This window comes from Nocardia sp. NPDC051787 (assembly GCF_040681325.1).
Classification (GTDB): domain Bacteria; phylum Actinomycetota; class Actinomycetes; order Mycobacteriales; family Mycobacteriaceae; genus Nocardia.
Genome location: NZ_JBFAYO010000039.1, coordinates 1 through 57,671, shown reverse-complemented (window position 1 = coordinate 57,671; position 57,671 = coordinate 1). Strand labels below are relative to the sequence as shown.

Annotated in this window: 23 protein-coding genes and 1 tRNA gene (1 of these 24 running past the window's edge); 5 read left to right on the top strand and 19 right to left on the bottom strand. The window is 68.9% G+C overall.

What is annotated here, in order from left to right; all coding sequences use genetic code 11:
- Positions 1–26 carry the 3' portion of a hypothetical protein gene (locus AB0M45_RS30145; RefSeq protein WP_364336168.1) on the top strand. It extends 205 nt beyond the left edge of the window, so the window shows 26 of its 231 coding nt (coding positions 206–231); its start codon lies off the left edge, out of view; it ends in the stop codon at positions 24–26.
- 235 nt (positions 27–261) lie between these two features.
- Here AB0M45_RS30145 and AB0M45_RS30140 read toward each other — a convergent pair whose 3' ends face one another.
- From AB0M45_RS30140 to AB0M45_RS30130, 3 genes are all read right to left on the bottom strand, one after another.
- Positions 262–795: a YbhB/YbcL family Raf kinase inhibitor-like protein gene (locus tag AB0M45_RS30140; RefSeq protein ID WP_364336166.1), complete on the bottom strand. Its 534-nt coding sequence runs from the start codon at positions 793–795 to the stop codon at positions 262–264.
- A gap of 21 nt (positions 796–816) precedes the next feature.
- Entirely contained in the window at positions 817–2,178 is a 1,362-nt protein-coding gene (locus tag AB0M45_RS30135) for a M20/M25/M40 family metallo-hydrolase (RefSeq protein ID WP_364336164.1), read from the bottom strand.
- A gap of 120 nt (positions 2,179–2,298) precedes the next feature.
- Positions 2,299–2,799, bottom strand: a complete 501-nt coding sequence (locus AB0M45_RS30130; protein ID WP_364336162.1) for a GtrA family protein — start codon at positions 2,797–2,799, stop codon at positions 2,299–2,301.
- A 110-nt stretch (positions 2,800–2,909) separates the two neighbouring features.
- Here AB0M45_RS30130 and AB0M45_RS30125 point away from each other — a divergent pair, with 110 nt between their 5' ends.
- Positions 2,910–5,300: a beta-ketoacyl synthase N-terminal-like domain-containing protein gene (locus AB0M45_RS30125; RefSeq protein ID WP_364336160.1), complete on the top strand. Its 2,391-nt coding sequence runs from the start codon at positions 2,910–2,912 to the stop codon at positions 5,298–5,300.
- 131 nt (positions 5,301–5,431) lie between these two features.
- On the opposite strand, the gene AB0M45_RS30120 is transcribed toward AB0M45_RS30125, so the two are convergent.
- The 10 genes from AB0M45_RS30120 to gmd form a co-directional block, all read right to left on the bottom strand.
- Positions 5,432–5,983 carry a hypothetical protein gene (locus tag AB0M45_RS30120; RefSeq protein WP_364336158.1) on the bottom strand — a complete coding sequence of 184 codons (552 nt, stop codon included), beginning with the start codon at positions 5,981–5,983 and terminating at the stop codon, positions 5,432–5,434.
- 271 nt (positions 5,984–6,254) lie between these two features.
- Entirely contained in the window at positions 6,255–6,788 is a 534-nt protein-coding gene (locus tag AB0M45_RS30115) for an SMI1/KNR4 family protein (protein ID WP_364336156.1), read from the bottom strand.
- Positions 6,789–7,001: 213 nt separating this feature from the next.
- The gene (locus tag AB0M45_RS30110) at positions 7,002–8,351 is read right to left on the bottom strand and encodes a cytochrome P450 (RefSeq protein WP_364336154.1); all 1,350 of its coding nucleotides are present in this window, start codon (positions 8,349–8,351) and stop codon (positions 7,002–7,004) included.
- Between the two features lie 11 nt (positions 8,352–8,362).
- The gene (locus tag AB0M45_RS30105) at positions 8,363–9,640 is read right to left on the bottom strand and encodes an NAD(P)/FAD-dependent oxidoreductase (RefSeq protein WP_364336152.1); all 1,278 of its coding nucleotides are present in this window, start codon (positions 9,638–9,640) and stop codon (positions 8,363–8,365) included.
- Positions 9,637–11,202, bottom strand: coding sequence for a glycosyltransferase family 87 protein (locus AB0M45_RS30100; protein ID WP_364336150.1), 1,566 nt, complete (start codon positions 11,200–11,202; stop codon positions 9,637–9,639). Before AB0M45_RS30100 ends, AB0M45_RS30105 begins: the two co-directional genes overlap by 4 nt.
- Positions 11,203–11,260: 58 nt before the next feature.
- Positions 11,261–12,433, bottom strand: coding sequence for a nucleotide disphospho-sugar-binding domain-containing protein (locus AB0M45_RS30095; protein ID WP_364336148.1), 1,173 nt, complete (start codon positions 12,431–12,433; stop codon positions 11,261–11,263).
- 5 nt (positions 12,434–12,438) lie between these two features.
- Positions 12,439–13,623, bottom strand: a complete 1,185-nt coding sequence (locus tag AB0M45_RS30090) for a class I SAM-dependent methyltransferase (protein WP_364336146.1) — start codon at positions 13,621–13,623, stop codon at positions 12,439–12,441.
- A gap of 1 nt (position 13,624) precedes the next feature.
- The gene (locus AB0M45_RS30085; protein ID WP_364336144.1) at positions 13,625–14,572 is read right to left on the bottom strand and encodes a GDP-mannose 4,6-dehydratase; all 948 of its coding nucleotides are present in this window, start codon (positions 14,570–14,572) and stop codon (positions 13,625–13,627) included.
- A 1-nt stretch (position 14,573) separates the two neighbouring features.
- Positions 14,574–15,827 carry a class I SAM-dependent methyltransferase gene (locus AB0M45_RS30080; RefSeq protein WP_364336142.1) on the bottom strand — a complete coding sequence of 418 codons (1,254 nt, stop codon included), beginning with the start codon at positions 15,825–15,827 and terminating at the stop codon, positions 14,574–14,576.
- The gene (gene gmd, locus AB0M45_RS30075) at positions 15,824–16,846 is read right to left on the bottom strand and encodes a GDP-mannose 4,6-dehydratase (RefSeq protein ID WP_364336140.1); all 1,023 of its coding nucleotides are present in this window, start codon (positions 16,844–16,846) and stop codon (positions 15,824–15,826) included. Before gmd ends, AB0M45_RS30080 begins: the two co-directional genes overlap by 4 nt.
- A gap of 116 nt (positions 16,847–16,962) precedes the next feature.
- On the opposite strand from gmd, the gene AB0M45_RS30070 reads away from it, so the two are divergent.
- Positions 16,963–17,691, top strand: coding sequence for a polyprenol monophosphomannose synthase (locus AB0M45_RS30070; protein WP_364336138.1), 729 nt, complete (start codon positions 16,963–16,965; stop codon positions 17,689–17,691).
- Here AB0M45_RS30070 and AB0M45_RS30065 read toward each other — a convergent pair.
- From AB0M45_RS30065 to AB0M45_RS30040, 6 genes are all read right to left on the bottom strand, one after another.
- Positions 17,669–18,388: a hypothetical protein gene (locus AB0M45_RS30065; RefSeq protein WP_364336136.1), complete on the bottom strand. Its 720-nt coding sequence runs from the start codon at positions 18,386–18,388 to the stop codon at positions 17,669–17,671. The genes AB0M45_RS30070 and AB0M45_RS30065 overlap by 23 nt on opposite strands.
- Positions 18,389–18,425: 37 nt before the next feature.
- Entirely contained in the window at positions 18,426–18,842 is a 417-nt protein-coding gene (locus tag AB0M45_RS30060; RefSeq protein WP_040786623.1) for a hypothetical protein, read from the bottom strand.
- Between the two features lie 15 nt (positions 18,843–18,857).
- Positions 18,858–20,732, bottom strand: a complete 1,875-nt coding sequence (locus tag AB0M45_RS30055; protein ID WP_364336133.1) for a thioesterase domain-containing protein — start codon at positions 20,730–20,732, stop codon at positions 18,858–18,860.
- Positions 20,729–33,562, bottom strand: coding sequence for an SDR family NAD(P)-dependent oxidoreductase (locus AB0M45_RS30050; protein WP_364336131.1), 12,834 nt, complete (start codon positions 33,560–33,562; stop codon positions 20,729–20,731). The genes AB0M45_RS30055 and AB0M45_RS30050 overlap by 4 nt, the downstream gene beginning before the upstream one ends.
- The gene (locus AB0M45_RS30045) at positions 33,559–55,230 is read right to left on the bottom strand and encodes an SDR family NAD(P)-dependent oxidoreductase (protein WP_364336129.1); all 21,672 of its coding nucleotides are present in this window, start codon (positions 55,228–55,230) and stop codon (positions 33,559–33,561) included. Before AB0M45_RS30045 ends, AB0M45_RS30050 begins: the two co-directional genes overlap by 4 nt.
- Before the next feature lie 172 nt (positions 55,231–55,402).
- Positions 55,403–55,759 (bottom strand): helix-turn-helix domain-containing protein, encoded by a 357-nt coding sequence (locus tag AB0M45_RS30040; protein WP_364336127.1) that lies wholly within the window; start codon positions 55,757–55,759, stop codon positions 55,403–55,405.
- Positions 55,760–55,902: 143 nt separating this feature from the next.
- On the opposite strand from AB0M45_RS30040, the gene AB0M45_RS30035 reads away from it, so the two are divergent.
- Positions 55,903–56,775, top strand: a complete 873-nt coding sequence (locus tag AB0M45_RS30035; protein WP_364336125.1) for an NAD(P)-binding domain-containing protein — start codon at positions 55,903–55,905, stop codon at positions 56,773–56,775.
- 135 nt (positions 56,776–56,910) lie between these two features.
- Positions 56,911–56,995, top strand: a tRNA-Leu gene (locus tag AB0M45_RS30030).
- The last annotated feature ends 676 nt before the right edge of the window (positions 56,996–57,671 follow it).

The window sequence follows — 57,671 nt, the reverse complement described above, 5'->3', positions numbered from 1 at the left end:
CGCGAGTTGCGTTGCGCAGTGAGTGACTTCAACGCCGTCGAGATCGAGCTGGCCATGCTGGCTACGAAGATCGACCATGCCGTAGCAACTACTCTTCGTGGCCGCCGCCGTGTATCAAGGGTGTGGCACGCGGATGAGTGATGCGTACAACTGCCTGATAACACCTCACGGAAGGACGGCGGCTACCGTCAGATGTGTAGCAGCAGGAAAGCGCTGTGGCCCTGAGCGGTCCGCTCAGGGCCACAGGTCTGTGGTGGGAACCTACTTCTGTTCGTAGGTGCCGATGAGGGTGGCGCGGGCGAGGGTGTGGGAGAAGAGGTTGAAGCCTAGGTAGGCGGGGGTGGCGTTTTCGTCGATGCCGAGGCTTTCGACGTCGACGGCGTGGACGACGATGAAGTAGCGGTGCGGGCCGTGGCCGGGCGGCGGGGCGGCGCCGACGAAGCCGTGGAAGCCGCCGTCGTTGCGCAGGGTGATCGCGCCGGTGGGCAGGGCGCCGCCTTCCTCGCCGCTGCCGGCGCCGCTGGGCAGTGAGGTCACGGTGCCGGGGATGTCGGCGACGGCCCAGTGCCAGAAGCCGGACGCGGTGGGTGCGTCGGGGTCGTAGACGGTGACGGCGAAGCTCCTGGTTTCCGTGGGGAAGCCCGACCAGGACAGCTGCGGGGAGATGTCCTTGCCTCCCGCGCCGAAGACGCCGCTGACCTGATCGTTGTCGAGCGGCTGGCCGTCGGTCACGTCGGTCGAAGTGAGGGTGAACGACGGAACCTGGGGCAGTGCGTCGTAGGGGTTGTAGGTCATGGAACCTCTTTCCGGATCGGTTCAGCTGTGCAGGAGGAAGTGTTCCAGTACGCGGGTGCCGAATTCGAGCGCATCGACCGGTACCCGCTCGTCGACGCCGTGGAACAGGGCGGAGAAGTCCAGTTCCGGCGGCAGCTGCAGCGGTGCGAAACCGAAGCAGCGAATTCCCAAGCGGGCGAACGCTTTCGCGTCCGTGCCGCCGGAGAGCATGTAGGGCACCGTGCGGCCCAGCGGATCATGGGCGAGCACGGCGTTGTTCATCGCGTCGACCAGATCGCCGTCGAAAGTCGTCTCGTAGGAATCGAGTTTGGTGAGCCACTCGCGTTCGACGTCGGGGCCGATCAGCTCGTCCACTTCGAGTTCGAACGCGGCCTGCCGCCCGGGGACCACGCGGCAGTCCACCACCGCCTCCGCGGTCTGCGGGATGACGTTGGCCTTGTACCCGGCCTGCAACATGGTCGGATTCGCGGTGTCGCGCAGCGTCGCGCCGATGATGCGGGAGATGGTGCCCAGCTTTGCCAGCTGGCCTTCGATATCTGGGCTCGACGGGTCGAACTCGAGGCCGGTCTCTTCGGCGACGGCGGCCAGGAACGCGGTCACCGAATCCGAAAGCACGAGGGGGAAGGTGTGTTTGCCCAGTCGCGCCACCGCGTCGGCGAGGATGGTGACCGCGTTGTCCTCGTGCAGGAACGAGCCGTGGCCCGCGCGAGCCTTGGCGCGCAACCGCATCCAGCCGAGACCCTTCTCGGCGGTCTCCACCAGATACAACCTGCGTTCGGTGCCGTCGGGACGCGGAACGGTCAGCGAGAACCCGCCGACCTCCCCCACCGCCTCGGTGACGCCGTCGAACAGGTCGGGCCTGTTGTCCACCAGCCACTGCGAGCCCCATTTACCGCCGTTCTCCTCGTCGGCGAGGAACGCGAAGACCAGATCGCGTGGCGGTACCGTGCCCTCGAGCTTGAACTGGCGGGCCACCGCCAGCGTCATCCCGACCATGTCCTTCATATCGATCGCGCCGCGACCCCACACGTAGCCGTCGCGGACGGCACCGGAGAAGGGGTGCACACTCCAGTCGGCCGCCTGGGCGGGCACCACGTCCAGGTGCCCGTGGATCATCAGCGCGCCACGATTCCGATCCGCGCCTTCCAGCCGCGCGAAGACATTGCCGCGTCCCACGGCGCCGGACTCCACGTACTCGGTGACATATCCCGCTTGGTGCAGTTGGTCGGCCACCCACTGCGCACACTCACGCTCCCCCTTGGTGGTGGCCAGGTCGCCGGTGTTGGAGGTGTCGAAGCGGATCAGCGTGCTGACCAGCTCCACTACTTCCGACACCGCGCGGGTGTTTCGGTTCGGATCGATTCCTTCGCCAGTTGCGGACACGCTCCCTTTCCTACCACCCGGACGGTGGTGCGATCGCGCGGCCGGGGTGTCGCGTCGGGTCGCCGAGCCCGCACAGTGCGTGATCGCGCCCGACAGGGTTGTCATCAGGGTGATCGCAACTCATGCGCTGCCGCGGTCGACTTCCTCGGGGAAAACCACCCGCACGAACGCCCAAAAGCGGAACACCATGCCCAACGCGGTGCCGATCAGCTGCGCGGCGACGAAATCGGCCAGGTTCTGGGTGAATCGGGAGACTTCGGGCACCTCCAGGTGCAGCACATAACGCGAGACCCACAGCGGCGCGGTGTTGATCGCGACGGCCAGGAAACTGACCAGGTAGAACAGCGCGGCCTCGTGATGCCCGCGCCGTCCCCCGCGTGCGTCGAACGACCACTGTTTGTTCAGCACATACGACAGCGTGATCGCCGCGAGCACCGCGAGGACTTTGGCCGTGACCGGACGCGACTCCAGCACAGTGCTCTTCAGAGTCAGGAAAACCGCGGTGTCCAGCGTGAACGCGGCGATGCCCACGGAAGCGAATCGGATCAGTTCTCGACGCCGTGCCTCGCCCCCCAGCGCGGACGTCACCCATGCGAAAACGGGGCGTTCAGAAAACAGCACAGGTAAAGTTTCCGGCACATGTCCCGACCCCACAACAAGATCGGCAGATTCACCGCACCGCATGTTCGGGGACGTTCGGTCGATGGATCACGGGTAGGTGAGAAGGCAGCGTGAAGAAGTCCAAGCGGCGCACCCGTCACCAGCAGCAAGAGCGCGATACACAGGGGCGGGCCGCGGAGCCCATCGCCGTGGTCGGCATGAGCTGCCGCTTCGCCGGGGGTGCGGATTCGCCGGAAGCGTTGTGGCGCTTGCTGATCGAGGAGACCGACGCGATTGCCGACGCGCCGCCGCCGGGCCGGTGGTCCGGCGACTACCGCGATCCCGATCGGGCCGCCGCGGGCAAGGCGGTGTCGGTCGCCGGGGGCTATCTGCCGGATGTCGCGGGATTCGACGCCGAGTTCTTCGGGATCACCCCGCGCGAGGCGGCGGATATGGATCCGCAACAACGCTTGGCGCTGGAATTGGCCTGGGAAGCGTTCGAGGACGCGGGCATCCGGCCCGACCGGGCTCCGGAGACCGGCGTGTACTTCGCCAACAAGTTCAACGACTATCGCGCCGTCAAACTCGCTCGTGGCGCCACCGCCATCACTCCGTTCAGCAGTACCGGTGACGTCGAGGGCGTCATCGCCAACCGGGTCTCCTACTTCCTGGGTTTCGACGGGCCGAGCATGACCGTGAACGCCTCCTGCGCGGGGTCGCTGGTCGCGGTGCATCTGGCCTGCCAGGCGCTGCGGGCGGGTGAGAGCGCGCTGGCGGTCGCCGGTGGCGTGCAGCTGAACCTGATTCCAGAGACCGCTATCGGGCTCTCGGCGCTGGGCGTGCTGTCCCCGCGGGGCCGGTCCCGCACCTTCGACGCCTCCGCCGACGGCTACGTGCGCGGCGAGGGTGGTGCGGTGGTCGTGCTCAAACCGCTGGCGCAGGCGCTGCGCGACGGCGACCGCGTCTACTGCACGCTGCTGGGCAGTGCCACCAACAACAACGGCAACCACCGCTCCATGCCCGCGAGCAGCGCAGACGGACAGCGACAGCTCCTGCGGCGTGCGTGCGCGCGGGCGGGTGTCGACCCGATGACGATCGACTACGTCGAGGCGCACGGCACGGGCACCGCGGTCGGTGACCGCGCGGAACTGTCCGCGCTGGCCGAGGTTTATGGGGCCGGCCGCGCCCCCGATGCTCCGTTGACGGTCGGCTCGATCAAAACCAATATCGGGCACACCGAGGCGGCCGCGGGGATGGCGGGGCTGGTGAAGGTCGCACTCGCCCTGTCGCACGGCCGCATTCCGCGCAGTCTCCATTTCGACCGTGCACCAGGCGATTTCGACTTGCCGGCGGCTGGAGTGCGGGTTGCTGACACGGCATTGCCCTGGCCGCGGCACGACGGTCCGCCGCGCGCCGCTGTGAGCGCGTTCGGTTTCGGCGGCTCCAACGCCCATGTGATCGTCGAAGCCGCGCCGCAAGCCGCGCCGGTGATCGCTTCCGAGGTCCCGGAACGGTTGGTGGTGCTGTCCGCGCGCACCGAGGCCGCGTTGCGGGTGCACGCCCGCCGTCTGCGTGACCATCTCGTGGGCGGACCCGGCATCCTGCTCGGCGACCTCGCCCATACGCTCGCCGCGAGAACACCGTTCCGTCACCGGCTGTCGGTGGTAGCCGAGAACGTGGACCAAGTCGTCGAGTTCCTCGGCAGCTACCTCGACGGAGCTGATGATGCGGACAGTTCCGACGACAGGGAGAACGAGGTGCTGAGTCGAGTGCTGTCCGCGGCTCTATGTCCCGGCGCTGTGGGCCGGCGTGAGCTATTGGCGGCGGCGGGCATGCTGTTCCGGCGTGGCATCGAGCCCGACTGGACTGCCGTCAATCCACCGGGGCGTCCGATCTCACTGCCCACCTACCCATTTCAGCGGCATCGGCATTGGGCGACCCCGGAAGCTCGCGTTGAAGAAGTCGAAGCCGGTGACTTCGCCGGTAATCCGACTACTCCGAGGCGCGCGGTGAGCGAGCAGCGCACCGAGTCCGACATCGCGCAGAACGAGCCGTCAGCGAGTGCTTCCGTCGTGGTCGAAGCCGCTTTTCTCGATGGTGATTCGACATCGGTCGAGCGGCTTACCGAGTCCGGCGGACTACCGGATACCGTCGTGCCGGACGTCGCTGCGCTTGCCGTTGTGGTCACCAAGGAGCTGGCCGAAGTCGTGGGTATTGCAGCTGATCGCATCGACGCGCGCCAGAACTTCGATCAGCTCGGAATCGGCTCGGTGCATGCCGTGGAGTTCAGCGGTCGCCTCAGCGCTCGGCTCGGCATCGACGTCCCGGCCGCCATCATCTGGGGGTGCCCCACTGTCGAACTGCTGACCGCCGAACTGGGCGCCCGCCTCGCGCCCGCTATACCCACGGCGGAATCCGTACCCCGGCCCGCTGCCCGGGCTGCGGTTGCGCAGCCGATTCCGGACGAGGAAGCCCTGTCCACCGCCGAACTGCTGGCATTGAGCCGAGAACTTCTGGGCTGAATCATATTTCGGCGTAGAGCAGGGCCACGTTGCGTGTGGGCTGCGCGTCATCGGGTTCCGGTCGCAATCGCCGAAAATTTACACGAAATCGTGCCACAGCACGGCGGAGTGCCCCGGTGAATCCCGGTCGTTCACTTGGCGGGGGTGAAGAAATGCTGTTCGGCGTCCCGCAAGCTCGACAGGTACAGGGTGGTCACGTCTCCGCGCAGCGCGCGCAGCAGCAGGTTCGTTGCCGTCCCGGGGTGGATTTCCCACTGCCCGTAGCGCGCCGGTTCCACCGCGATCTGCCACTTGGAGGAGTCGGTGTCGTCGCGGGCGACCCAGTAGAAGTAGAAACCCAAACCCGAGCGACCCCAGAGGATGGGACGGACGCCGGGTTCATTGAAGATCAAAGGTTTGCTCTGGTCTTCGGGATCGTTCTGTTCCTCGTCTTCCCAGATGACCTCCAGGTCGCGCATCCGTTTGTGGTGGCAGCGAATCTGATCGTAGTTCGCGTTGACGGCGAACGGCCGGAGAAGGAGCGTGTCGTAGCCGATTCTGCCCGTACCGGTAGCGTTGATCAGCGCCCGGAAGTCGTCGGGGATCGTCGCTCCCAGGGCCTGGCTGGCCGCTTCCCAGTCGATCGGCGCGCCACGGCATGGTTCGAATCCAAGGATGTCGCGGATATCGTCGAGCTCGCTCAATCGTCTGCCGTTCTGTGGTGGGTCAGCGCGAACCGGTCCCGTCGGCTGGGGAGGTCAAGTGACGGGGGCTTGGTCGAGGCCATGCTCCCGTACAGGCTTCGGTCCCGCAACAGTCGGCGGAATTCTTGATACTCCCTTGAGACCCGGGAGTGCGCGGTAAGCACCACTGCATACAAGTCAGCCCCGCACGTCGGAGGCGGCGTGACATCCCCCATTTGATCATTTCGACCCGCGCTCAATGCGGCATGAGCGGATGCTCGCTGGGATGTGCCTATTCCGCGAAGTTGGCAATCATGTCGAGCTCGGCTACGAGGTAGCTGTACAAGTCCGGATAGATCGAGTCCGGTGGCAGCGGCACGGCCGCGCCGGTGGCGAGTTCATCCGATTTCCCGACGAACAGAAAGACAGTACCGCTGTAGCCGTTGTCGCTGGTCACCAACGGCTGATAGGCCGTGGCGTCGTTGGGCGCACCGATCTCCTCGCCCCATTCATCGTCCTCGAACCAGATCTGCGCGTGCACCAGGCCCGATTCCCAGCGAGGCCCCACACCGATGTCAGCGGTACCGAGCAAGGAGAAGAACAGATAGAAGTAGTCCCACCCGTCGGCTACTGACAGCAGTTCTCGATACTGCGGATCCAAGGGGCGACCGAGTCGTTGCTCGGCCGCGATCAGTTGCGCTTCTGTTGCACCGAGGTTGGGAGGAGTATCGTCCTCGAGGTCGCCCGTTTCCAGCAATCGCCGCTTCTGCGCGATGAACCGCTCGATCAGATCATGCCAGGCGTCCAGGCCCATCGGTGTACTCATTCCGCTCCCTTGACATGGTCTCGCTCGCCACAGGTTGGTCACCGGGCAACCAGTTGCGTACTCATCGGCAGTACCGGGCGTCAGCTGAGTTCGGCGTCACCCGCCCCACCATCTACCGCCGCCTCGGCAAGACCGGCACAGGTGCAGAGACTGGCCGACATGCAGGTGACCGGCGAGCCGGTTCCGGCCTGGCCGTCCCGGACTCGGTCCCGGTCAGGCCGTTACGGGTTCGGTGACGCGGCGGACCGGTCGGATGCGGATGCCGAACTCCGGTCGCAGGTTGACCGAAGCCAGCGGCACCACCGGATGGGTGCCGTCGAGCTCGAGGCGGAAACGCTGCACCGTCATAGCCAGGATCAGCACCATCTCCGTCATCGACATGTCCTTGCCGAGGCAGATGCGTGGACCACCGGAGAACGGGAAGAACGCGTACTTGTGCCGCTCGGCCACTTCTCGGTCGGTGAAACGCTCCGGGCGGAACTGCTCCGGGTCGTCCCACAGCCGCTTGTCGCGGTGAATGTAGTACATGCACAAGGTGACTCGCGCACCGGCCGGGACGTGGTAGCCGCTGATCTCGTCGTCGGCGATCGGTGTGCGTTCCACGATCCAGGCGGGCGGATACAGGCGCATGGTTTCCTCGATGACCATGCGGCAGTAGCTCAGCTGCCCCAGATCGGCGAAGGTCGGGGTCCGGTCACCGATCGCGGCGCGCACCTCCTCGGCCAGCCGCTCCTGGGCCTCCGGGTGCGCGGCCAGCAGGTAACACGCCCACGACAGCGCGTTCGCCGGGGACTCGTGGCCCGCTACGAGCAGGGTCTTGATCTCGTTGAGCAGATCCTCCTCGCGCATGCCCTGGCCGCCCTCGTCGCGGGCACGCACCAGCGCGGTGAGCACGTCGCTGGTGTCGGCGCCGCGGCGGCGCTCCTCGATCAGATGCCGTACCACGTCGTCGAGTTCGCCGACCTTGCGCGCGACCCGCCGCGCCTCGGGGGTCGGGAAGGACTGCGGCAGTTTCACCGGCGCGTTCACCCGCTTCATGATCAACGCGAACGCCGCCCGCATCGCGTCGGTCACCTGGGTGGTGCCGGTGGACAGGTCGATGCTGAACAGGATCCGGCCGGTGACCGCGAGCAGCAGCTTGACGTAGTCGTCATAGATGTCGCGGAATTCACCGGCGGCCGCGTCCCAGCTGTCGAGCATCGCCGCGGCGCTGTCGGTGATGTCGTCGGCGAAACCCTTGACGTGCGAATGGGAGAACGCCGGTGAGATGAGTTTGCGCTGCTTGCGCCAGTACTCCAGGTTGTTGGTGGTCAGCTGCCCTTCGCCGAGCAGGATGCTGAACTCGTCGTAGATCGGACTCTTGCGGTAGTTGGTGTAGTTGTCCTTGAGCACGTACTCGGCCATCGCCGGGTCCGCCACGAGGTAGACCAGCATCGGGCCCGCTTTGACCCGCACGACGTCGCCGTAGCCGTCCAGCAGCTCGCCCACCGTGGCGAGCGGGTCCTTCGCTAATTTCGGCAGCATGCGTCCGGTTTCCACCAGCCCTGGCCCGGGTGCTTTCATGATCCGACCTTTCACTTCAACAGCTCGGCGTGCTTGCGCAGCTGGTTCACGTAGTCCTGTTTCTCTACCACCAGCGGGTACTGGTCGGCATGGTAGAGCCGCAGCCCGGCATACAGGTCGGGTTGGCGGCCCTGCGTGGCGCGGTCGAAGCGCGCGACCCGCTGCGGATCGGCTGCCTTCGCATGCAGATACGCGGCGACCAAGTCGGCTTGCTTCTCGTAGACGTCCCAGTGCGAGCCGATCGGCCGCACCATCCCGACCACGAACAGGTCGCGGGTGTGCGGCGGAAAGATGTTGAGGTACAGGCTCGGTCGCAGACTGCCCTCGGCCCAGTTGAGGTGGGCGCGGTCGACGACGGGATAGTGCGGCACGAACCCGGTCGCCAGCAGCACCAGATCGACCTTCTCCTCGGTGCCGTCGGCGAAGGTGACCCGGTCGTCATCGATCGCGGTGACATCGGGTTTGGGGGTGATGTCGCCGTGGGTGTAGTAGTGGTGCAGCTGATCGCCCAGCATCGGGATGACGATGCCCTCGTCGAAGTCGGGCACCGGAAGCCCGAACGAGCGGGAACGGCCGCGCAGATACCCGAACAACCGCTCGAAGGCCCGCTTGCGCAGCGGCCGCCACATCCGGCCCTGCAACATGCTGTCGGTCGGGCGGCCGAGCATGTATTTGGGCATACAGTAGAACCCGCGTCTGCTGCTGTGCAGCGTCAGCGCCGCGTTCACCGCGCAGTCGGCCAGGATGTCGGCGGCCGACTGGCCGGCGCCGACCACCAGCACGCGTTTGCCGAGCACCTGTTCGGGATGCCGGTATTCGCTGGAATGCAGCACGGGCACGGTGCTGATACCGGGGATGTCGATGCTGCGCGGGGTGCGGTCGTGCCCGGTGGCGATGACCACTCCCGCGTAGGAGCGCTCGGATCCGTCGGCCAGCGTCACCGTCCATCCGTCGGCCGCGGGCTCGATCCGCTGCACCGCGGTGTTCAACCGGATGCGCGGCCACAGATCGAACGCGTCGGCGAAGGAGTGCAGATAGCGCAGCACGAGCTCGTGCCCGGGGTAGTCGGGGTAGTCCGGGGGCATCGGGAAACCCGGAAATGCCTGCACCCCTTTGGAAGCGATGACATGCGTATTGTGGCTGACCGGCGAGTCCGCCCGCCGCGCGTCCCAGATCCCGCCGATGCCGTCGGCGGCCTCGAGGATCTCGAAATCCAGGCCGCGCGCGGCGAATCCGCGTGCGGTCGCCAATCCGGCCGCGCCCGCGCCGATGATGCAGTAGGTCCTCATGCCGCACCGACCCGTTCGGCCTGGGGCTCGTCGGTGCGCGGCGCCGGGTCCGGTTCGGTTCCCGCGCTCGCGCGCCAGGCCACCACGAAGCAGGCGACGTAGATGACCGTCTGTCCGACCAGCGTGAAGTAGACGTTCTCGTTGTAGACGGCCACGACCAGCCAGGCCACGGTGAGCAGTGCAACCGTGCGTGCGCCGCCGCGCATCAGCCCGGCGTACACCGCGAGCATCCACACCGCGCCGACGGCGATGTACACCCACGGACCGAACGGGGCGCGGAACGACCCCAGCGTCAGCACCGCCAGCCAGATGGCCAGCTGTTCGGCGCGCAACCGCGGACCCTGCGCGCCCGCGGCCACCCGGCGGTGGATGCGGACCGCGGTGACCGCCACCAGGATCAGCAGCAGCAGGGTGTAGACGTTGGTGATCAGGCGGGCGGGGCCGGTCGGGTCGCCGATGTCCCAGCCGATGATCTCCGCCTTGTACGGCAGCCCGAACGGCGAGTAGTTGACCAGCTGGTTGGCCCGCTCCACCAGCACGAACTGGTGGAACTCACCGCTGGCCAGCCGCTGCCAGGTGCCGTCGGACAGGAAGATCCGCCATGGCTCCCAGCCGAAGATCGCCAGTGTCGCGGCCGAATACAAGCCGCAGAACGCCGCGGTCCACACCGCGGGCCGCCAGCGTCGCTGCACGAGCAGATAGACCAGCAGGATCGCCGGAGACACCTTGGCGACGATCGCCAACGCCAGCGCCGCACCACCGAAGATATTGCGCCGCAACTGGAACAACACCATGGCCCCCACCGCGCCTACGTAGAGCACAAGCACGTGGATGTTGCCGATTTGCAGGGTCGCCAGCGTCGGCAGGCTGATCCACACCACCGGCGTCAGCGCGGCCAGCACCGCGCCCTGCCTGCCGCCGATCCAGCGGGCGATGGCGAACATGGCCACCAGCACGATCGCGACGTACAGCGAGTACCACAGCGCCCGCAGCGTGGCGAAATCGTGGCTGAACAGCAGCAGCAACCGCGGCAGCAGCAGGAATGGCGGCGGGTACAGGTAGGCGTCGCGATCCTGCGGGGCCACACTGGGCAACACCGAATCCGCCTGCGGCGATTCGTACCGGTGCCGGTCGTACAGGCTGCCGGGTTCGTGCTCGGCCATCATCGCCCCGCTGATGTAGCCGGACAGATGGGTCTTCTTGACCAGGAAGTCGTCGTCGGCCGACAGGGAGGCGTCGACGTTGTCCGCGTCGAGGATGAATTGCGTCAGCCGGGCCAGCACCGCGACGACGAGCAGGATGGCCACGCTCCACAGCACACGCACCACGATCGGCTTGCTCCGCACCACCTCCCGCCACTCGGCTGGGACGGTCGGCGCGAACAGCACGAAAAGGACTGCCGCGCAAAGAATTCCGAGTAACGCGGTGACCGGCCCGGGTAGTCCGGTGAGCGCGAGCACGATCATCACGACGGGGATGAGGATGCCGACTACGAACACCGCGTACATCGCGGCGTAGTAGTCGAGCGAACCCCGGAAGCGGGTCCATGTCCTGGATATCATCTGCAACCTACGGCTTTCGGTTCCCGCGCCGCCCCGGCTCGGGGCGGCGCGGCTGGTCTCATCTGGTCGCTGCCCCGGCGGCCAGCAGCGGAATCACCTGCGCCGCCACGTCCCGCGCCGGGGGCACGGCGCGCAGGTCGGCGCCGATCTGCGCGGCGGCGGCCCGGAAGCGGGGTTCGCTCAGCAGCGTGCTGATCGAGGCGGCGAGTGCTTCGACGTCGCCCTGGGCGGCCGGGGACTCGGCGGCCAGGCCCGCGCCCACACGCACCAGGCCGCGGGCGTAGTCGAACTGGTCGAACATTTGCGGCAGCACCAGTTGCGGCAGGCCGAACCAGCCCGCGGTGAGGCCGGTGGTCGAGCCGCCGTGGTGCACCAGCAGATCGCAGCCGGGCAGGAACAGGTTCAGCGGCACCTCTTCGACGACCCGCACGTGGTCGGGCAACTCGCCGACCGCGGCGCGGTCGTGTGCCGACAGCGCCACGATCACCTCGGCGTCGGCCACCTCGCCCAGCGCGGCCAGCACCGACTCCAGCGGTCGCGGACCGGTCAGGCTCAGCGTGCTGCCGCCCATGCAGACCGCGATCCGCTTGCGGCCGTGCTCGTTGCGATGCCACTGCGGCAGCGCGCCGGTGCCGTTGAACGGGACGTAACCCACCGGGATGCTGGGCAGCGCGTCCGGTGCCTGCAACCGTGGCGGGCAGATGTCGAGTACGGCGACCGGGTCGGCCAGCCGGGTACCCGCCTCTTCGGCCAGCGCGGCGGTGCGTTCGGTGAACGGGCCGCCGGTGGGATCGATGCCCCAGCGGTGCACCAGCACCGGGAGATCCAGTTCCGCGCCAAGGGCGCGGCCGATGGTGGCCAGCGGGTCGGTGAGGATCACGTCCGCGCCCCAGTCCCTGGCCACCGCGGCGAACGTCTCGAGGTACTGGCCGGCGTGGTTGTGCCAGTTCTGCGCGGCGATCTGCCACAGGCCCTGCCCGCCGGGCTGGTCACGGTCGGCGAACAGCGGAAGGGGGAACATGCCCGGGTTCACTGTGGTGCGCAGCTCGTCCATCGGCACGTTCAGCGCGGTCAGCTCGACGGCGTTCAATCCCGAGCGCAGCGCCGTCGCCGTCACGTCGTTGCGCGAGGCGACCAGCACTTCGTGACCGGCCAGCCGCAGCGCCCAGCAGAACGGCACCATCGCCAGCAGATGCCCCGACGAGGGCACCGGCACGACCAGAAACTTCATCCGATTCACTCCTTCGGCTTCATCCACTCCATCGGATTGGTGTGCCGAGGCACCCATGATGGAGCCGATTGTTCGGCGTTGCGGCGCTTTTCGATGACGACGATGTTGTGGTAGAAGTGCAGCGCCCCGATCCAGTCGTCGAACTCGCCCGCCGCGCGGCCGGAGTCCTTTTCGAATTCCTGGTGGTGCAGGGCGTCGACGAGGGTTTTCAGGTAGCCGACCGTGGTCGCCGGGTCATTGGTGCCGGTGCTGCTGCCACCCCAGCCCGACCAGTAGGAGGTCTGGGTGTCCTCCACCACGTACAGCCCGCCGGGCCGCAGATGTGCGAACAGCGCCTGGAAGGAGGCGATCACGTCGCCGCTGATGTGGCTGCCGTCGTCGATGATGATGTCGAACGGGCCGAGTGAGCGGCCGAGTTCGTCGAGGAACGCCGCATCGCCCTGGTCGCCCTGCAGTGGTTGCAGCCGGGGCTCGGCGATGCCGGACTTGTCGAAGTAGTCCAGCCCGTACACCAGGCCGCGGCGGAAGTACTGCTTCCACATGCGCAGCGATGCGCCGCCGACATCGGGCGCGGTGTATCCTCCGATGCCCAGTTCCAGCACCCGCACCCGGCTGTCGCGCAGCGGGGCGAAGTGCCGCTCGTAGTGCTGGGTGTACCAGTGCCCGCCCCACTTGTCCGAACCGAACTGCAGCGACAGCGCGTTGAGGTCGTAGTGGGTGGGGCGGCAGGCGGTGACGATCCGGTCGGCGGCGACGGCGGCGGCGTCGCGGGCCAGCCGCCACGGGTCGTCGGGGGCGAAGCTGCCCGGCCCCGGCTCGTCCTTGATCGCGATGGCGCGGGTGCCGATGGTGGCGTCGGGCGGGCCGTAGACCGCGCGCAGCAGCTCCACCAGATCCTGGCGCACCACCAGCCACGGATCTTCCACGGTGCCGGGACCGATCGCGGGGTCGTCGGCGCCGAGGGTGACCAAATAGTCCAGTTGCTTGCCCTCATATGTCAGCTCGAACACCGCGGTGACCGGCTGCCCGGGGCGGGTGCCGTGACCCGCGCGCCAGGCGATCTCCTCGAGCACCGCCTCGGCGACCGTCTCGATGCCGATCTCGCCGATGCGCGCGGCGGTCTCCTCGTAGACGCCGTCGGCGATCGCGATCAGGTGGGCGGCGAGGACATTCTCGTCGTTCAGGTTCACATCATCCATCCGTTCCGCCGGTGCGCACCGGCCTCGATTCCTCCACCAGGTGCACGCCCTCGGCGACGAGCATGGCCCGGACCATGCCGCGGAAATCCACCGATGGACGCCACCCGGTCCGCTGGCGCAGCTTCGCCGCGTCACCCACCAGCGGTTGCCTGCTGCGGGTGAGCACCGAGGTGCGTTCGCGGACACGGTCTTTCCAGTCCAGTCCGGCCATGCCGAACGCGGCCGCGCAGAACTGCGCGACCGTGTTGTGTTCGCCGGTGGCGACGACGAACTCGTCCGGCTCGTCGAGGGCCAGAATCCGGGTCATGGCCTCGACGTAGTCCGGCGCGTACCCCCAGTCGGCGCCGGCGTCCAGCCGCCCGACCTCGAGCACATCGGTGTCGCCTCGCTGGACCCGCGCGACCGCACGCACGATCTTGCGCGTGACGAACTTCTCCGCGCGCAAGGGCGATTCGTGGTTGAACATGATTCCCGCGGCCGCGAACACGCCGCGGGCACGGTAGGCGCGGCAGGCCAGCAGGCCCGCCGCTTTGGTCACCCCGTAGATCGAATCCGGTCGCAGTCCGCTGTTCTCGTCGCACACCCTCGCGCGGTCGGGCCCGAAGACGTGCGAGGAGGCCGCGTAGAACAGGCGGGTGCCGGTGCGGTGGCGCTCGATCGCTTCCGCGAAGTGCTGCACCGGCAACGTGTTCACCCGATGCGAGGCGCGCGCCAGCTCGCGGGGGTCGCCGTGGTCGTCCTGCGAGGAGTGTTGCACCGCCGCCAGCAGATACACCTGCCGGGGGCGTTCGGTCGCGATCATGTGATCGACGGCCGCCGCGTCGGTGACGTCGACGGGGCCGCCGCGGCCGATCCGCAGCACCTGCTCGCCGCGCGCGGTGAGCAGGTCCGACAACAGTGTGCCGTCCTGCCCCGCCGCGCCCGTGACGACGACGGTCATCTCACACCACGTCCAGTTCGGGCAGCGGGAAAACCAGCCGTCCTCCCGCCGCGCGGAACGCGCTTTCCCGCTCGAGCATCATGGTGCGGAAGTGCCAGGGCAGCACGAAGAACTGGTCGGGAGCCAGCTCGCGGGCCTGCGCCTCGGACACGATCGGGATTGCGCTGCCGGGGGTGAACTTGCCGAACTTGTCGTCGTTGACCTCCGCGATGCAGGCCAGGTCCTCCGGCCCGATGCCGCAGTGCTGCAACACCACGTTGCCCTTGGTGGAGGCGCCGTAGCCGAGGGTGCGCAGGCCGGCCTTGCGGGAGCGGTCGAAGAAGTCGCGGACCTGCTCGCGATGCTCCTCGACCCGTTTTGCGAAGTCGGCGTAGGGCTGCGGGGTGTGCAGCCCGAGCGCGGCTTCCTCCTGACGCATCCGATCCAGCGCGGCGACGTCGGCGGCGGAAGGGACGCCGCGCTTGCCCAGCGTGAGGGCGAAACTGCCGCCGTTGACGCTGTTGCGCTCCACTTCGAGCACCACGAATCCGCACCGTCGCGCCATCCACTCGATCTGGTCGAGGGTGTAGTACTCGAGGTGCTCGTGACAGATGGTGTCGTAGGAGGTGGTGGCCAGCATCGCGGGCAGATAACTCTGTTCCAGTACCCAGATGCCGTCGTCGGTGAGGCCGTCGTACACCGCGCGCATGAATTCCAGCGGGCTCGGCACGTCGTAGAACATGGCGATCGAGGTGATCACCTTGGCTCGCCGCCCGTCCAGCACCGATTCGACCAGCTCGCGGGTGAAGTATCCGGTCACCAGCCGCACATGCGGCGGATAGAACCGGCGGAACTTCTCCCCCAGCGGGTCGATCCCCACGATGGTCGCCGACCCCTCGGGGTAGGACCGCAGCAGCGTCGCGTCGTTGCTGCCGATATCGATCACGAGGTCCTGCGGCGTCAACCCCACGCGCTCCCGGATCCTGGCCACCCGGTGGGCCAGGTGATCGATCATCGATCGGTTGAGCCCGGAGCGATATCCATAACCCGGGGAATACATCTCGTCGAAATCGGCGGTATGGCGCAGCTGCACCAGCCCGCATTCCTCGGAGCCGGTAGGCACACAGCGCACCAGTTCCAAGGGGTAGCGCGGCACTGCGGTCGGGTCGGTGGCCGGGAACACCCCGGTCAACGCCATCGTGCCGAGATCGACGATCGTCTCGAGCCGGGTATTCCCGCACACCCGGCAGCAATCCACCGCCACTGCTTGTGTCACGCGTTCTCCATATCGTGGGCGACCATCAGCTCGACAAGTTCGGTGAAGCTCGTGCGGGGCTCCCACCCGAGCTTCTTCTTCGCCTTGGTCGGGTCACCGGTGAGGTGATGCACCTCGGCGGGCCGGAAGTAGGTCGGATCGACCTCCACCAGCACCCTGGAGGTACGCCGATCGATCCCCTTCTCGTCGAGACCTGTACCCTCCCATACCAATTCGGCTCCGGTGGCGGAGAACGCCGTTTCGCACAGCTCACGCACGCTGTGTGTCTCGCCGGTGGCGATCACGTAGTCGTCGGGTTCTGGCTGCTGCAGCATCAGCCACATCGCCTCGACATACTCCTTGGCGTACCCCCAGTCACGGCGGGCGTCCAGGTTGCCGATGAAGAGCTTGTCCTGTTTGCCCTGCGCGATGCGCACCGCGCCGCGGGTCACCTTGCGGGTGACGAAAACTTCGCCGCGCCTGGGTGATTCGTGATTGAACAGGGTGCCGTTGACCGTGTACATCCCGTAGGCCTCGCGGTGGTTCACCGTGATCCAGTACGCGTACAGCTTCGCCACGGCATACGGCGAGCGCGGATGGAACGGTGTGTCCTCACTCAGCGCGACGTCGTGCAAGCCGCCGTACAGCTCCGAGGACGAGGCCTGGTAGAACTTGGTCGCGATGCCGGTCTTGCGGATCGCGTCCAGGATGCGCAGCGTGCCGATCGCGTTGGTCTCGGCGGTGAACTCCGGGATCTGGAACGAGATGTGCACGTGCGATTGCGCACCCAGGTTGTAGATCTCCGCCGGGCGCACGTCCTCCAGAATGCGGTTGAGGCTGCTGGAGTCCATGAGATCCCCGTAGTGCAGGAATAACCGGCGCTGTGAATGCGTATCGGAATACAGGTGATCGATGCGGTCGGTATTGAAATTCGACGCACGCCGGATAATTCCGTGCACCTCATATCCCTGCTGCAGCAGGAATTCCGTCAGATAAGACCCGTCCTGGCCGGTGATGCCGGTTATCAAAGCTTTTCTCATCAAACCTCCAACCCTGAGACTAACGGGTCTCGAAAATGGCGGCAACACCTATCTTTCGGTCGCCGCCGGTACTAAAATTCGATCGCATGAGCGCGGCCTCCGAAAAAACTCTGGTCATGATTCCGACATACAATGAGCGTCGCAACGTCGGGCCGTTGCTCGCTCAGATCTTGGAACAGGGCACTGATTTCGATGTCCTGTTCGTCGACGACAACTCCCCCGACGGCACCGGTGACCTGCTCGATGAGCTGGTACGACAGCACGCGCCCCGAATGCACGTGCTGCACAGGGCCGGTCGTCAAGGCGTCGGCTCCGCCCATCAGGCCGGTATCCGCTGGGCTTATGCGCAGGGGTATCAGAACATCATCACGATGGATTCCGACTTCGCGCATCCGCCGTCGTATCTTCCGGCATTGCGTGCCGCCGCCGACGGTTTCGACATCGTCGTCGGCTCGCGATATCTGAAAGAGGACAGCCTGGCCGACTGGACTCCTTTTCGCAAGATCCTCACCCGGGTCGGGCATTTTCTCACCGTGACCCTGCTGCGGATGCCCTACGATGCCACCGGTGCGTTCCGATACTACCGTCTGGACAGGGTTCCGGTAGATGCTTTCGATAAGGTTCGATCGACCGGGTACTCGTTCTTCTTCGAAAGCCTCTACATCCTCAACGCCAACGGTTTCCGGATCGAGCAGGTGCCCATTCACGTGCTCAACCGCACCGCCGGCGCGTCGAAGATGCGCACCCGCGACGTGGCGACCAGCGTGCGTTTCCTGCTGGTGCTGTGCGCGGAGAAGTACTTCCGGCCCAGCCGTCATCGCATCAGCTCGCTCGCGCACCGGTGACCCTCCCGGCCAGCCAGTCGATCACCGCCGCCGCCTCCGGCCAATCGGAGCCGGTGGCGGTGACCGGGAACTGGTCGTCGACATAGTCTTTGGCGAACTCCGAGCGCGAGCCCACCGCATCGCGCACCTCGGCCAGTGTCACGGTGGTGCGCGCACCCACCTCACGCAGGCCGGTGTCGCCGAGACGTTCGGCGATCCAGCCCGCGCACCAGTCCACCGGCGCGAAGCTCTGCCGCGAGCGGCCACTGGCGAACACCGGGCGGTCGGCGGCCATGTCGGCGAGCACGCCCTTGCGGTAGTCGCCGCCGTACATCGGTCCCAGCCGGACGACGAAAGTGTCGGCACCGGAACACAATTGCTCGGCCTCCGCGCGATGACGCCCGTACACCGTGTCCAGTTGGGTGCGCGCGGAAATGCTGCTGATCTGCACGAACCGGTCCCAGCACCAGCGTTCGCGCAGCAGGCGTGTCTTGTCCACCGTCTCCGCGTGGTCGACGTCCGGATTGTGCTCGGCCCAGAACCGTTTCGACGGGCAGGCGGCGTTGATCAGCACGTCGTAGCGGCCGGCGGTGCGGTGGTGTTCGTGGTCGGCGCGCACCACCGGGACCACCTCCCACCGGGTCCGCTTGCCGAGCGCCTCGGTCAGCGCGGCGCCGACATAGCCCGCGGCGCCGACCACGGCCACGCGCATGCTCATGCTGTGCCCTCCAGGGGATGCCTCCGGGCGTGACCGCTCATGCCTGGTTGCCTTCCAAGGTGTGCGGCAGCGGCGCTACCTGGACGATCGGCGGGTCGCACTCGTCCCACGGCTTGGTCAGCATCGCGATGAAGGTCAGCGGCGTGATGGAGTACACCGTGTGCATCACCCCGATCGGGGTGCGCGTGCAGATGCCCTTGGACACGTGGATGAACTCCTCCGGGCAGTCCGGATCCTCGTGGTCGTCCTTGGTCACCAGCACGCCGTTGCCCTCGACGAACAGCAGGTACTCGACGAAGTGCGGGTGGTAGTGCAAGCCGCGCACCTTGCCCGGGTGCATGTAGATCAGGTTGAACTCCAGCAGGGGCTCCGGGGGTACCCAGGTGAATATGCCGCCGCGCCCATCGCGGACGGTGTCGAGATTGCACGACGGAGTGAGAACTTCGACCTTCATTACTGCATCCCTTCATCAAGCGGGTACTACGTCGGGGCGAACAGCGGTGAGCTTGTCCGCGAGAGAGCCGAGCAACGCCTCGCGGTGCTCGACGAGGAAGAAATGGCCACCGGGCAGCAGCTCGGTGGAGCGCAGTCCCGGCAGGACGTCGCGCCAGGCCTCGAGCTGGGTGGTCGCCACCTGGCGGTCCTCGCGACCGCCGAACAGGTGAGCCGGGCACGACGGCGCGGCGGCGGGCGCGAATCGGTAGTCGTCGAAGACCTCGAAGTCGCTGCGCAGCGCGGGCAGGAACAACGCCATCACCTCGGGGGTGTCACGCACCTCCGGCGGAATGCCGCCGTAATGGCCGACCGCGGCGATGAATTCGTGATCCGGCAGGCCCGACAGACGTCCAGGCCGGGGCAGGTGGGGCGCCGCCACGCCGCCGAGAAACAGCGCCCGCGGTTCGACCCCGGCGGGAAGCCCGCGCGCTACCTCGTAGGCGGTCAACGCGCCGAGACTGTGGCCGAAGAAGGCGAACGGCAGATCGGTCAGCGGAAGGACCTGCGCCAGCGAGGCGTCGACCAGATCGGTGAAGCGGCGGATCGGCGTCTGCGCCAGATGCCGTTGCCGGGCGGGCAGCTCGATAGTGCACAGCTCGACCCAGTCGGGCAGCTGGCGCCGCCACGGAGTGTAGGCGGCGGCCTTGCCGCCCGCGAACGGCCAGCAGAACAACCGCAGGCTCGGCGTGCCCGCGGTCCGGCGGTGGATGGTCAGCACACCCGTCTCGCCTGCGGGCGGCGTCGCTCGCGCTGGTTCGGCCGCGGCTCGCGCTCGTTCTGTGCCCGTCTGCGTGGCGGTTGCCGAAAGAATAGTCACCGCAGCACTTTTCGCATGTTCGCTCTGGGTGCTTGCCTGGATTGGTAGGGCGCGCAGATCGCCCACCGTGGCGATACGGGTCACCGGCGCGCCCAGCGTCGCGAAGAACTTCGACAGCGGCGCCGACGGACCGATCTCGTACCGGTGCGTGCCGGAGCGCAGCAGTGCGCGCATGTTGTCGGTCCAGCGCACCGGCGCGGAGATCTGACGGACCAGATGCTCGGCGAGCGTCTCGGGCAGGTGGAACTCTCCGGTGTAGTTGGAGGTCACCGCCACCGCGCGGTCGGCGCGCGTGCGGGGCGCGCAGGCGGCGAGATGCTCGGCGAACTCGGCCTCGATCCCCCGCATCCACCGGGAATGGAACGGCGCGCTCACCCGCAGCGGGACGAATCGCAACTCCGGAAGACGTTCGGCGAGGACCGCGCGGGCGGCGGCCACGGCGTCGCCCGCGCCACTGATGACGAGCTGATCGGTCGAATTGTCGTTGGCCACTTCCGCGCCCGCCGCGGCCACCAGTTCGGCCACCTCGGAGTCGGCGATGCCCGGCATGATCAGCGCGGCCATCGCGCCCTCGCTCTCGCGTACCGCGCGCTGCATGAGCGCCCCGCGGGTACGCACCAGCCGCACCCCGTCGGCGAGCTCGAAGACGCCCGCCGCGACGAGCGCGGCGTACTCCCCGAGACTGTGCCCGCCGAAGGCGACCGGTCGCACACCGTATTCGGCCACCAGCACCCGGTAGGCGGCGATCTCCATGGTCAGCACGCACGGCTGGGTGTACTCCGTGCGGTGCAGCCGCGGATCCCGCTCGGCGCAGATCCGCAGCAGATCCTCACCGACCGCGGCACTTGCTTCGGCGAAGGTGTCTCGCGCGAGCGGGAACTCGGCGTAGAAGTCCGCGCCCATCCCGGTCCGCTGGGCACCCTGCCCCGGGAACACGATGGTGCACGCGGCATGGGCGGTCACGCCCGGAGGCGGTAGCGGAGCGTGACCATGGAGGGTCCCGTCCATGCCGGAAGAAGGATCAGCGCTCATCGCAGCACCTCCGCGCTCGAGTCGGCGGTGCGTGGCGCGGGGAGGTAACCGATCTCGGCGCAGTGCTCCAGGTAGACCCGCACCAGGTCCTCCGTCGGCGGGCAGTCGATGCCGGCCGCGCCCAGGACCCGCCGGGTGTAGGCGCAGTCGGCGTACGAGCTCTCCTCGTAGTGGATGGTGCCGAACAGCTCGATGCCGTACTTGAACATCTCCAGGGTCTGGCTGTCGTAGACCTCGTCGGTGCCGAGCCGGTAGATCTGCCGGTCGGTGGCCCTGCGGTGGAATTCCTCCAGCGGCACCAGACTCACCTCGTATCCGGCGCGTTGCACGTAGCGGACCACGTCGTAGTAGCGGCGGATGTCCGGGTTGGTCAGGTGGTAGGTCTCCCGGTAGGTGGGCCTGCGCACGGCGATGTGCACGATCGCGGCGCTGACGTAGTCGACCGGGCTGATGTCCCAGTGCACCGGCGTCAGCATCGTCTCGCCGGTCTCGATCATCGTCTTGAGGATGTCGTAGTACGCGCCTTTGACGCTGACCTCGGAGAACGGGTACCGGCCGGTGCGGCTGTCGCCCATGATGTTGCCCGGCCGCACGATGTCCCAGAGCAGTCCGCGCTCGCTCGCCGCCCGGATCAGCTTCTCGGACTCGTACTTGGTCTGCTGATAGGGCAGATGGTCGTAGCCCTGACCCAGCTCCAGATCGCGCTCGGTGAACGGCGGGTTGTTGAAGTTGAGCCGATCGCCCAGCACGCTGAAGCTCGACACGTACACCAGGTACTTGCCGCGCGAGCGCAGCGCGAATTCCACCGCGCGCCGGGTGCCTTCGACATTGATCGGGGCGAGCGCGTCGTAGAAGGTGACCAGCGTGGTGCGGCCTGCGGCGTGGATGGTCAGGTCGACCTCGTCGGCGAGGCGGCCCCAGGTCGCCTCGTCCAGACCCAGACGTTCGCTGGAGACGTCGCCGAGCACCGTCGTCACCCGCTCCGCGAACGCCTGGTCGAGGGTGCCGTCCGGATCGTAGGTGCCGAGGAAGTGCTTGATCCTGCGTTCGGCCGCGTCCACCGTCTTGCCGCGCACCAGGCAGGTCACCCGCACGTCGGTATCGGAGAGCAGATCGTGCAGCATTTTGCCGCCCAGCACGCCGGTCACGCCGGTGATGAAGACCGAGCGCACCGGAATCGGGGCGTCCATGGTCACGGGCGGGATGTGCTGCTGTGTTCCGGCGGCGGCCGCGGTTTCGGTAGCGCGCGGGGCGTCGGCCTGCGCACCTGCGGTGATGATGCCCTCGGCGACAAGGTATTCCGCCAGCGACGCGATAGTCGGATACAGCTCGGTCGATTCCGCCGGAATCTTGACGTCGTAGTGCTTCATCAGCCGGTTGAGCATCCGGACGGTGGCCACGGAGTCGAATCCGAAGTCGGCGAACTCCGCGTCGAGGTCCAGTTCTGCGGGGTCGGTCTTGGTGAGATCGGCGAAGATGTCGCGGATCTGTTCGCTGAGCTGATCGCGCAGTGCGGTGTCGGAACCGTCGCTCGCTGGTTCGGCGGTGACCGGACGCGGCGCGGTGATCCCGGCCGGTTCGACGACCCCAACCGGTTCGGTGTGCCCATTCGACGCGGTGACCGCAGCCGGGTCCGTGATCCTGGCCGGTTCAGTGTCTCGAGCCGGTTCAGTGATCGTGCTCGGTGTGGTGGCCATATCCGCTTCGACCGGTTCCGGGGCGGTCGGATCGGCATGCAGCATGTCTTGGGTCGCAGTGCCGTTCGTGGAGTGACCGTTGCGTCGCCCGGCATCGGACGGGTCGGTCTCGTGCGCGACCACCGTCTTCGCGACCAGCTGCGGGGCCGCCGGATGGCTGCGCCGGCGGTAGTCCTCGGGCACGATCCAGTACCTGCGCCGCGCGAACGGGTAGCCGGGCAGGCTCACGATCCGACCGAACGGCCGCTCGTAGCCCTGTTCCCAGTCCACGGTCCATCCGCCCGCCCACAGCTCGGCGACACGAGGCAGATTCCCCGAGCGCAACAGCGCGCGGACTTCCGCGCGCTCGGCGTCCGATTCGCCGGGCAGTTCATCGAGCTCGCGGTGGGTGCGGGCGACGCCGCGGAAGATCAGCATGCCTTCGGCCGGCGCGGGCGTGCCCGACGTCGCCGCGCTGTAGAGCAACTCCACGAGTTCGGCCGTGGAAGCGGCCACCACCGCGAGCCGATGTTGGAATGCGGTGCGGCCGACGGCCAGCGTCCACGCCACGTCCGGCAGCGGCACGGGATGCTCGCGCAGCCGCCGGGCCATGCGGGTGGCCAGCTCCGACAGCCGGTCGGCGGCGCGGGCCGACAGCACGATGATTCTGGGCTGCCCGTCCTCGGAAGTCGATGCGATCGGCTCGGCGTCGGCGAGGATGACGTGGGCGTTCGAGCCACCCGCGCCGAATGAGCTGATTGCGGTGATGCGGGGCTGCCCATCGTCGGGGCGCGGCCAAGCCGTGGGCTGGTCGATGATCCGGAACGGTGTGGCCGCGAAGTCGATCCCCGGGTTCGGCGGATCGCTGTGCAAGTTCGGCGCCATGGTGTCGTGCCGCAGTTGCAGCAGCGCTTTCACCACGCCCGCGGCCCCCGCGGCGGCCTCCAGATGTCCGACACTGGATTTCGCCGAACCGATGCCGCAGTAACCGCGTTCGGTCGTGGAGCGGCGATAGGCCTTGGTCAGCGCCGCGATCTCGATGGGATCGCCCAGCGCGGTGCCGGTGCCGTGCGCCTCTACGTAGCCGATGTCGCCCGGTTCGACGCGCGCGGCGGTGAGCGCCCGGCCGATCAGATCGGCTTGGGCCGCGGGATTGGGCACCGTGAAACCGTTGGTGCGTCCGCCGTGATTGATCGCGCTACCCCGGATGACGCCGTAGACGCGGTCGCCGTCAGCGCGCGCATGCCGCAATGGTTTGAGCACCAGGGTGACCACGCCCTCACCCGGCACATAGCCGTCGCCGCCCGCGCCGAACGACCGGCAGCGTCCGTCGGTGGAAGCCCAGCGTCCATAGCCGAGCAGCAGGTACTTCCCGGGATGGATCGACACGTTGACCCCACCCGCCAGCGCATATGCCGCCTCGCCGCGGCGCAGGCTCGCACACGCCAGGTGCAGCGCGGTCAGCGATGCCGAGCACGCCGTATCCACCGCCAGGCTGGGACCGCTGAAACCGAAGTGATACGAAACCCGGTTCGCCACCGCGAAATACCCGGAAATCGGCACGCCGACGAAGGCCTGGTACTCGGCATAGCCCACCCCGGCGAACACTCCGGCATCGAGCAGACCACGGGACGCGGCGCTGGCACGCACGCGATCCGGCGTGTAACCCGCGTCTTCCAGTGCCGCCCAGGATGTTTCGAGGAACAAGCGCTGCTGCGGGTCCATCTCCTCGGCGTCCTTGGGCGTGATGCCGAAGAAACGGGCGTCGAATTTGTCCACGTCGTCGAGGAACCCGCCCCAGCGCGCGTAGGTGGTCCCCGGCTCGTCGGGATCGTCGGAGAGGTATTCGCTGTGATCCCATCGCTGCGGCGGAACCTCGACGATGCAGTCGCGTCCGGCGACCAGGTTTGCCCAGAACTCCTCGATGTCGCCCGCCATCGGGAATCGCCCCGCCATGCCGATGACAGCGATGTCGTCGTCGGAATCGTCAGCGGTGGGCCGCTGGGCGGACGCGGTCGCCGGAGCGGGCGCCGGGTCGAGTCCTGCGCGCTCGGCTGCCACCGAACGGTCCGGGCCCGGCTCTCCGTGGGACAGGGGGGTATCCGCCGGGCCGTCGGCCACCACACGCGTCAGGTGCGGTGCGTTGTGGGACGCACCCCTGCCTGCGGGTTCGGCGGCCATCATGTGCGCGGGGACCGGTGCGCTGTGCAACGCCGCGGCTGCCGGATCGGCGGGCACTGTATTGCCCGGGTTCGGTGCGTCGTGGGCCATGTCCTGGTGTGCTGAGCCCGCCATGACGTGGATTGGAGCCGGTGCGCTGTCGAACGTCGCCGCCGACTCGGGGCCGGAGGTCAGCGCGGCCAGTCGTGGCGCGTGCTCGTCAGCGAGATAGCCCGCGAGGTCTCGCACTGTCTGGTACTCGAAGAACAGGGTGCTCGGCAGCGGCCCGAAGTCGGCTACCAGCCGGTCGTTCATTTTGCTGATCAGCACGGAGTCGATGCCGTAGTCCTGCAACGGGATACGGGTCCGGATCCGCTCCGGGGCCAGTCGGCAGTACTCGGCGAGCAGATCCTTCAGATAGGTCTCCGCGTTGCGCCACAACGGCACGGTGGATGCGGCCTCTGTGTGTGACGTCGCAGGCACGTGCGGTGCGGACGCGGCGTCTGGTGGCGTGCCGATATCGTCAGGTGTAGCGATGACCCGAGCTGCGAGTGTCGCTCGGTTCGGGACACGATCGGCAACGGCTCCATCCTGGCGTGCTATGGAGCCAGGCGCCGATACAGCCCCTGGCGCGGGGGCAGTCGGCGCGTCGGCGGTGTTGGACACCGCGACTCCCTCGGCTGCCGCCACTGTTCGGGGCGCTGCCGCTACCTGCGCCGTTGAGGACGCTTGCGGGAGGCCGGTGGCCGGTGTGGACGAAGGCGCACTGCTCTCGTCCGGCACCCAGCACCGTTCACGGTCGAACTCATAGCCGGGCAGGTGGATACGCCGCGCCGCCGGGTCGCCCCAGCCCGCGTATTCGACGTGCGCGCCCTCCACCCACTGCCGTGCCGCCGCCACCGGATCATCCAGCACCGGCGCGCCGCTGTGATCCGTCACGCTGTCGGTGACGCCGGTGAAAACGCCTGCGGGGCGGTCGCCTTCGGCGAACGCGGCAAGCCGGGCGGCGATGGCGTCCACGGAGTCCGCGACGATCGCGAGCCGGTGCTCGAATCCGCTGCGCCCGTGCGCGAGCGTCCGCGCGATGTCTGCGGGCACCAGGTCCGGATTCGCGGCCAGATGCCTGCGCAGTGTCCGCGCCATCCGGGTCAGGCTCGTCGCGCTGCGTGCGGAGAGCACGATCAGCTGTGGACCGCCCGGCACGTGCGGCCGGATTGCGCCGGCGATCGGCGCGGCATCGACCACCAGGTGCGCATTGGTGCCGCTGAAACCGAAGGAACTGATCGCGGCGCGGCGCGGCCCGCTCCACTCACGCAGTGCGGTGTTGACGAAGAACGGTGACTCGTCCAGGCCGAGCAGCGGGTTCACCGAGGCGACGTGCAGCGAGGGCGGCAGCTGTCCGGCGCGCATGGCCAGCAACACCTTGAACAAGCTCGCCATCCCGGCCGCGTGCGAGGCGTGCCCGATGTTCGATTTCACCGAGCCCACCGGGATGGCGGCGACCGCGTCGGTGTAGTGGCGGAAGGCCGCGGTGAGCGCTTCGATCTCGATCGGGTCGCCCAATCGTGTTCCGGTGCCGTGGGTTTCGACATAACCAATGGTGGATGGGTCGATTCCGCCCGCGCGATAGACCGCGAGTTCCAGTTCGGTCTGCGAGCGCATGCTCGGTGCGGTGATGCCGTTGGTGCGGCCGTCGTGGTTCACTCCGATGCCGCGGATCACGCCGTGAATCGGGTCGCCGTCGCGTTCGGCGGCAGCCAGCGGCTTGAGCACCACCACCCCGGCGCCCTCGGCGATGACGAAACCGTCGGCGTCGGCGTCGAAGCTCGCGCATCGGCCGTGCGCCGACAGCATGCCCATCGAGGAGGCCAGCAGGTGGTATTCGGGTGTCACGAAGACCGCGACACCACCGGCGAGCGCGAGCTCGGATTCGCCCGAGGCGAGGCTGCGGCAGGCTTGGTGCAGCGCGACCAGCGCCGAGGAACACGCGGTGTCCAGCCCCAGGCACGGACCGGTGAGATCCAGATGGTAGGCCACCCGGGCGGGCAGGATAGCCGGGCTGTTGCCGGTGAACATGTGATGCGAGCCGACCGTGTCGCGGTTGCGCAGCAGGGTCGCGTAGTCCGACCCGGGCGACCCGGCGAACACGCCGCATCGCTTGCGCCGCAACGACTTCGGGTCGATAGCGGCGTCCTCCAGCGCGAGCTGGCTGTGTTCGAGGAATAATCGCTGCTGCGGGTCCATGTAGTCGGCCTCGGCCGGCACCAGGTCGAAGAACGCCGGATCGAACTCCTCGACGCCGTCGAGGAACCCGCCCCACTTGGAGTAGGTCTTGCCCGGCGCCGCCGGTCCCGGCTGGAAGTAGTCGGCGACCGGCCAGCGAGAAGCCGGTACTTCGGTCACGGAGTCGTGTCCGGCGGCGAGGTTGCGCCAGAACTCGGCGAGATTCGCTGCGCCCGGGAACTCGCCGGACATGCCGATGATGGCAATGTCCATGGATGTTGACCTTTCGCTCGGCCCCTCGGTCGGCGCGCCGACGGTCTGGGCGCTGGATGCCGATGGGCGGGACGCCGAAGACATTCGGCTGGGGGCACTGTCGGTCGGTTGAGTCGTCGGTGTGCTGGTCGCCGTCGCGCCGATTTCGGCCATATGCCTACTGAGCAGCCGCACGGAGGGATGGTCGAACACCACTGTCGGGCGCAGCGCCAGGCCGTATCGGGTGTTGACGCGGTCGATGATCTTCACCGCGAGGATCGAGTCGACGCCGTGCTCCGACAGCGGCAACTCCGCGCGCACCCCGGAGCGCGCGACGCCGAGTCCGTCGGCGACGAGGCCGATGAGCTCGACTTCCAGCGCCGAGACAGCAGCAGACGATGCAGTTGCGGTCGCCGCCGTCGGCGCGGGTTCCGAGACAAGGCGTTCCACTCCCGGCACCGAGTTGGCGGCGAACTGCGTGGATGCGCTGACCGCGGAGGCCTGCGCCGGTTCCGGGACCACGCCGATGCGCTGGGCTCCCGGCGCCGAGTTGTCGACGGTCTGCGTCGATGCGCCGGTCACAGCGGCTTGCGCCGGTTCCGGGACGACATCGGGTTCGCGGCGGCCATCGGCGGGCGCGGCGGCGCTGACGGCGGCCAGCAGCCGGAAGCTCGGTTCCGGGTCCTCGGACAGGCCCGGACCCCACGCTCGGACTCCGGAGAATCCCGCGGTGCTCAGGGCGGCGCGCCACTGCTGTTCGGACAGCAACGGGGAGTGCGGGATCCGCGCCGCGGGATCGCGGTAGGCGTGCCAGCCCTCCAGCAGGCCGAAGGTCAGTGCGAGCACCTCCAGATCGGTGGTCGCCTCGGTGAACGCCAGCACGCCGCCTGGTGCCAGCAGCCGTCGCGCGTTCCGCAGTGCCGCGTCGATCGACCGCGTGGCATGCAGGACGTTGGCGCACACCACGAGGTCGGCGTCGCCCACGGAGAACCCTTGCGCGACCGGATCGGTCTCGATGTCCAGCACGGCGAAACGCAGGTTCGGATGCGTGCCGAAGGTGCGTCGTCCGTGCGCGACGAAACTGTGCGAGACGTCGGTGTAGTGGTACTCGTATGCCATCCCGCGGTCGGCCAGTGCCGCGAGCACCGCGTGCGTGGAACCGCCGGTGCCCGCGCCGATCTCGACAATCCGCAAGCGGCGCGCGGTGCCGCGCTGCTGCGCGAGGGCCGACACCAGCTCGGCGAGCAGGCCGTTGGTGAAATCGTAGGCGGCGTTGCCCCGATAGATCGCGCCGACCAGCTCCAAGGCGCCACCAGGGAACAGCACCTCCGTGGCGGACAGCTCCCCGCGCAGCACGCGGGGATACGCGGCCAGGCAGGCGTCCAGCAGCGTCACATATGCCTCGGATTCCGGGAAGCGCGCGAGCAGGTCGGCGCGCATGCCGCTGGTACCGGGCGGCGGGCCGGGCACCACGATGGTGCCCTGCTGCGACCGGACGAGCCCGTGCCGCAGCAGGATGTCCAGACAGCTGGTGCGCAATCGCGCGAATTCGGGTCGCACGCCCAGCGCCGCGTCCAGCGACTCGGCGGTCCACTCCCCTGGCGTGAGACCCATCCCGGCGAGCGTGGCGAACAGCAGCATCGCCGCGTAGCGGCCGAGCTCGGGCTTGCCGGGCTCCACGATGCCCGCGGGCCGGGCCGCCGCCTCGAACTGTGCCGCCGCGGCGTCGAACCCGGAGCGCGGCGGCGTGATGATCCAGTAGCCGGTGCGGTCGAAGGGATAGCCGGGCAATGGGATTCGTCGTTCGGGGCCGCCGCGGTCACGCCAGTCGATGTCGGCGCCCGCGACCCACTGACGGGCCAGGTCCTGATCGCTTGCCGGTGGGCCGAACAGCGGACGGGTCTGCGCGTCCACTGTGCCGGTCACCACCGGACCCCGCTGATCGGTGCGGAACTGGTCGAGCGCGTCGGCCACCGCGACCGGCGACGACGCGACCACCGCCATCCGGTGCCTGAGGGCGGGCCTGCCCACCTGCAAAGTGCGCACCGCGTCGGCGAAATCGGCGGGGTCCAGGGCACGGAAGTGCCGCGCCATGCTCTCGCCGTAGCGGTGCAGCTGGGCCGCTGTGCGCGCCGACAGCACGAAGACCTCCGGCCCACCCGGCACCCTGGATCGTGCTCGGTCATCGACGAATTCGGCGAGCACCACATGGGCATTGGCGCCGCCCGCACCGAACGCGCTGACACCGGCATGCCGCGGTACGGTGCCGCCGTCGACCGTGCGCCGCGGCCAGTCCTGCAGTTCGCGCGGTAGATGGAACGGCACAGAGTTGAACGCGATGGCCGGGTTGACCTGTGCCGCATGCAGTGTCGGCGCGATCATCCCGTGCCGCATCTGCAGTAGCACTCGGGTCAGCCCCGCGACCCCGGCGGCCGCTTCTAGGTGGCCGATGTTCGATTTGGTCGAGCCGAGCGCGCGGGAGCGACCGGTTCCATCGGATCGGCCGAATGCGGCGGCCAGACCGGCGATTTCGATCGGATCGCCGAGCGGTGTCCCGGTGCCGTGCGCCTCCAGGTAGTCGATCACCGCCGGATCGACACCCGCCGCACGCAGCGCCTCGGTGATCACCTCGGCCTGCGCGCCGGGGTGCGGCACGCTGTATCCGGACGTCTGGCCGCCGTGATTGACGGCGCTGCCCAGGATCAGTCCGTGGATGGTGTCGCCGTCCGCGCGAGCGGCGGACAGCGGCTTCAAATACAGCGCGCCGACGCCTTCACCCGGGACGTAGCCGTCGGCGCTCGCGGCGAACGGCCTGCAGCGGCCGCTGCCGGACATCATGCCAAGGCTGCTCAGCAGGAGGAACTTGTCCTCGTGCAGCAGCAGATTCACGCCGCCGACGATCGCGGCGTCGCATTCGCCATCCAGCATGCTGCGCCGCGCCAGGTGCAGGGCGGTCAGCGATGCCGAGCAGGCGGTGTCCACGGTGAGACTCGGTCCGCGCAGGCCGAGGGTGTAGGAGGTGCGGTTGGCGATCGATGACGGAATCGAGGCCACCGCGACCGGATCGCCGTCACGGGTGGCCGCCACCCCCAGCAGTCGGTAGTCGCTCCAGGTGGCGCCGACGAATACACCGACGCGCCGATTCCGTACGGTGGGATCGGTGTGGTGGTAGCCCGCATGCTCCAGTGCGGCATACGCCTGTTGCAGAAACAACCGCTCCTGCGGATCCAGCAGTGGCGCCTGCACGGGGGGAATGCGGAAGAACTGGGGATCGAAACCGCCTACGTCGTGCAGGAAGGCGCCGGTCATCGGCGGCGCGCCAGGGGCGTCTCGTGCGGCGGTGAGCCACCAGCGTTCCGCGGGGACAGGGCCGACCGCGTCGTGGCCGTCGCGCAGATTGCGCCAGAACTCGTCGATGTCGTCGGCGTCCGGGTAGCGTCCGCTGACACCGACGATCGCGATCGGCTCCTCGACGCCGACCGGCCTGGCCGGGGCAGGTTGCTCGCCGGCGGTTACCGACTCGCCGGCGGTTACCGACTCGGCGGTGCTTGCCCGCGAGGCGGCCGGACGCAACCGGGCACGCAGGACTTCTGGGTCGCCCCAGACCGCGGCGAGTTGGGCACGGTCCAGCGCGGCGCACGACAGCAGCAGGTCGAGCCCGGTCGTGGTAGGTAGCAGTCCGATCCCGGCCCGCCGCAGCCCGGCGATCTGTTCGGCGGGCGGATGCATGCCGCCCTCGGCCCACAGCGGCCAGTTGACGCTGACCGTCCTGGTACCGGCATGGTCACGCTGTTCGGCGAAGACGTCGAGATAGCGGTTGGCCGCCGCGTAGTCCGCCTGCCCCGGATTCCCGAGAACTGCGGAGACCGAGGAGAACAACACCGTCAGCCGGGCCTCCGGCAGCACGCGGGTCAGATGCCGCACGCCGTGCACCTTCGGCGCGAGGACCGCATCCGCTTCGTCGCGGCCGGTGCCGGACACCAGCCCGTCGCGCAGCTGTCCTGCGCCGTGGTAGAGCACGTCGACCGGACCGAATGTGGCGTGGGCGATCGCGGCGACACGCTCGGCGTCCTCGCCGATCGACACGTCGGCTCGCACATGCACCGCTTCGGCGCCGAGGTCGTTGAGTTCGGCGAGCAGACCAGCGCCTGCCGCGTCGAGCGGGCGACGCGACACGAGCACCAGACGCGCGCCGTAGTCGGTAGCGAGACGGCGCGCCAGATGCCGGGCGATGCCGCCGAACCCGCCGGTCACCACGACGACCGATCCCGTCCGCAGCACCGCATCGCCGGCAGTGCCCGCGGAGTCCGTCCGCAGGCTGGGCAGCCGGATCTCGCGTCGTCCGCCGCGATAGCGGATCTCGGTGGCCGGGTCGCGTTCCTCCACACCCAGTTCGGCGGCCACGATGTCATCGATCGCCGCCGTCGGCTCGCACTGCACGGCGCGCAGGATCGGCTGGGGCTGCTCCAGACGCAGCGTGCGCGCGAAACCAGCCAGAAGCGCGCAGCTCAGCTCACCCGCGGGTGTCGCGTGCGTGACAGCGAGCACCAGCCGCACCGGCGGTTCGGACACCCCGGCTGTCGCACGCACGAGATCGCGCACAGGCAAGTACACCCGCTCGATCAATTCCCGCGGGTCACCGTCGCCGATCGACTCGGGCCACAGATAGACCGCGGTGTCGAAGCGCAGCCCCCGGGCCGTCAGCTGCTCGACCAGCAGTCCCATATGCCGTGGGTCTGCCGGATCGACAACGAAATCGCTTGCACCGGAAATGAACTCGCTACCTGGTCGCACCCGGACCACGGCGGCTGCCCCGGCGTGGCGGTAGGGGTGGTCGGGCGTGTCGAAGACGAGCAGGCTGGTCGGTTCGCGGCGAGAATGCGCGGTGGTGTCGGGTTCCCAGTCGAACCCGAAGGTGACCAGCTCGTCCCCGGGCGCGGTCGTGTACTCCGGCGCTGCGGCGGATGCCGCAGGGCCGCCTGTTCCCGACGATGTGAATGGCCTGTGTGGTTCCGCAACCGGCGTGATTGCTCGGGACGCCGAACGGAATTCGGCTGGTCCGGTTATCGGGGCGGCTGCCTGTGGTACGGGACCGGTGCCGGTTGGTCCTGTGGCCGGGACGGCCGCCTGCGGCGCGAAACCGAGCTCGGTCGACACTGTCGTCGGAACGGCCGCTTGCGGAGCCGAACCGAGTCCCATTGATGCCGTGAATGATTCAGCTGCGCCCGTACCTGGACCGGATGGGAGCGCTGGCGTTGCCGGGACTGCCGTGGCCGCGGAGGACCGATACTTCGCGCCGACCGTGTCGGCGAGGTGACCGGCGAGCGCGTCGATGGTCTGGTACTCGAACAGCAGTGTCGGATACAGCGGCTCGCCGACCCGCCCTTCCAGTTCGGCGGTCAGGCGCAGCAGGCGCCCGGAATCCAAGCCGAGTTCATAGAAACCCACGTCGGTGGCGACACCGGAAGCATCGACACCCAGTTCAGCCGCGACCAGAGCAGCCAGGTCGGCGGTGATCAATGCGCGTGGGTCGTCCACCGACGCGGCCAGTGCCCCCGGACCATACTGCGCGGCGGGTGCCGAGCTGGTAGCCGCCGGATCGTGTTGCGCGGCCATTGGGCTGGCAGGAGCGGAACCGGGTGATACCGGCTGTTGTGGCACCGTCACCTCCGTCGGTGTCAGCAGCCGGTGGATGTCCGCGCTGCCGCGCACACGCTTGGAGGTCAGCCGATAGCGCACCACCGGCGACCCATCGGGGGCGTAGAGGGCCACGTTGGCTTCGAGCAGGTCTCCGCCGTGCCCGCCGCCGCGAACCGACGCGCGCACGAAGACCGCCTCCGGCGTTGCACGCCAGGCGTGCACGTCGCCGAAGTAGATCGGGATGAACGCGCTGTCGTTGTCGGCACCCAACCGTTGCGGATCGACGAACGGCACGATCGTCGAGGCATCCAGGAACGTGGGATGCAGCAGAAAGCCGGGCAGGTGCGCCGCCGCCTCGGGGCCCAGCCCCATCGCCGCGGTGACAACGTCGCCGGTGCGCGTGAAATGCCCGGTCGCGCGCATGAAATCGCGATGCTCGATGCCACGGCTGCCGCTCTGCGCGTACAACTCGGCCATGGCGCGCGCCCGCGCCGACTCCACCGCGGTATCCGACGCCAGCGACTCCACCGGCGAATCCGACCGCACGAGAACACATTCCGCGACCGGATCGACCGGCCCGTACGGCGCGCCCGCTCGGTCGAGTCGCTGCACGTCGATGGCGATCCGCCCGGTCGGGCGATCCACCCGGAACGCGATGCGCACCGCGCCGTCGTCGGCGAGGGCAACCGGACGCTGGAACAGCGCCTCCCGGATGGTCAGGTCGGCGGGTCGATAACCGGCCGCCATCGCCGCGCGCAGGATCATGTCGAGATACACCACGCCGGGCAGGATCCGCACACCGTGCACGCGATGGTCGCGCACCACCGGGTCGTCGGCGTGCAGGGTGGTGGCGAAGCTGTCCAGGTCGATTCCCCTCATCGCAGCGGCTCCACGCGCAGGAACGACGGCGCCGGGGCACTCGGCGTCATCGGGACCACGAACCGTGGCGTGGGCTCCGTGGGTGTGCTCGGAACCGTTTTCGGCAGCATGAAGCTCCTCTTGCGGAAGACAGGTGGATCCAGGGGACGACGTGCCGGCCGATGCCCATCGGGCGCCTGCTCGACGACGAGGTGGGCATTGGTGCCGCCGAACCCGAACGAGCTGACGCCCGCCGCGCGGGGCCTGCCGTCGGCGGGCAGCCACGGGCGCAGTTCCCGGTTGACCTGCAGCGGCGAACCGGCGAACTGGAAGCGCGGATTGAGGTTGTCGCAGTGCAGCGACGGCGGCAGCGCCGCATGGTGCACGGCCAGGATCGTCTTGACGGCCCCGGCGATGCCCGCGGCGGAAAGCAGGTGGCCGATATTGGTTTTCACGCTGCCGACCGCGCAGGGCTCCAGGCGGCCCGACCGGTCGCCCAGCACGGTGGCCAGTCCCTTCAATTCAATGGGGTCGCCGATCATGGTTCCGGTGCCGTGTGCCTCCAGGTAGGACAGCGCGTCCGGCGACATCCCCGCCACCTCGAGCGCCGCAGTGACCACCTCGATCTGCGCCCGCATGTTGGGTGTCGTGATACCCATGGTGTGGCCGTCGTTGCCGATGGCCGAGCCGCGCAGCACCGCGTAGATCCGATCACCGTCGGCGAGCGCGTCGTCGAGCCGCTTGAGCAGCAGCAGCGCCGCACCCTCGCCCGGCACGAAACCGTCTGCGTCCTCGGAGAACGTCGCGCACCTGCCGTTCGGCGAGAGCACACCCGCCGCCGAGAGCGTCACGAACGGCATCTCGTCGAGCAGCACCTCCACGCCACCCGCCAGCGCTGCGTCCACCTCACCGGCGCGCAGCGCCTGGCAGGCCAGATGCACCGACAGCAGCGACGACGAGCACGCGCTGTCGAGCACGACATTGCCCGCGTGCCAGTCGAAGTAGTCGGAGATCCGGGCCGCGATGAAGTTCTGGCCGATGCCGATGATGGTGTGCCGGTCGGCGACTGGAATCCGGTTGAAGTAGTTGGCCGCGCGGCTGCCCGCGTAGACGCCGACGCGTTTGCCCGCCAACTCGTCGCGGCGGTATCCGGCGTCGGAGGTGGCCAGCACCGACGTCTCGAGCAGCAGCCGCTGCAAAGGATCCATCTGCCACGCTTGTTCGTCGCTGACCCCGAAGTACTCGTGGTCGAACAGATCCACACCGTCGACGAACCCGCCCCACTTGCTGTTGGTGAGCCCGGGCCCACCGGTCGGACGATAGAACCGCGCTGGATCCCAGCGCGCCGGATCCACCTCGCGAATACCGGATCCGCCCGCGGCGAGCATGCGCCAGAAGGAGTCCGGATCGTCGCCGCCCGGCAGACGGCAGCCGATGCCGACTACGGCGATGGGTTCGGCCGCCCTGCCCCGCCGGGCGTCGGCGGACCAGGTGGTCGTCGCGCCCCGCGGCGCGACCGGGTCGTTTCTTTGCGTGGTCGCGGCGCTCGGCTGCCGCGGCGAATCCGGTTGCGGCGCAGCGGCGAATCGTTCCGGGAACTGCTCGGTCAACAATCCCGCCAGCGCGTCCAAGGTCGGGAATTCCAAGACCAGCGCTGGGTCGAAGGGCCGACCCACGACCTGCTCGATCCGGCGCACCGCCGAGGCGATGAGCACCGAGTCCGCGCCGTACTCCTCGAACCGCTTGTCACCCTCGAACCGCGCCGGTTCGAGCTTCAATTCGTCGGAGAAGATCCGCAGCAGTTCCTGATACGCCTGCCCGGAGCCGTTCGCGGCGGGTTGGGCAGCAGGTGTCGGCGCCACGGGCTGGACCGCTACGGTGGATTGGCTCGCCCTGGTCGAAAGGCGGAGCGCCGCACCATGATACGGCAGCACCACCGGAGTTCGTGGCAGACCCAGCACGGCGTCGAGCAAGTCGAATCCTTCCGCGGCAGTCAGAGCTGGAAGGCCGGTGGCGCGGTAAGCCGCGCTCGTCACCTCACCGAACCCGGTGTCGCGGAACGACGGCCAGTTGACCGACCGGAACCAGGTCCGTCCCGCGGCATGCTGGGCCTCGGCGAACCGGTCCAGGTGCGCGTTCGCCATCGCGTAGTCCGACAGGCCCACCGCGAGACCGGGCAGCACCGCCGACACCGACGAGAACAACACGAAGAAGTCCGGACGGTCGGCGGCGAGCACGTCGGCGAGAGCCGCGGTGCCCGCCAGCTTGGGCGCGAGCACCGTCGCGACGGCGGGGCCGGTTTTCCGGACGAACGCCGGACTTTCGGTCGATACGCTTCCCGCGCAGTGCAGCACGCCGCCGATCGGACCCAGCTCGCGCCGCACCCGGTCGAAGAATCCGGTCAAGGCCGCCTCGTCGGCGAGACCGCCGAAGTAGGTCCGCACCGCGACGCCGCGATCACGGAGCGCGACCAGCCGCCGCGCCTTGTCCGCATCCGGGCCGGATCCAGCGGCTACCCGGTCCCATTCCGTCTCGGGTGGAAGCGGTTCCCGTCCGAGGATGGCCAGGCGGCGCGCGCCGCGCTGGACCAGCGCCGCCGCGAACTCCGCACCCAAACCGCGCGTGCCGCCGGTCACCACGTAGGTGCGCGCGGGATCGACGACGAGACCGTCGCGCGGGGTCGCGTCCGCGAATTCGACCGCCTCGCGCACCCTGCCGCGGTACCGCACTCGCGGTGCGCCGTCATCGGCCGCGCATTCCGCGCCGAGGATCTCCAGTATCCGAGCCGGGTCCGCGCACGCCGCCTCGCGCTCGGCGACGAGATGGACGCCGCGCGTGCGCACGCCGCGGATCTCCTCGGCCAGCGCGGCGGCCAGGCCACCCAGCGGCGCCGATTCCGGACCGTCGGCGCCGGGGTGCCCCGCGGCCAGGTGAATGAGCGCGAGGGAACCTGTCCGTGTCTCGATAACGCCCTGGTAGAGGCCCATCCGTCCGAGGTCGCCGGTCGCTCGGCCGCCCGGGGCCGGGGCAAGGTCGCACAGATCGATCACCGAATCGGTGTCGGGATAGCGTGCCATCAACTCCCGGCCGAGCCGTGCGCCCGCGTCGAAGTCGTCGCGGTCCAAACCACCCGGTGCCTGCGCGACCCGGACCAGGCGTCCCGGATCACCGGCCGCGGCAGTCAGTGCCTCGACCAGTGGGTGCGGGGTCCTCGCGTCGTAGATCACGAGGGTGCGCCGAGAACGCAGATCACCGGCGGCCGGCGGGAGTTCCCGCCAAACCGGAACCAGGAGCCGCCGGTCCGTCCGCGCAAGCTGCCGCGCCGGTCCGGGGCCCGCGCCGGGCACAGGCTGCACTGCTGCGGGAGCAGGCTGCGCCGTGGGCGTGGGCTGCGGTACCGGAGCGGACTGCGCGGTCTGGTTAGGTTGCGCGTTCGACGTGGGCTGGTACACCGATGCGGACTGCGCAAGCTGCTGCACTCGTGTGGACTCCGCGGCAGGTGCATACGCATGTACTGGCGTGGGCTGCGCCTGCACCGGCGTAGTCGGCGCGGCGTGCGTGAGCTGTGCCGGAGTGGATTCCGGCGCGGGCGCTACATCCGGAATCCAGTACCGCTCACGGGCGAACGGGTAGGTCGGCGCGGAAATGCGTCGGCGAGGCCCGGGATCGCGCACGCTGGACCAGTCGATGTCGCCGCCGCCGAGCCAGCGCGCGATCCGCGAGTCTTCGGCCGCGTCCCGGCAATCCCGCGCGCCAGGCGCGTTATCGACCCAGGCGCGAACGGCGCCGCGCAACTGGTCGATGTCACGGGCGACGAACGCGGCGCGAGCGCGGCCCGGCTGCCTGCCGACCTGCATGGTGTAGGCCAGATCGGCGAGGTTCGGCTGTTGCCCGGCAAGGAAACGATCCAGTGCGGCAACGTAATCCACGAGCCGATCGGAGTCTCGCGCCGACACCGGAACTACCTGACCGCCACTGAACCGGGTCTCCGCTCGCCGATCCACGTACTCTTCGATCACCACGTTGGCGTTGGCGCCGCCCGCGCCGAACGAGCTGACCGTGGCCCGCCGCGGCCGGGACGGATCACCGGACGGCCACGGCCGCGGGCTGGTCGGGATCCGGAACGGTGTGGCCGCGAAGTCGATATTCGGATTGGGCGGCGTGGCGTGCAGCGACGGCGCGATGGTCTCGTGGCGCAGCTGCAACAGCACCTTGGTCAACGCCGCGACACCGGCCGCGGCCTCGAGATGGCCGACATTGGACTTCACCGAACCGATCGGCAGCTCGGCCACCCCGGCATCGCCGAATACCTTGGCCAGGCCCGCGATTTCGATGGGATCACCCAGGGCGGTGCCGGTGCCGTGCGCCTCGATGTAGGACACCGAGGCCGGGTCGACGCCGCCGGCGCGCAGCGCGGAGCGGATCACCGCCGCCTGCACGGCCGGGTTCGGCACCGTGAATCCGTTGACCCGGCCGCCGTGGTTCACCGCGGTGCCTTTGATGACGCCGTAGATGGTGTCGCCATCGGCTTCGGCGTCGGCCAGCGGCCGTAGCACCATCGCCCCGACACCCTCACCGGCCACGTATCCGTCCCCACCCGCGCCGAAGGAACGGCAGCGGCCGTCGGTGGAGGCGAACTGGCCCTGACTCAGGGCGACGAACTTGTACGGATGCAGCGACAGGTTGACCCCGCCGACCACGGCCAGCCGGCATTCGCCGGTGCGCAAGCTCTGGCAGGCCAGATGCAAGGCGGTCAGCGAGGACGAGCACGCTGTGTCCACCGCCATACTCGGCCCCTGGAAATCGAGCGCGTGCGACACCCGGTTCGGGATGCTCCAGAACGTCGACCCGGGCAGCGTGCCGCGCCCGAGCCGGGACTCCTCGGCGCCGAACATCTGATAGGTGCCCCACATGACGCCGACGAACACACCGGCTTCCTCGGGCCGCAGACCGCCGCGGGCCAGGTCGGCTCGGGTGTGCCCGGCGTCTTCCAATGCCGCCCACGCGGTTTGCAGGAACAGTCGTTCCTGCGGGTCAAGTACTTCCGCCTCGCGCGGCGAGATGGCGAAGAACAGCGGATCGAAACAGTCGACGTCGTCGAGGAACCCGCCCCACTTGGTGTAGGAGGTGAACGGGTTGTGCCGATCCGGGACGAAGTACCGGGAATGATCCCAGCGCTCCACGGGGATTTCGGTGATGCAGTCGCGCCCTTCTACCAGCACTCGCCAGTACTCGTCGAGTCCGTCCGCACCGGGGTAGCGGCCGCTGACACCCACGATCGCGATATCCCCTACCGCTTCGGCGCGGTAACCGGAGCTCGAATCAGCCATCGCACCCGGCGCCACGTGGGCCGTCGGCGAGTCGGCCGCTGCGCGTTCGGCGACCACAGGGCGCTGCTGGTTCGGTTGCTCCGGCGTTCGCTGCTGGCTTGCGTCGTCAACTAGTCCGCGGTGACCGGGCCCGCCAGTCGTCGTGGGATCGTCTCCGCGATGGCCGGGCCCGCCGTTCGTCGCGGGCTCGTTCCCGCGATGGTTCGGCGCGCCGTTCGTCGCAGGCTCGTGCACAGGTGTGATCGACCGGTTGGATGTCGCAGTCGTCCCATCACCGAGTGCGTGGGCGGCGTTCGCGGAAGCTCCGGTGCCGTATACCGCGGGAGCGGGCGTTCGCGCTACCGTGCGCAGAGGCGAATCACCATGCACCTCCTTCGACGCCGGAGCGGACGCCCGTGTCGTCCCCAACTGCACCAGCAGATCGAGGACCGCCTGCGGTGTCGGGTACTCGAAGGCCAGCGTCGCGGGCAGCCGATGCCCGCTCGAGCGCGACAGTTCGTCGCGGATCTCGAGGGCCGCGACCGAGTCCAACCCGAGTTCGTGCAGTGGGCGATCGAGATCGGCCTCCGGACCCAGTCCGAGGCAGCGCCGCACCAGCGCCTCCATCTCGGCGGCGAGTCCGGTGAAATCTGCTGCGGCCGAAGGATCTTCGATAGCGGACGCCGGAGCCGGCGCGACCGTATCCAACAGCACGTCCGGCGCGTCGGCACCAGCCGCGGGCGGCAAGAGCGGAAGGGTGGTGACCGCGCCCGCCACTGCTGAATCGAAGACATGAGACAGCGTTTCGAGGGCCTGATCGGGGTGTAATAGGCCATAGCCGCGCCGGGCCAGCCGCTCCACCTCGCCGCTGGTCAGCCGTTCCATCATCCCGGTGCCCGCCCACGGACCCCACGCGATCGACAGCGCGGGCGTTCCCACCACGTGCCGCAGCTCGGCCAGGCCGTCGAGGAAGGCGTTGGCGGCGCCGTAACTCGACTGACCGGGCAAGCCGACCACGCCCGCGGCCGAGGAGAACAGCAGGAAGAACCGCAAAGAGCGGGACTCGGTCAACTCGTGCAGGTGCCAAGCGCCGAACGTCTTCGGCGCGAGCACCCGCCCGACGCGCGCCGCCGTCTGCTCGGCGATCACCCCGTCATCGAGCAGACCGGCCAGATGCGCCACCCCGGCCAGCGGCGGCAGGTCACGGTCGATCCAATCCAGCGTGGCGGCCACGGCGTCGCGATCGGAGACGTCGAGCGATCGCACGCTGATCCGGGCTCCGCGCCCGCGCAGTTCGGCGATGACCGACTCCGTCTGCTCGTCGGGTGCCGAACGTCCCCCGAGCACCAGCTCGCGCCAGCCTCGGTCGACCAACCAGCGGGCCACCAGTAGCCCCACACCGCCCAGACCGCCGGTGATCAGCACTGTCCCACCGCCGTTCAGCATCGACGCGACCCCGCCGTGCAACGCGTCCAGCGCAACGAGTCGCGGCTCACGCCAGCGTCCCCCGCGCAGTGCGAGCTGCCGTGGCCCCGAGGGCACGACAAGGGCGTCGACCACCACGTCCGCCGCGGCCTGCCAGTCCAGATCAATGATCCGGCAGCCCATTTCGCGTTGCTCGAGCTGCGCGCTGCGAGCGAAACCCCACAGCGCGGACTGCTCCGGCGCCACCCGATCGGGCGGATCGACCCGCTGACCGTCACGCGTGAGCAGCCACACCGCGGGCTCCCCCGCGAGCGCGGCGGCTTGCACGAGGTGCAGCGCGCCCACCACCAGACTTTCCGCATGTGCAGGCGCGGGTGCGTCAGCAGTCGGCAACGCGACCGCGGAGACGATCCCGCGCAACGGTGTGCGGCCGTCGCTCACAGCGCCGAGCAGCGCACGCACCGCAGCGGGCACACCGAGATCGACCTCGAACTCGTCCTCGGAGCGGAACGCGAAACCGCGCCCGGGCCGGGCCAGCACGCAGTCAGCGCCGCGCGCCCGCAGCGTCTCGGCGAGGCGATCGGCGAACTCACCCGTCCCGAGGACCAACCAGCGTCCGGTCGCCGCGCCGGGCAGCGCCGATTCGGCGTCCCGCCAGGCGATTCGATAGGTGTCCGAGGCGGGCCGATCATGCGCGGTGTGACCGGACGGCCGCCGCGCCGGGTCCGGCGTGGGTGTCCGCATCACTCGCAATCCCTCCGCGACCAGCACCGGACAGCCCTCCTCATCGAGCAGTCGAACATCGGCGACACACAGCTGTGGCGTCTGCTCGACGACGCGCACATGGCCGAATCGAACGGTGCCCGCACCGGCCGGGACGAGCACCCGGTCCACGGCGAACGGCACCCAGGTGTGGTCCCAGGCCCGCGGCGACATCGCCGCGTATGTGGCTTGGAACGCCGCGTCCAGCAGGACGGGGTGCACCATGCCGGGACCGGCGTCGGTGTCGGGATCCGACAGCGTCACCAGCGCTTCCCGCTCACCCACGCGAACATCCACGACACGGCGGAACGCCGGGCCGTAGGGCAGGCCCGCGGCGGCCAGAAGTGCGTAGAAGTCCGCTCCGGCAAGGTGATCCGGACAGCGTCGGAGAATGTCCGCCCGGCTCGCACCGGCCGGGAGCCGGTGCTGTCCGGCGAGCACGCGGGCGCGTGCGTGGACGCGCGGTCCCTCGGCGGTCTCGGCCGTCACCAGTACGGCGAAACCGTCGGTGCTCGGTTCGAACCGCACCCGCACCGGTTGAGGTCCGGTCAGCGTCAGGCCGCTGGTGATCACGAGGTCGTCGATCGCGACGACTTCTCCAGTGCGCAGCTCGCGCGCGGTGGCGGCGATGGTGGAAACGAACCAGGCGCCCGGCACGACGACATCCCGATCGACGACATGATCGGCCAGGTAGCGCGGGGCATGCGGCCCGAGCGTCAGATCGAAATCGACCACTGAGCCCGGCAGGTCGGTCCGGACGGGAACGCCCGGGCGTGTGGGAGCGCTGGCCGCCGGACGCGCCACGGCATCGGACCGGGACTCGACCCAATACCGCTGCCGCTGGAAGGGATACGTCGGCGCAGGCACCCTCCGGCGGCCGTGCGGCCGGTGGACTTGGTCCCAGTTCACCGGCACGCCACCGACATACAGGTGCGCGAGCGCCGTCATCATCGTCTCGCGGTCACCGTGCCCGCGGCGCAGCGACGCGACGAACCGCGCCGAGTCGCCCAGCACACGACCACCGAGCGTGGACAAGGTCGGTTGCGGACCGATTTCGAGGAACGTGTCGATCCCCAGTCCGGCCATGGCTTGCATGCCCTGGGCGAAGCGCACCGGTCGGCGCGCGTGGCGCGCCCAGTAGTCCGGGGTCAACTCCCCCGCCCGCAGCGGCGCACCGGTGAGGTTCGAGACCAGCGGGATCGCCGGATCGGTCAAGGCCGCGCGCGCCGCCGCCGCGGTGAGATCGTCGAGGATGGGGTCCATCGCCGGGGAATGGAACGCATGCGAGACCGTGAGCGGTGTGGCACGGATTCCATGGGAAGACAGGTCATCCAGAAGAAGGTCGAGCGCCGAACCCGGTCCCGCGACGACCACCTGGGCCGGTCCGTTGTATCCGGCGATCGTTACCGCGGACTCATACCGCGCCACCAACGGCGCGATCTGGTCGGCAGAGGCGTCGACGGCCAGCATCCCGCCACCGTCCGGAAGGCGCTGCATCAGCCTGCCACGCACGGCGATCAGCCGCAGCGCGTCCTCCATCGTCATGGCGCCAGCCGCGCAGGCGGCGACGTACTCCCCGACGCTGTGCCCGAGCACCGCGGCCGGGGTGATCCCCCATGCTCGCCACAGCTCCCACAGCGCCCACTCGACCGCGAACAGCGCTGGCTGGGTGAACACCGTCCGCCGCAGCAGACCAGGATCGTGGTCGCCGTACAAGGCGTCCAGCAGGCCGATGCCATCCTCGATCGGTCCCAGCACCGCGTCGCACTGTCGCAGCGCGTCACGGAAGATCGGTTCGGAATCGAATAATTCCCGCGCCATACCCGGGTACTGCGACCCCTGTCCGGTGAACAGCAACGCCACCTTCGCGGTCGCGGCCCGCTCCACCCGCCCGCGGATACCCTTCGCGTCGCGCAGAACCTGCGCCGCGTCCGCGCCGATGTCGGCGACCACTGCCAGCCGCTCTTCGAAATGCGTGCGTCCGGTGGCGGCCGTGTAGGCGAGATCGCCGAAATCAGCTTCTCCCGACGCACTTTCGTCCGACCACTGCCGTGCCGCGGCGGTCAGCGCGGCTTCGTTGCGGGCCGAGAGCACGAGCACCTGCGCGTTCGGCGTACCGGGTCGCCGCACGGGCGCCGGATCACCCTGCCCCAGGATGACGTGCGCGTTCGTGCCGCTCATACCGAATGAGCTGACACCTATCGTCGGCTCGTTTCCGCTCCGCGGCCACTCCCGTGGCTCGCGCACCACCTCGAGCGGCACGTCCGCCCAATCGATAAGCGGGTTCGGTGTGTGGAAGTGCAGGCTCGGCGGGATCCGGCCGTGCTGCAACATGAGCACGGCCTTGATGACGCCCGCGACACCCGCGGCCCCTTCGGTGTGCCCGATATTGGTCTTGACCGACCCGATCAACAGCGGCTGCGTGCGGCCCACGCCGTACACCTCGGCCAACGCAGTGGCCTCGATCGGGTCGCCGAGTGGCGTGCCCGTGCCATGCGTCTCGACGTAGTCCACCGCGTCCGGCTGGACGCCCGCCCGGGCCAGCGCGTCGGCGATAACGCGTTGCTGGGCCGGACCGTTGGGCGCGGTCAGACCATTGGATCGTCCGTCGTGATTCACCGCGACCCCGCGGACCACCGCGAGCACCCGGTCACCATTGCGGCGGGCCTCCGACAGCCGGGTCAGCACCAGCACGCCACAACCGTCGGCGCGGACGTACCCGTTGGCGTCGGCGTCGAACGCCCGCGACCGGCCATCGGGCGACAAGGATGCGAGGCGGCAGAAACCGATGGTGGTCTCCGGCGCCAATTGCAGATTGACGCCGCCCACCAGCGCCAGATCACAACGACCCGCGCGCAATCCGTCCCAGGCCGACTGCAGCGCCACCAGCGAGGAGGAACACGCCGTATCCAGCGTCACCGCCGGACCCTGCAGCCCGAGCGCGTAGGCCAGCCGCCCGGCCGCGACGCTCGGTGCCGAACCGATCACCGAGTACGCGCCGATCGCCGCCGGATTCGGGGCTTGGGTGGGTGTTCCCGGATACTCGCTGAAGCACAGGCCGACGAACACGCCGGTGCGGCTGCCCGCCAGGCCGCCCGGTGCGCGGCCGGAGCGCTCCAGCGCCTCCCAGCTGGTCTCCAGCAGCAGGCGTTGCTGCGGATCCATGGCACGCGCCTCGGCCGCGCCGATGCCGAAGAACGCCGGATCGAACTCGTCGGCGCCGTCGATGAACCCGCCCCAGCGGGTGTACATCGTGCCGAGCACAGCAGGGTCCGGATCGTAATAGGCGTCGATGTTCCAGCGCTGCGGTGGCACCTCGGTGATCGCGTCGCGGCCTTGCCACAGCAGATCCCAGAATCCCTCCGGTGTACGGACGCCGCCGGGGAACCGGCAGCTCATGCCGACGATCACGATCGGGTCGTCGGTCCCGAGCCGGTCGCCATCGTCGGACGCGCCCTCGGTGCGCACCGCGTGGCCGGTCGCCTCTGATACGGAATCACGTTGCCGCGCCGAGTTGTTCGCGTCGGCCGAAGCTCGTCGTTCCAGCGTGGCCGACACCGGTCGTTCCGCCATGGCCCACACCGATCGTTCCGGTGTGGCCGACGCTCGTCGTTCCGGAGCGGCGGTGACCGGTGGTTCCGGCGTGGCCCGCAGTGTGGGTTTCGCGTCAGTTGACGTCGGAGGTGCCGTAGCTGAGATCGGCGCTTCCGTCGCGGCGGACATTCGTCGTTGCGGCGCGGCGGAGATCAGCGCTTCCGGCATGGCCGCCACTGTCGGCTCCGGCGTGGCCGAAACCGGGCGTTCTGGCGTGGCCGACACCGGCCGTTCCAGCGCGCCCGACTCGACCACACGACCATCGCCCGGTCCAGTCGACTCGGTGACCCCGGTCGGCGCCGGTGCACCCTTGCGCTGCAAGAACCGAGCGATGTCGCGCACGGTCGGATAGTCGAAAACGAGTCCGGCGGGCAACGGCATCCCGATTTCGGCGGCCAGCGCGGCACGCAGCTCCATCCCGGTGAGCGAGTCGACGCCCGTATCGTGCAGCGGCAGATCGGGATCGAGCTCGCTCGCGCGATCGAGTACTCGCATCGCGACACGCTGCACGATCGTCTCCCACGGGGCGGAATCGTTCGGCGCTTTCGATCGCGGCATCGTCGTCGGCGTCGTCGAAACCTTCCGGGGAATGGCTGTCGCTGTAGCGGTCGCCGGGACCGCCGTCCTGGCCGTTTCGAGCCTGCTCGAGCTCGCATACCACCGCTGTGGCACGAAATCGAAGACGCCGGGTGTGGCGTTGTCCAGCCGAACGAGGTGATCCAGCGCTGTGTCCGCGTCGCTCGCATGCAGCGGCGGCAGCCCGCGCCGGGTGAGCCGGGCGGTGATGTCCGATCGGTCGGCGGCCATGCCCACGTCGGCGAACGGCCCCCACGCGATGCTCAACGCGGGCAGTCCCTCGGCACGCCGCCGCCAAGCCAACGCGTCCAACGCCGCGTTGGCCGCCGCGTAGTTCGCTTGACCGGGCGTGCCGAGCACGCCCGCCACGGACGAATAGGTGACGAACAGGTCGAGCGGCTGGTCGCGAGTGAGCTCGTCGAGGTGGCGCGCCGCGTGATATTTGGGCCCGAGCACGGTCTCGAATCTCGCCCATGACTGTTCGGTCACCACGCCGTCGTCGAGCACGCCCGCGCAGTGGACCACACCGCGCAGCGGCGGGAACCCGGCCTCCTCGATGCTCCGCAGCAGCGCCGCGACAGCCGCACGGTCGCTCACATCCGCCTGGCGCGCCGCCACGCGAACACCGCTCGCGCGCAACGATTCCAGCAGCTGCGCACCGTCCGCGTCCGGCGCGCGTCGGCCGACCAGCACCAGATGCCCTGCCCCGCGGGCCGCCAGCCAGCGGGCGGCCGCCGCGCCGAGACCACCGAACCCGCCCGTCACCAGGTAGGTGCCGTCGGTGAGCCGGTCACCGTGCCCAGCAGCCGCCGGCGTGGCATCCCTGCCGAGCAGCACGACGCGACCAGGGTGATCGCGCTGGGACATGGCACGAAATGCCTTGGCGGCGTCGTCGATGCCGTGCACTGCGTGCGGCAGCGCATGCAAGGCGCCCTGCTCGAACAGCGCCATCACGGTCCGCAGGATCACGCCGAGACGCTGCGGGTCGACGGCGGCCGGATCGAATTCGCGGTGATCGATATCGTGACGCCCGCCCACACGGGTTTGCACCGGATCGATGACATCCACGAATCGCCCACCCGGACCGAGGATTTCGGCACCTCGCGTAACGAATTCCCCGGCGAGAGCATGCACGACGACATCCAGCCCCCGCCCCGCGGTCGCCACCCGCACGCGCTCGGCCAGCTCATGGTCACGCCACACATCGATCTGGGCGACCGGCAGACCCGCGTTGCCGGCCCAGCGCCGCAGCGCCGCCGTCGTGAACACCTGCGCGCCCGCGTGCGTGGCCAGCGCAACCGCGGCCATACCGATCCCGTCGGCGGGCGCGTGCACGAGAACCCGCTCACCCGCGCGCAGCTCACCGACGTCGAACAGCGCGTGCCAGGCGGTGGTGAAAGCGAACGGCACTGTCGCGCCTTCGGCGAAGGACAGCTGCTCCGGCAGCGCGGCGACCAGACGATGATCCACCGTCACGTGGCGGGCGAAACTCTCTCCTGCCAGCGCGACAACGCGGTCGCCGACCGCGAAATCCACCACATCCGCACCGACGGCCAGGACGCGTCCCGCGCATTCCGCACCCAACGCCGCGGCGGCGTCCGGATGTAAGCCGGCAGCGACCCAGATGTCGTGCGCGTTGACACCGGAGGCGGCGACGGCGATCTCGACCTCGCCGGTTCCGGGTGCGCGTCGAGCGACGGAATCCAATCGCAGCTTGTCGAACTCGCCGGAACGGTGTGCGACCAAACGGTAGTCGTCGGCGGGCGCGGGGCCGGCCGCGAGGCGCGCGACCAGCCAACGGCCGTCGCGGATCGCGAACTCGCCGGCCTCGCGTCCGCCGAGTATTCCGTCGGCGATCAGCGTGCCGTCCGCGAATGCCTCCGGCAGGTCGAGCAACCGGCAGCCGAACTCGGGGTGTTCGGTCGCCAGCGTGCGCCCGAACCCCCACAGCAGAGCCTGATCGGGGTCAGGCCGGTCGGCGGCGGCGACGCGCTGCGCGTTCACGGTGAGCAGCCATAGTGCCGCGGGCGCACGCCCGGACACGTCCAGCGCACGGACCAGCCGCAGGGCGGCGTCGATGCGCGTCTGCGAGGCGGCGCCGGTCCAGGCGAAAACGATGCCGTGCGCCGAACTCGCCTCGGCCATGCCCGAACCGATCGCAGATGCCGGGTCGTCGATGTCCTCGGGGCGGACGACCACGGTCTGCGCTGCGCGCGCGGCCAGTCCGGCGGCGACGGTGTCGCCGACCGCTCCGTCACTGAAGATCAGCCAGCGAGCCGCGCTCTTGCCTCGGACCGGCGCGTCGTTCTCCGCGGGCACCCAGTCGACGTGATGCAGCAGCCGCGCAAGCCTGGACGACTCCACTTCGGCTGCGTCGACTTTCGCCGTCTGAGCGGCGAGCAGGCACACCCCGGTCAGGCGCGCGAGCAGTTGCCCGGACGCGCTTCGGAGTGTGGTGTCACCGACGATGACCCGCCCGCCGCGTTCGGTCACCCGCACTCGGCACTTGACGGTCGTATCCCCGACAGTCGGCCTGCCGAACAATTGAGCACGATTTATAGCCGATGGTAAGAACAGCGCGTCCGCCGACGCGCCGGTCTGCACGACGGTGTGCAGGCAGGCGTCGAGCAGGATCGGATCGAGTGTCGCCGCGTCGTGCTCGGGCAACCGGAACACGGCCTCGGCCTCGGTGTCGCTGATGCGCCGGAACTCGGTGGCGCAGCGGTAGCCGGCGTCCAAGTGCAGCCCCAGCCGCGCCAGCTTCTCGTAGTAGGCGGGCCATACCCGCGCATCCGCTTCGGCCGGTGCCGCGCCCTCCGCTGTTTCATCGGACGAATCCGGTTTCACGACAGTGAGTTTCGCGTGCGCGATCGAAGTTTCGTCGGCGCGGACGATTCGCACGTCGTATCCGTCCGAGCCGGGATCGAGCATGACCCGCACCGTCGCTTCGGCGGTGACTTCCAACGGCGTCAGCAGCCGCAGCTTCGTGACACCCCATGCTCCGGGCAGCTGGGCGGCAATGTCGCTCAACTGGGTGCACAGCCATGCCGCGGGCACGGTCGGCACGCCGCGTAGCCGGTGCCCCGCGAACATCTCCGGAGCGACCCGCAGGGCGCGCGACGGCGGCGTGGCATCCGGCCGCGACGCGAGTTCGAGCCAGTGCCTCTTGCGTTGGAACGGGTAGGTCGGCAAGTCCACATGGCGCCGCGGACGATCGGAATAGACCTTTCCCCAGTCGATCTCGGCTCCACCCACATACCGGCGGGCGAGGTCGCCCGCATCGCTCGACTCGGCCAGATCGGCGACCGATGCGCTCGCGGCGATCCCGGAGGCGACATTGTCGAGCGCCGCGCGCAGTTGTGCCGCCGTATCGAATGTGATCGCCACCCGCTCGCCGAAATGCGTCCGGCCCAGCGCGGCCGAGGCGCACACATCCGCCGGCCCCGTCTCGGGTTGCGCGGCCAGGAAATCCCGGTATCGGGCAGCCAGCTCGCGCAGCGCGTCGGCGCTCTTGGCCGAGAGAACCAGCAGGTGCGGTCCGGCATCGTCGACCGGACCCGCTTCCGGCGCGGGCGGCGCCTCCTCGATCACCACGTGTGCGTTGGTTCCGCTGATCCCGAACGCGCTCACACCCGCCCGGCGTGGCCGCCGCGAACGCCGCCATGGCCGCTCCTCGGCAACCACGCGGACGGCGACGGAATCCCAGTCGATATGCGGATTACCCGACCGGAAGTGCAGCGAGGCGGGGATGCGCTCGTGCCGCATCGACTCGATCACTTTGATGATGTTGGCGATACCGGCCGCGGCCTGGGTGTGCCCGAGATTGGACTTCACCGAACCGATCCACAGCGGTGCGGCCTCGGTGCGGCCGTCGCCCAGCACGGAGGCGAGCGCGTTCACCTCGATCGGGTCGCCGAGAGCGGTGCCGGTGCCGTGGGTCTCGACGTAGTCGATCTCCGCGGCCTCGACCGCGGCGTCCGCGAGCGCCGCTCGGATGACCCGCTCCTGCGCCGGACCATTCGGCGCGCTCAGCCCCTGGCTGCGACCGTCGGAGTTGACCGCCGACCCGCGCACCAGCCCGAGTACCCGATCGCCGTCCCGCCGGGCATCCGCCAGCCGCTTGAGCACGAGCACCCCCGCGCCGTCGCTCCAGACCACACCATCGGCCCGCGCGTCGAAGCTCTTGCATCGCCCGTCGGCGGCCAGTCCACGCGCCCGGGCGAAGTAGATGTCGAGCGACGGGGTGAGCACCACGGTGGCGCCGCCGGCCAGTGCGAGGTCGCATTCGCCGCTGCGCAGGCTACGCACCGCGGTATGCACCGTCACCAGCGACGACGAGCAGGCGGTATCGACGGTCAGACTCGGCCCGTTGGCGCCGAAGAAATACGAGAGCCGTCCGGAGGCGACACTGGCCAGATTTCCCGTCCCGAACCAGGCATTGGGCGCCACATCCGCCCGCGCCATCCGCTCGGCGTAGTCATTGGACATCAAACCGACGAAGACCCCGGTCCGGCTGCCCTCCAATCGGCTCGCCGGATATCCGGCGTGTTCCAATGCTTCCCAGGACGCTTCCAGCAGCAGCCGTTGCTGAGGATCCAGCATGCGCGCTTCGCCGACGGAGATGTCGAAGAATCCGGCGTCGAACTCCTCGACACCGTCGACGAAACCGCCCCAGCGCGTGTAGGTCTTGCCTTCGGCGTCCGGGTCGGGATCGAAAAAGGCGTTCACGTCCCAGCGGTGCGCGGGCACCTCCGTCACCGCGTCGGTCTCGGTGGTGAGCAGGTGCCACAGGTCCGCCGGTCCGCGAACACCACCGGGATAACGGCAGCCCATGCCGATGATCGCGATCGCGTCGGCGTAATCGTCGGCGGTGGTATCGGATTCAGAATCTGTGAGCTGCGACACGTTGGATGTAGTTGGTGTAACCGGCGGTTCAGTTGGGTATACGGAGGGCGTGAGCTGCTCGGAGGTGCGCGTCGGTCGCTGTTCGGCGTGCTCCCGTGCCGTGCGGCGCGGGGTGGCGCCGTCTCGTGCGGACCGCGCACCCAGCCGGGCGATTTCTGCGGACACCGCGGCCACGGTCGGATGATCGAACAGCAGGGTCGCCGGAAGCCGCACCCCCAGGTCGGTGGAGAGCGCATTGCGCAGCTCGACGGCCATCATCGAATCCAGTCCGAGCTCACGCAGCGGCGTGCGATCGGAAACAGCCGCGCTGCGGCCGAGCGCGGTCATGGCGTGGGCGCGGACCAGCTCGAGCAGATCCGCCGCATCGCGCGGGGTTTCCATGTCCTGGTCGTCGGCGTCGGCAATCGCCTCCTGCTGCGCCGAAGTGTCCGCGGCAGCGGGGAATACCGCGACAACCCCCTCGGCCGACAGCAGCGAGCGCAGTGCTCGAGCGCCATCCTCGGCGGCGAGTTCGGCGACGCCGTGGCGTGCCCAGGCCCGGCGGGCCGCGTCGCTCAGTCCCCCGGCCATGCCGGTGCCCGCCCACGGACCCCACGCGATACTGACAGCAGGCAGCCCCTCGGCGAGCCGCAGGCGCGCGAGGGCATCGAGGTATGCGTTCGCCGCGGCGTAATTGCCCTGTCCGGCCGTGCCCACCGTGGCGCTGACCGACGAGAACAACACGAACAGCTCGAGCGAGCGTTCCGCGGTCAGCTCATGCAAGTGCCAGGCCCCCGCGACTTTTCCAGCGAACACGCGGTCGACGTGCGCCGAGGTCTGCTCGATCAGCATCGCGTCGTCCAGAACGCCCGCGCAGTGCACCACCCCGGCCAGCCGGGGAAGCTCGCCACCGAAGCGAGCGAGCAACCCGGACAGCGCATTTCGGTCTGCGACGTCGGCCGTCGCGGTCTCGACGCGGGTACCGAGGGCCGCGATCCCGGCCATCTCCCTCTCGACCCGAGCGTCCGGGGCACTGCGACCGACCAGCACCACGGTGCCCGCACCGGACTCGGCCAGCGTCCGCGCGGCCGTCAACCCCAGCGCTCCGCGCCCGCCGGTGATCAGATACGCCGCATCGCGCTCGATCCGCAGCACTCCCCCGCCGTCGTCGAACGACTCCGTCCGCTTCACGTAGCGGTGGCGTCCGCGCAGCACGACCGCGGAATCCGATGCATCGGAACAGATTTCGTCGACCAGGCGGCGGTCCCCGCAGCGTGCGCCGACCGGCAGATCGATCAGTCGGCAGCGCAGCTCGGGCAGCTCGGTGCGCACCACCGCGCCCAGCCCCCACAGCGTGGCCGCGGCAGGCCGCACATGCTCGCCGGGCAGCGCGCCGGTGGCCCCCATCGTCACCAGGTACAGCGGGCCGGCGGAGGTCACCCGCGCCATCTCCTGGACCACGCCGAGGACGAACTCGGTCTCCGCGCGCGCGGTGTCCGCGCTGTCGTCGGCCTCGAGGTCGGCGAGATAGACCACCGCCCGGTCGCCGTCGGGCCAGGCGGCGGGATCAGTGGTGCGCTCCACGGCCACCGCGTCGGTGCCCGCGGCGCGCAACGCGGCGGCGAGCCGGTCCGCCTGCTGCCCGACGCCGATCACCAGGACCGCATCGGGGCCGTGGCCGCTCGCCGAGGTCGTGGCAGGCTCCCAGGTCGGACGGTGTATCAGGCCGGACAGGTCTCGATCCTGCGGCTGCCGGGCCGCGCCGGACACGGCGAACCACACGTCGTCGAACTCGCAAACCACCGCACCCGAGGTATCGAAAACGGTGACGCGGACCGTGCGGCCGGTGCGTTCGGCCAGCGCCCACGCCTTCGCCGTCGCCTCCTGGCCGGACAAACGCAATCTTCCGATGCCAACCGGCAACTGCGCCGCATGACTATGCCGGGCGGTCAGCGCAAGACCGGTCTGCACCGCGGCGTCCAGCAGGCACGCCAGTGCGGCGTCCGGTTCGCCGGCCAGTTCCGCTGGGCGGGTCAGTTCGGCGAGCACGCTGTTGTCGGTGACTTGCAGCCGGGTGATCCAGCGGAACCGCGGACCGAAACTCAACCCCGCGTCCGCGCAGCGGCGATAGAAATCCGCGACCTCCCACTCGGTGGACGGCGTGTGCAGTGCCGCGGCCAGTTCGTTGGAGTCACGCGGTCGATTCGACGTGGCGGCCTGCACCGATCCGGAAGCCGCTGTGCGCGCGCCGTTGTCGACCTGGAATCGAACATCGACGCGCCCATCCGCACCGGACACGACCGGGTCGGCCAATTCCTCCAGTGGCACCGGCCGAGCCGCGACGAAGTCGACGAGTTCACGGTTCGTGCCCCCGTTCGCACGCAACGCGCGCAGCGCGAGATAAGCGGCGGGCACCACGGCCTGGTCCCGGAACCGGTGCTCGGCGAGGTATCCGGTGTTCGAGGTCGCGCCCGCGATCGGCACAGTGATCCGCTCTCGTTCGAAGGGGTAGGTGGGCAGCCCGTTGCGCCGCCGCGCTTGTGGCGGAATAACCGATGTCCAGTCGATATCCGCGCCCGCGCAATACATCTCGCCGATCCCGGTGAGCAGCAACTCGTCGTCGGTGGACGTCCGGCGCATACTCGGCACCCACAGAGCGTCCGGGTCGGCCTGGCGACCGAACTCCAGCAGCACCGGATGCGGTCCCACCTCGACATACGCGTCCACGCCGAAGTCGGCCACCGACCGCACGCCGTCGGCGAACCGCACCGTGCCGCGGGCATGCGCACGCCAGTACGCGGCGTCCAACCCGGCCTCGATCCGCGTGCCGGTCACGTTCGACACCAGCGGAATCGCCGCCGCTCGCGGCGCGGGGACCAGCGCGGCGACCCGGGCTTGGAACTCGTCCAGCACCGGATCCAGCAGCGGCGAGTGGAATGCCGTGCTGCCGGGCAACATCACCGAGCGAATCGACCGCTGGGCAGCATCCGTCAGGATCCGGCGCACCGCCTCCGCCGTCCCGGAGACGACGAACTGTCCCGGGCCGTTGACCGCCGCGACGGCCACCTCCGCCGTCAATTCGTGCAGCAGCGCTTCGAACTCGCCGGGTTTGCCGAAGACCGCCGCCATCGCCCCCTGCTGCGCAACCGCCTGCATCAGCCGACCGCGCTCAGCCGCCAGACGCAGCCCGGCCTCCAGGTCGAGAACCCCCGCCACGGTCGCGGCCACCAGCTCACCGAGGCTGTGCCCGAGCACGATATCGGGGCGAACGCCACACGCCGCCCACAGTTCGGCACACGCCCATTCGATCGCGAACAGGGCAGGTTGCGCGTACTCGGTGCGGGTCAGCATCTCGTCGTTCGCGTCGAACAGCACCGACCGCAAACGCAATCCGCCAGGAAGCGGTCCCAGGATGTCGTCACAGCGGTCCAGCGCCGCGCGGAAAGCCGGATATCTGCGGTCGAGCGCCGCGCCCATCCCCGCGTACTGCGCTCCTTGCCCCGTGAAAAGCATCGCGACCAGCGGTTTCCCAGATTCCAGGTCGGTCGACCGACCAGAAGGGCCTGCGAGTTTTCGCGCCGCCTCCGCGGCCGTCCGCGCAACGATTGCGCGCCGGTGCACAAAATGCGAGCGCCCGAGCGTCGCGGTGGCGGCGATGTCGGCGAGCGGCAACTGTGTCCGGTCCAAATGCTGGACGTAGCGCCGCGAGAGCTCGTCGAGCGCGGACGCGGTCCGCGCCGAAAGAGCAAGCAGCGCAGGCTCTTGCGGGTCCACGGCTGGCGCCGGTTCGGGCGCCTGCTCCAGGAGCACGTGCGCATTGGTGCCAGCGAACCCGAACGAGCTCACTCCCGCCAGCCGTGGCCGGTCGGTGCGTGGCCATGCGACATCGTCGGTCGGCACCGCCAGCGCCGTGCCGTCGAGCGCGATCTTGGGGTTCATCGTGGCGAATTCGTGCTGCCGCGGAATGCGTTCGTGCTCCAGTTGCAGCACCGTCTTGATCAGCCCGGCGATGCCTGCCGCCGCTTCGAGGTGACCGATCCGGGATTTGACCGAACCCAGCAGGCAGACCGACCCGTCCGCGCGCGGCGCGCCCAGGACTTGGGACAACGCCTCGATCTCGATCGGATCGCCCAGTGGCGTACCGGTGCCGTGCGTCTCGACGTAGCCGACCTGATCGGCGGCGCATCCTGCGTCGGCCAGCGCGTCACGCAGCAACTCGCGTTGCGCGGTCGGGTTCGGCGCGGTCAATCCCATGGAACGACCGTCGTGGTTCACGCTCGAGCCTCGGATGAGCGCCCGGATCGGGTCGCCGTCGGCGAGCGCCCTGGAGAGCGGTTTCAGGACAACGACACCCGCGCCTTCGCCACGCACATACCCGTTCGCCCGCGCGTCGAAGGGACGACAGTGTCCGTCCGGTGAGAGCGCGCCCATCCGGGCCAGCGCCTCGGAAGTGAGCTCGGACTGCAGCAGATTCACCCCGCCCGCCAGCGCCACCTCGCACTCCCCCGCACGCAGACTGCGACACGCCTGGTGCACGGCCACCAGCGACGACGAACACGCCGTGTCGATCGCCACCGCCGGTCCACGCAACCCGAGCACGTAGGACACCCGCCCGGCCACGATGCTCGACATCGTTCCGGTGAGCGTATGCGCGTCCACCGAGCTCACCCAGTCCGGCGTGATCGTGCGCTGGTACTCCTGCCAGCTGACGCCGAGGAACACGCCGGTGCGTGCCGCGGCCGGCCCGTCCGGCACCAGCGCGGCGTCTTCCATTGCCTCCCAGGCGACTTCGAGCACCAGACGCTGTTGCGGATCCATCGATGCCGCTTCCCGCGGCGCGACGCCGAGGAACTCCGTGTCCATGGCATCGATCGGCCCGGTGAGCAGACCAGCCCGCCGTCGCGCCCGCCGAGGCGCCGAATCCGCTACCGGCCAACGGTTTTCCGGCGCATCGACGATCGCGCCGCGGCCCGAGAAGAGCAGTTCCCAGTACTGCTGCGGGCTTTCGGCGCCGCCCGGGAAGCGGCAGCCCATACCGATGACCGCGATCGGTTCGTGCTGCGGCCGTGTCTCCAACTCCTGAATCCGGCGAAGTGCCCGTGTCAGCAAGACCCGAAGGTCGTACCCATCATCCGCCATCTAGCCACGCCACCCACATCGTGCAAAGTTGTGACGTGGAACATACGACGACCCCGGTTAGCCGTCAATTACGGGCTGTATGCACAAAATTAACTAATGTTACCAACTAGTAGCTTGATCTTTCGCTCGATGATGTTGCCAGAATGAAACATTCACTTTTGAAGGATTCACTTCAGGCCTGCTGATGTACCCGTTCCGCGCCGATCCGATCGATCCGCTCGCGGCCCCACGCGCCCAGCGGCTCGAGCGCGGCGTTCAGCGCGACACCGCGGTCGGTCAGCCGGTACTCGACACGCGGCGGGACCTCGCGGTACACGGTCCTTTCGACGATGCCGTCTTCCTCCAGCTCGCGCAGCTGCTGGATCAGCATCTTCTCCGAGACCCCCGGCAACCCCTTGCGAAGTTCGCCGAAACGCCGGACGCCGAAATTCTCCAGCTCCCACAGGATCAACGCCTTCCACTTGCCGCCGATGACATCCATCGCGGCGTCGATACCGCAGAAGTATGGTCCCGATCGCTTCGCACCCATCCTGCATCCTCTCTACCTGTTCGCATACCAATTAGTAAGTACCAGACAAATTAGTAGGTACTTGCCCACTCGCCGGGTATCGAGCAGTCTTGGTTGCGGCGCGCTGACCAGGACGTTCTCGACCCAAGGAGTTGAACCCCGCAATGGCGGAAACCACGAACACCCCGGTAACCATCCTGGGACTGGGCGCGATGGGCCAGGCCCTGGCCGCGACCTTGCTGAAGGCGGGCCTGTCGGCCACGGTCTGGAACCGCACCCCCGGCAAGGACACCGAACTCGTCGCCGCCGGAGCTGTCGGCGTCGCGACCGTCGAGGAGGCGATCAGTGCGGGCGGCCCGATCATCACCGTCCTGCTCGACCACGCTTCGGTGCACGCCACCCTCGACCCGGTGGCCGACCGATTGGCGGGGCGGCAACTGATCAACCTGACCACCACCGCACCGGCCGAGGCCCGCGAACTCGCCAGCTGGGCGGCCGGGCACGACATCGCCTACCTCGACGGCGGAATCATGGCGGTGCCGTCCATGATCGGCCAGCCCGGCGCCTCGATCCTCTACAGCGGCTCGCGGACCGTCTTCGACACCCACCGCGAGACGCTCGAATTGCTGGCCGCCGCAGAATACTTCGGCGATGACGCCGGCTTCGCATCGACCTACGACTTCGCCCTGCTCGCCGCCATGTATGCCATGTTCGGCGGCTTCCTGCACGGCGCGGCCATGATGCGTTCGGTCGGCGTGCCCGCCGCCGAATTCGCCCAGCGGGCCGCCGCATGGGTCACCGCGATGACCCAGACGCTCCCCCTGCAAGGCCAGGCCATCGATACCGCCGACTACGCCGGCCACTCCATCCAGCCCATCGCCTTCCACAAGGCGGCACTCGACGCGATCAACCGCGCCAGCCGCGACGCGGGCGTCACCCTCGACTTCGTCGCCCCCCTCAAGAACCTCCTCGACCGCCAGGTAGCCGACGGCTACGGTTCCCTCGCCTTCGAACGTACATTCGAAGAACTCCACTGACCCCCCGCGCGGGCCGCGCCGGGCAAATCCGGCCCGGCCCGCGCCGAACCACCCTCCGCAACCACCTAAGAATCCGCAGTTCAGGCCGCGATTTGGTCCACGCCCGGCGATCCGATAATCTTGCTGAGCACACCAGTCCGGGTGGCGGAATGGCAGACGCGCTAGCTTGAGGTGCTAGTGCCCTTTATCGGGCGTGGGGGTTCAAGTCCCCCTCCGGACACCGTTTTGACATGCATCCTCCGCAAATTTGCAGAGGATGCATTCTTTTTTGGGATGTGGACGGTGTCCAAAGGGGGTCCGGGCACCGTTGATCTGCAAATTTGCGTATGTAGCCGGTTAAAAGGCGTGGATGGCGACACCGGTGAGTGAGTGGTTCGGTCGTTGCGAGTCGGTGCGGCAGTCGAACCGCGGATCGTTCTGGCCGAGAGCTGGCACTTCGCTGTCGGGTGTCTCGCGGCGGTGTCTGTGTGCCTCGGGCGGGTGTCCGGTCAGGCGTCGGTGTGTGCCCTGTGGGCCGGCTTGGGTGGGTTGACGGGACTGTGCTGTTGTCACGGTGGGACGGCGTGGTCCGGGTCGCGGCTGTCGGCGCATGGCTGTGGGGCGGTGTTCGGTCTGCTCGTTGCGTCGCGGTGGTCTGTTCGGCAGCCGTGGTCGTCAGCTTCGTCTGCCGAGGCCGCATAGCTACCCGGTCTGGGATTCTCGGTTGAAAAGTCACCCAGCGTGGGTGCCTTTTTATTAATTGACAGTGAAAAGTCACCCAGTATGGGTGTATTCCGCTGAAAAGTCGTACAACGTGGGTGTCTGAGGAGCCGGAAAGCTTTCGGACAGCGAGTTTTTGGTTTCCTCAAGCTGCCTTGTTCCGTTCGAACCATTCGGACTCTACCTCGTTCGGTGTC

Excerpts from the sequence above, each read along its gene's own strand:
- AB0M45_RS30140 (WP_364336166.1), bottom strand. The coding sequence starts at position 795 with ATGACCTACAACCCCTACGACGCACTGCCCCAGGTTCCGTCGTTCACC.
- AB0M45_RS30115 (WP_364336156.1), bottom strand. The coding sequence starts at position 6,788 with ATGAGTACACCGATGGGCCTGGACGCCTGGCATGATCTGATCGAGCGG.
- AB0M45_RS30110 (WP_364336154.1), bottom strand. The coding sequence starts at position 8,351 with ATGAAAGCACCCGGGCCAGGGCTGGTGGAAACCGGACGCATGCTGCCG.
- AB0M45_RS30105 (WP_364336152.1), bottom strand. The coding sequence starts at position 9,640 with ATGAGGACCTACTGCATCATCGGCGCGGGCGCGGCCGGATTGGCGACC.
- AB0M45_RS30100 (WP_364336150.1), bottom strand. The coding sequence starts at position 11,202 with ATGATATCCAGGACATGGACCCGCTTCCGGGGTTCGCTCGACTACTAC.
- AB0M45_RS30095 (WP_364336148.1), bottom strand. The coding sequence starts at position 12,433 with ATGAAGTTTCTGGTCGTGCCGGTGCCCTCGTCGGGGCATCTGCTGGCG.
- AB0M45_RS30085 (WP_364336144.1), bottom strand. The coding sequence starts at position 14,572 with ATGACCGTCGTCGTCACGGGCGCGGCGGGGCAGGACGGCACACTGTTG.
- gmd (WP_364336140.1), bottom strand. The coding sequence starts at position 16,846 with ATGAGAAAAGCTTTGATAACCGGCATCACCGGCCAGGACGGGTCTTAT.
- AB0M45_RS30070 (WP_364336138.1), top strand. The coding sequence starts at position 16,963 with ATGATTCCGACATACAATGAGCGTCGCAACGTCGGGCCGTTGCTCGCT.
- AB0M45_RS30065 (WP_364336136.1), bottom strand. The coding sequence starts at position 18,388 with ATGAGCATGCGCGTGGCCGTGGTCGGCGCCGCGGGCTATGTCGGCGCC.
- AB0M45_RS30060 (WP_040786623.1), bottom strand. The coding sequence starts at position 18,842 with ATGAAGGTCGAAGTTCTCACTCCGTCGTGCAATCTCGACACCGTCCGC.
- AB0M45_RS30055 (WP_364336133.1), bottom strand. The coding sequence starts at position 20,732 with ATGAGCGCTGATCCTTCTTCCGGCATGGACGGGACCCTCCATGGTCAC.
- AB0M45_RS30050 (WP_364336131.1), bottom strand. The coding sequence starts at position 33,562 with ATGAGGGGAATCGACCTGGACAGCTTCGCCACCACCCTGCACGCCGAC.
- AB0M45_RS30045 (WP_364336129.1), bottom strand. The coding sequence starts at position 55,230 with ATGGCGGATGATGGGTACGACCTTCGGGTCTTGCTGACACGGGCACTT.
- AB0M45_RS30040 (WP_364336127.1), bottom strand. The coding sequence starts at position 55,759 with ATGGGTGCGAAGCGATCGGGACCATACTTCTGCGGTATCGACGCCGCG.
- AB0M45_RS30035 (WP_364336125.1), top strand. The coding sequence starts at position 55,903 with ATGGCGGAAACCACGAACACCCCGGTAACCATCCTGGGACTGGGCGCG.